Genomic DNA, 57104 nt, shown 5'->3' on the forward strand with positions numbered 1-57104 from the left:
TTACGAGCGCGCACCGACTGAACGCACGGTGGGCAGTGAACTGAGAAACCCCGCGCGGCGCAAATTCTTTCACGATATTTCAAATATTTTTTTCGGTCGCTGTAACCGGTTGGCATTTGGCGACGAATTACTTCACGGATCGCAAGCAAAGCGAAAAATCGCTGAACTGTCGACGAACTACCCAGATCCTCGGAGAAAGACCATGAAAACTATGAATATTGCCGCTATCGCAATCGCCCTGTCTTCCGTTGCTGCCGGTTTCGTCATGGCGGCCGAAAAACCAGCAGCCATGGAGAAGTGCTACGGCGTTTCCATGGCGGGCAAGAACGATTGCAAAGCAGGCGCAGGCACCACGTGTGCTGGCACTTCGAAGACTGACTACCAGGCCAACTCGTGGAAAAACGTTCCGGCCGGTACGTGCACCTCGATCAAGACGCCAAACGGCCACGGTACCCTCGAAGCCATGTAACCCGCCACATCACGGGACACGTCAATCATGAAAACTTCCCCCCAATGCAGACATCACTGAATCCGTTTTTCCGGGATTTCAATAGTGACTAAAGCTTAAGCCAGCTCACTGTCTTTGATGTTTGCGATAGGCCCTAGCAGTGAGAAGTCAAACTCCTTCAAAGGCTGCCCCATCAAGAGACGGTTCGGGTAATCAGGATTAGCCAGCGCTCCTTTACCCAGCGCAACGATGTCAGCGCCGTCATTGAGAACTTGCTCGGCATGCTGAGGGTTCTCCAGCCCGCCATTGGCGACGATGGCGACCCCTGGAGCATAACGACGAGCCAGGCTGACGAGGCTGGGGCCGCTCTCGCTGAAGGCAGGCTCCCACGCTTTGTGTTCTGTGACATGAATGTACTGGATACCTGCGTCTTCCAGCGATCCAAAAATGGTCTCGGCGGCGGCTTCGCCTTCAGCCCACTTGTGGGCGTAATCGTTGACCTTGCCCTGTGAGATTCGAACACCCACGCGAGCCTCCCCTACAACTGCTCTTACGGCCTTGATCACCTCCAGCGTGAGGGCAACGCGATTGCGTACGCTTGCGCCCCAGCGGTCTGTTCGCTGGTTCGTATAGTCAGTGAGGAATTGATCGAGCAGATAGCCGTTGGCACCATGAATTTCAACACCATCGAACCCTGCGTTTGCGACTGCCAGTCTCGCGGCATTGGCGAACCCTTCAATCGCATCGGCGATGTCTTCATCGGTCATCACCCTTGGCACGGCGTATTGGCCCTCGCCATAGTAGAACTTCATCTGCTCACCAACAGGACGTATGGCAGAAGGGCCGACGGTCTCGCTCAGGAAACGGTTTCCCTGACTCAAGGCTCCTGCGTGCATGAGTTGCGCGATGATCAGGCCTTGATGACGATGTACCCGATTGGTGACGGCTCGCCAGGCCAAGGCTTGTTCAGCATCAGTGATTCCAGGTTGAAACCGATAGCCTTGAGCGAATTTCTGGTCGGTGTAAATCCCTTCAGTGATCACCAGCCCAAAACCGCCTTTGGCGAAGCGTTCGTAGTATCGTCCCATCGCCTCCGAGGCACTGCCATGTTCAGTTGCGCTGACGCGAGTCATCGGTGCAACAGCGAGCCGGTTCTTCAGCTTCAGGTCGCCGATGTCGAAAGTGTCCAGGATCTTCTTGCTGGGCGTGTTCATTTGATTAAACCCTCGTTGGCCAGAGATTCATTTTCCAGGGCCTTATGGTGGGTGACGATATCCCTGATCCGGTGAAGGTATAAGACGGCCAGGGAGATAAGGCGGCGTAACGCTAAGAGATATAATCGATGCAGATTCAGGATGTTGAAGTGTTCGCTGCCGTGGCAACCGCCAGCAGCCTGTCAGGGGCGGCGAGACGACTTGGGCTGTCAGCCATGACTGTGTCCCGACGACTTGCCTCTCTGGAAAAGGAATTAGGGGTGCGGCTTGTTCACAGAACGACCCGCTCTGCGTCCCTCACGCCCGAGGGAGAGGTACTGTTACCGTTCGCCAGAAGCATGCTGGAGGCTGACGAGGCAGCGCGGGCCACATTGAAAGCCAATGCAGGGGCGGCCAGCGGCCTACTGAGAGTCACCGCTCCCACCGTGTTCGGCCAGGAAATGATCATGCCGGTGATTCCCCGGCTGCTCGCAGAAAACCCGGCGCTGCAGGTTGACCTGACACTCTCCGATCGCATCGTAGACATCGTGGGCCTGGGTATCGACGTGGCTATCCGCATCGCGACACTCAGCGATTCCGGGTTGGTCGCCCGCGCGCTTGCTCCGAACCCACGGGGCATCTGCGCAAGTCCTGAATATCTCGCCAGGCAGGGTACGCCTACCTACCTTGAAGACCTTAAGCATCATCAATGCATTGGCCTGCATGGCATGACGTATTGGCCATTCGTCTATCAGGGAGAAGAGGTCACCATCCGTGCCGAGGCATCGTTCTCGGCCAATAGTGTCGAGTCCGTCAGAGCGGCCAGCAAATTGGGACTGGGTCTGGCCATGCTGACTTACTGGGACGTGCGCAGCGCGCTCGCGGAGGGCAGTCTGGTTCTCGTCGAGCTGGAAGATGTGGTGCCTGAGCAACTTTCCATAACGGCCGTGCTTCCTACTCGTCAGTACGTACCCAACCGGGTGCGCGTACTTCTTGAACATCTTGAACGGGCTCTTAAGTCTGGATGACTCAAGACGATCTGCACCGAATGCAATACGTTCAAACCCCACGAGCGTGCCAGCAAAGGCAACACTGTTTCTACTCCCGGCGCACACCGCGCAGGGCTGCTAGTCAGCGTTCCTCATCACACTTCTGGAAGCATTGATCATGAAAACCTACAGTATCGAGAATCACGAAACCAACAACGCACAAACCCCTTCAACGCCTGGGTTCAAGATCATGGCGCTTGGTATCCATGGGGCCTATTTTGCGCTCGCCGTCATTTACTTCTGGTTCGGCGCAATGAAGTTCACGCACTACGAAGCGGTCGGGCTGGTTCCGCTGGTCAGTAACAGCCCGTTTCTGGGCTGGGTGTATGGCATTTTCAGCGTCGACACCTTCTCCAGTCTGCTTGGCGTTCTGGAAGTGTCCATCGGTGCACTCATTGCGGGCCGCTTGCTGTCGCCCAAGCTGTCATTGATAGGGGGTGCGCTGTCTGCCGGGCTGTTTTTCACCACCTTGAGCTTCATGTTCTCCACCCCCGGCGTGATCGAACCCGGCCTTGGCTTCCCCGCTATTTCAGTCGCGCCAGGCCAGTTTCTACTCAAAGATATCGGCCTGCTTGCCGCCTCGGTTTTCGTGGCCGGCCATTCGCTGATGGCGCTGGAACGCCGATGAGCCGATGATTGCCCCCGGGATGGCCTGAAGCGGTTCGTTGCTGTCAGGTCGTCGCCCCATCCTTTACGCTCGCCACGCCGTTGATCCAGTCCCGAGGACTGTAGCCAGTCTTGCGACGAAACGCGCGGGCAAGTGCAGACGGACTTTCATAACCGACCTCGGCAGCAATCAGAGTGATGGACCGGCCTTCACGAAGACGCTTCTGCGCCAGGCTGATACGCCAGCTCAATAGATAATCGGCGGGCGTCTGCCCGATGGTTGCGCGGAAGTGCACTGCGTAGGCCGCGCGGGACATGTTCGATTCACTCGCCAGCCCCGCAATTGACCAAGCCAGATGAGGTGCGTTGTGAATCTGCAAAAGAGAGCGCGACAACCTCGGATCGGCCAGACCCGCCATGATCCCGGTATGCAACTGGTGGTGATCAAGCAGATGTCGAAACAGCAGGATGACCAGCAATTCGAACAACCGCTCCAGCGCCGCCTCCCTGCCGCAATGCGAGCCCGCTGCCTCGCTGAACATCCATTTCAGCGTATCGGCCAGCATGGGTAATTCATCCAGGGGCAGCACCAGGCAATCGGGTAATGAAGCCGACAGCGGATTAACGACCCCACCCTCAAACTCCATTGATGCACACAACAACCGAGCGCCCTCGGACTCACCGGCAAACAGTTGATGCCGACTTGGACGCGGCATAAAAATCAGGCTGGGCCGGATCAGCAGCAAGTCCTTGCGATCGGGTCCGAGCAAAGTAACACTGCCAGCCTCCAGCAGGTGGATATAGCCAGATCCTTCTGCGCCGTCATAAGAAGACAGACCGCACAGCTTGCCGCTGTAAAACAGGTTCGCACGCACGCCGAACTGCGATAACAAGGTAGACAGGCGATCCATGGGCAATCCGTTGGCAGGTGATACAGGTTCGAATCATAACACCCGAGTGATGCGCCCTATTGTGGCGCCGGTCACTCAGCGTTTTTGCGACGCAGGTGCCGTTCAACCACTGGTACAGGCTGAGCAGCAATGTCGATCACGTTGCTCCGGAAAGTGAGCGACAGCTTTGAGTCGGCTCCAGCGGCCGCCCTCCCCCAGCGAACCGATACACCCGCATGCGCAAACCCGCTCCAGGCCAGCGATGAAGCCTTCGTAGCCACCTTCCGCGCGGGCACTTCCAACCGAGGACACGCTAACCGCCTTCGCTAATGGGTCAGTGATTAATTGCGACTTAGTGGATCCAATGAAGTTAACTATTTATTTATGCAACCGGTGCTTCAGATCCCCGCTCTTCAGCCGATTAAATTAGATTGCCGAGTTTAATCTGGCTTTAATCGCCTTTGGGTGAGAAGTCAGTCACCATCTGGAGTGAACACGTGACGTTACGCCTAACCTGCAAAGCCATTATTATTGCGCTGTCTTTTGGGCTATCAACTGTGGCGGTCTCTGAAGACCTTAAAGTCTACAACTTTTCGCCTGTCAATCAATACAACCTTAATCTCTCAGCCAGTTTCTGGAATCCGATCATACGGTATGTGTCCGAAAAAAGCGGGGTGAACCTTACGCTTAAATTAGGCCGTACCTCCTCCGACACAACCAGTTATGTGCTCGCACAAGAAGTTGATTTTGCTTTCACCAATCATCTCTTTAGCCCAGAGCGCGACAAAATGGGCTGGAAGGTATTTGGTCGCCGTGATGCGCCTCCCCTCGAAGGACAAATCGTAGTGCCTGTGGATTCGCCCATCCATAGCCTTTCTGAACTGGAAGGCAAAGAGGTCGTGTACCCGGGGCCCGAAGCGTTCATTGCTTACAAAGTCACCAGCGCGGAATTGGTAAAGCAAGGGATCCATACGTCTACGGTATTTGCAGGCAACATGGACGGCGCCTTCAGCCAGCTGCTGAGTGGCAAGGCCCAGGCGATGGGGGTGAACTCACAGCTGGTCAGCGGCTACACGGAGAGAGAAGGTAAGTCGTTCCGCGTATTGTGGAATTCGTCCTCGTTCAATGATTTAGCTCTCATGGCCTCCCCTCGTATTTCACAAAAAGAACTGGATGCGGTAGCCAACGCATTTTTTAACATGCAGTACGATAAAGACGGCAGCAAGATTCTTCATGAGGCGACCGAGTTGGTCCATGCACCCGCCCCGATTACTTTTATTCCTGCGACGGCAGCGGATTACGCTTCCTATCGTGATTTTTACAGCAGTTTGCCGGCAAACCTTAAGTAAATAATCTGACATTTAGCTGAAGAGGCTATTAATGACTTTCTTTAAAAGCCTGCAGCCCAAATCACTGACGTCGCAAATATTAGGGATGCTGTCTATTCTGATCGTGGTGTTCCTTACGACCGGACTGGGTCTCTTTTATAAAACTCAGCTTCTTCAGCATATCGAGGAAATACAAGACACCGCCAACATGCTCATAGAGGTGGCCGCGCAAGCCGTGGAGGAAAGTGTCGTCATAGGCGATTACGACACCATCAAAAGAACCCTCGAAAAGACCCTGGCTCGCTCGCCATTCCAGTCAGCCATGTTTATTGACCTGTCGGGTGGCGTCATTCGCCTGCAGGCACCCAGTGCGCCGGTTGGCAGGGCCCCCGCGTGGATAGAGTCCGAGGTCGCTGCACGATTGTTCGATGTCAACCGCCCGATCACGATCGGTGGCAAAGATTATGGCGTGATGCGCCTGTCATTCAACGCCGAGAAAATAGCCACCGAACTTTGTAATCTGGTGGTGCAAGCGACGGTACTGGCAGTGCTTTTTTTGCTCACAAGCCTGCTGTTGATGGGATGGGTGATCAAGCGTTCGCTTGCCCAGCTGGACAAGCTTCACTCCTATGAAGCGGAAATCGCTTCCGGCGCAGTGGCAGCAGAAGCCATGTTGGTCGCGGATGCTCCCGTCGAAATACAGGAGGCCATAAAAGCGGTAAACCGCACGGCAGCCAACATGCGCAATCACTTTGGTCAGCGCATCGAATCGTTGATGAACACCCTGATGCAGCATAAAAACGCTTTGGATGAAGTTTCAATCGTTTGCGAATGTTCGCCCTCCGGTCGCATCACCTATGTCAACGAACGATTCGTGACAAGCTCGCAACGTACGCGCGCCGAGCTTTTAGAGTTGACGATCGATCAAGTCTGGAACGGCATGTCTTCAGCCACTCAGCCGTGGCAGTGGGCACCTGGACGTGAAGTGTGGAACGGTGAGGTCAGGCTTGCAGGTCGTGCCGGTACCGAGAAATGGCATCAACGCACCATCATCCCTATTCTCGATGACAGGGGCGGCGTTGAAAAATATATCTGCATCGACATCGATATCACGGATCGAAAAGAGTTTGAGGTGGCGATTCTGGATAACGCCAGAAGGCAACACCTGATCGCCTTGTTTGGCCAGCAGGCACTGACACAGGAAAACGTCAGCGCCCTGGGTGAACGGGCCGCATTGACGGCGGCGCAAGGGTTGAACATGAGCAAGGCCGCTTTATTGGTCGTTGATCGGGTGAGTCACGGAGTCATCCTCAACGCTGAGACTGGCTTGACCAACATGGATATCCGTAATGGCTACTCGAATGAATGCTTGAGCGGTATGGGTTATTCTGTCGGGCTTAACATTATTTCCGATACGCCGGATGCGACGTGCAAATTGCTTTCGGTCGACACAGTCGAAGCTGAGCGCATTAGAAGTCATGTAGAGGTTGATATACCTTGCGGGGATGCCCTGAAGGGTGTGCTCGGGGTTTATGCCACTACGGGGCACTCCTTTACACGTGAAGATGTCAGCTACCTCCAGACGCTGGCAAACCTGTTGGCCGCTGCGATTGAACGGGATGACGCAAAGAAAAGGCTCACCTCTCTGGCCGAAAATGATTCGCTTACACAGCTGCCTAATCGCTGGTTTCTCAATAATTACCTGCACGCTGCAATCAGCCGCACGGCATACGCGCCCTCTGCAATAAGCGTCATGTTCATCGATCTGGACAGATTCAAAACCGTGAACGACACCATGGGGCATTCCGTGGGGGATGAATTGCTCATCCAGGCGAGCCGGCGCTTGGAAGAATACATCGGTGACGACAGTCTGGTTGCGCGGCTGGGGGGCGATGAATTTTCGGTTGTGGTCACACAGCCTGTTTATTCGGCGAGCTCCATCAAATCGCTTGCGACCCATATTGTCGACGCTTTGGCAAAACCCTTTAATCTTCGTGGCCAGGATATATTCGTTTCAGCGAGCGTTGGCATCGCCAATTACCCTTTTGACGGGGATGACGCTGGGGTCATCCTCAAGCATGCTGATACCGCGATGTACCATGCAAAAAAGAGCGGTCGTAATAATTTCAAGTTTTATACCACCGAGATGAATGAAAGTGCCGTCAAGCGCTTGCAAACTGAAACGCTATTGCGGGGCGCGCTGGGTCGCGACGAGTTCATTCTGCATTTTCAGCCCAAGGTCAGCCTCGCCGATGGCAGTATCAGTGGTTTGGAGGCTTTACTGAGGTGGAATCATCCAGAGCTCGGCCTTGTTTCTCCCGCCGATTTTATCCCCATGCTTGAAGACACCGGCCTGATCATCCCTGTGGGTGAATGGGTTATCCGGAAAGTCTGTGAAACCCTGAAAAGCTGGGAAGATAACCATCTGGCAGTGGTACCGATCGCCATCAACCTTTCAGCCAGGCAGCTTCAGGTAAAGGGCCTGGCTAAAATCGTCAAGCAGATCCTGGAAGAATACGGTATTAACCCTGCGCTTTTAGAGTTGGAACTCACTGAATCCGTGCTGATGATTGAGCCCGAGTCGGCGGTTGAAATACTTCGAGAGATAAAGTCATACGGCATAGGTCTTTCCGTGGATGACTTCGGGACGGGTTATTCCAGCCTGGCCTACTTGAAGCGATTCCCTATCGACACACTCAAAATCGACAGGATGTTCATTAAAGATATAACAAGCAATCATGAAGACGCTGCGATTACCCGAGCGGTAATCGTATTGGCGCACGAGTTGGATCTAAACGTCATTGCGGAAGGTGTCGAAACATTCGAGCAACTGGAGCTGCTGGTCAAACATGGCTGCGATCACATTCAGGGTTATCTTTTCAGTAAACCCGTCACGCGTGATGCATGTGCTGCCATGATTAAATCTTCACGCACTCTGGCTCTAAAATGTTCTAAACCTGATTTCGCCTGAATCCGTATCTTCAGCAGTTGCACGGGCAGCCAGAACGGGCAGCGCCGCTTGAATCCAGGTGAATGCTTGCCCGGGCCTTCCCCATCAGAACCGTCGCAGCCTTTGGCGAACGCCATCAGGGTCGCGACACAGGCCGGTTATTGGCACACTGTGCAGCATTCGCCTGAACACACATTGCCCAACCTCTATCCGGACGTCACATGACACCCAACGCAGAACTCTATAACCCTTCCACCGAATACGCCGACAAGCTGATTTCGCGGATTGGACAAACACCTTCGTGGATCGCGAAGCGCATTGGCGTCACGGACAAGCGCATCCGCTACATCCTGGACGGCGAAAGAACCGTCAAAGGCGAAACAACGCCCATTCAGATGACCTACACCGAGCAGTTCGCCATTGAGTGCCTTGTCCAGGAGGCCATTGCCCTCAAGAGGTAAACATTGCGGGCTGCCGCGAGGTTACAAGCCTTCCAGCAGCCCGTCGGCGCGAAGCAGATCAACGATCACGTGCTCTTCCACCGCATACACACCCCGCGAAGCCTTCCAGACCAGGTTCTTTTCCTGCAAGGCAATGAGGGTTTGTTGCACGCCGGGCACCTCAACCTTGATGTCGCTTTCTACGATCCCCGCCTGCTTCAGCGCTGCGGCATACAACGCCAGGGTGGGCGCCTCGAAGGGGGCGTAGCTGTCGCCCATGCTGCCCATGACGCGAATCACGGCGGACTGGATCGGGGTGAGGCTGTGGATCACCGTCTTGAGGTTCGCGTTCAATTCATCCGCCTGTGCCCGAACAAGCTCGGCAAACCGCTCACGTACGCTCTCAGGGTCTATGAAAAGGTCGAAGCGGATGGCAGTCGTTGTCTTTGTCGAGCCTGCGTTTATAAGCAATTATAGAGCGACTATAGATGACGTCATTTTCATCACGCCCCCTCCCCCCGATGGCGCCCGCAAAACCCCCTTCGTCAGTCCCGAACTGGAGCTTTAAGGCATCATCCGAGACCGGGTGCGGCTTAGTCGATCAACCCCTGCGCGTCATAAAACGGATACGGCCCCGGGTAATCACCGAACACGCCGTTGTGGGTGACAAGCCCCTGCTCCGCTTCCCAGCGATGCAGCAGGTAGCCCGCCGGCTCAAGGTTGAAATGCGCCGGGGCGTCCTCGCGCAGGTCTAGCACGATCTGGTGCGAGGTGCCCGGGCAGGTGCAGCTGATGCTGCCGGCAAAGCGCCGTTGCATCGCCCGATGCAAGTGGCCGCACAGAACACGTTCCACTTGCGGGTGACGGGCGATCACCTGCTCCAGCGCCGCGCCGTTGATGAACCCTTCGCGTTCCATGTGGCCGATCCCGGTGACAAACGGCGGGTGGTGCATGATCAACAGCGTCGGCACGTTCGGGCGGCGACCAAGCACGTCATCCAGCCAAGCCATCTGACTGTCCAGCACTTGCCCGCCGTGGGCACCAGGGATCGTCGAATCCAGTCCGATCAGGCGCACCGGGTGCTCCTCGACGACCCAATCCAGGGGTGACTTGGGACAGAGCGGCAGGTAAACGTGATCGGCGAATTCGGCCAGCAGGTGCTCGCGGACGTCGTGATTACCGGGCACAAGGTAGTACGGCATGGTCAGGCGCGCCAGCTCGGGGTGCAGGACGGCGTATTCATCCGGCCGACCGAAATCCACCAGATCGCCGCTGATCACCACGATGTCCGGGCGCGGCGTGCTGGCATTCAGATGATCAACCGCTCGACGCAACGCGCCGAGGGTGTCGACCACGCCGTAGGTCAGCTTGTTGCCGGCTTTGAGGTGCAGATCGCTGATCTGCGCGATGACAAACGGGACGTTCACATTCAACTCACTTACACAATGATTACGGGTGCAGGGCGAACAACGCCTGCGGCTCAACGGCCAGGGCGATCAGATCACCCGGGGCATGAATGACGTTGTCGGCGCTGTCGACCAGCAAGGGTTGCACCGCGCCGACCTCGATCAGCAAGCGGCTCTGCGCGCCTTGGAAGAACTGACCCAGCAAACGCCCGTGCAGGTGCCCTTCGCCCTTCACCACCCGCAGGTGCTCGGGCCGGCAATAGACGGTGGACGGCTCACCCGCCCCACTCCACGGCAGTTCGCCGCCGCTGACTTTCAGTCCGTTGACGGTGCGGGCTGCCACCGAGAAGGCGTTGAGATTGCCAACGAAACCGGCCACAAAAGGGTTGGCAGGCTGCTGATAGATTTCACGCGGGGTGCCGAGCTGGGCAATGCGCCCTTGCTGCATGACCAGGATCCGGTCGCCGAGGGCCATGGCTTCGCCCTGATCGTGGGTGACGAACACCGAGGTGATGCCAAGGCCGCGCAGCAGCTGATCGAGTTCGCTGCGCAGGCGTTCACGCAGCTGCGCGTCCAATGCCGCGAGGGGTTCATCGAGCAACAGGACTTTCGGCCGTGGCGCCAGGGCGCGGGCCAGTGCCACCCGCTGACGCTGCCCGCCGGACAGCTCGTGAATGCCGCGTTTGGCGTGTTCCTGCAGGCCGACCAGTTCCAGCAGTTCGGCGCAGCGCTTGTTGCGCTCGGCGACGGCCATGCCGCGCACCTTCAGGCCATACACGATGTTGCCTTCCACCGAGAGGTTGGGAAACAGCGCGTAATTCTGAAAGACCATGCCAACATCGCGGCGCTCGATCGGCAGACGGGTGACGTCCTGATCGCCGAAAAATACTTGGCCAACGTCCGGCCGCTCCAGCCCGGCGATCATCCGCAGGGTGGTGGTTTTACCGCAGCCGGACGGGCCAAGAATCGCCAGGGTCTCCCCCGCCTCGATGGTCAGGTTGAGGTCGTGAACGGCGACAGTGCCGTCGGCGAAGGCCTTGCGGCAACCGATCAGGCGCAGCGTGGTTCCAGTCATCTTTGCTCTCCACGGGAAAGGCGCGTACTGATGGCCTGCAACGCCACCAGCAGCGGCACGATCATCAGCAGAAATATGAGGGTGTAGGCGCTGGCCACTTCCAGCCGCGCCGAGGCGTAACTGTCGGCCAGACCGACCGGCAGGGTTTTGGTCATGGGCGTGTGCAGCATCCACGTCAGGTTGAATTCGCCCAGGGACAACGTCACCACCATCAGCACGCCGGCGAGAATTCCCGCGCGGCAGTTGGGCACCACGACGCTGAAAAACCGTCGAAACGGCCCGGCACCGAGACTGGCCGCCGCTTCCTCCAGCGTCGGCAGGTGTTGACGCTGCATCACGGCCATCACCGGCCGCACCAGAAACGGCAGGGTGAACAGCACATGGCCGACGAGAATGAACAACCAACTGCTGCGAAAGCTGCCGAACTGGCCATAAGTCAGCAGCAGGGCCAGGGCGCTGGCGAGGCCGGGCATGGCGACCGGCAAGACCATCAATTCCTCGAAGGCGCGACTGAAGCGGTTGTTCATCCGCACCAGCGCGTATGCCGCCGGGACACCAATCACGCAGACACACACCGCGCAGGCCAGGGCCAGTTGCAGGGACAACCAGACGGTCGGCGAGTAGGCCTGCCAGACTTGCGTGATCCAGTCGAAGGTCAAGCCGCTGGACACGCCCTGAAAGTAGTTGCGGGTCAGGCCGGCCAGCAGCGACATCAGCATCGGGACCAACATGAAGGCGCAGACCAGCAGCGTGAACAGCAACTGCACAATGAACAGCGATGAGCGCTTCACAGGACCGTCCCCGATTGCTTGACCATGCGCCGCGCGAGCAGCAACACCGCCCAGGTCAGCGCGCCCAATACCACCGACAGCGCTGCGGCGACGGTGAAGTTGGCGTAATTGGTGAACACGTTGTAGATCGCCACAGGGGTGACGTTCAGCTGGGTGCCGAGGGTGAACGCCGTGCCGAACGCGCCCATGGACGTGGCGAAACAGATCGCGCCGCAGGACACCAGCGCTGGGGCCAGCCCTGGAATGATCACATCACACACCACCCGCCAGTGCCCGGCGCCGAGGGAATGCGCGGCCTCTTCCAGGCTGCGGTCGAGGCTTTCGCAGGCGGCCATAATCGTGAGGATCACTCGCGGAATCGAGAAATACAGGTAGCCGAGGAACAGGCCCGCCAGGGAATAGGCGAACACCCAGCGCTCACCGGCCAGTTTCAGGCCGAGCATGGCGAACAGACCCTGCCGCCCTGCCAGCAGAATCACCAGAAAGCCCACCACCACGCCAGGAAACGCGAGTGGAAAGGTTAGCAGCGCCACCAGTGTGGTACGTCCAAAAAAACGCTGACGGGCGAGAAACACCCCGGTGATGCCGCCGACCAACAGCGCGGCGAGGGTCACCACGGCGGCGAGCACACAGGTTTGCGCCAGACTGCCCAGGTACTGCGGGCTGCTGAGCACTTGCCAGTAGCCGCTGCCGGCGCCGTCCCGCTGCTGGCCGCCGAGCAAGATGAGGTGCGCCAGCGGCAATAGCCAGAACGCTGCCAGCACTGCCGCCGCGGGTGCCAGCGCCCAGGCCGCCGTCGGACGCAGACGCCCTATCAGTGACCCGCGCGCGCCGGCATCCTGCGCCTTCAACACCGTGCTGCTCACTTACTTGACCTCGCTCAGATAACGCGCGGCGAAAGCTTCCTGCACGTCAGCCATGTGCTGGTAATCCACCACGCCGGCGCGGGCGTAATCGCTGTCTGGCAGAAACTGCGCCGCCACGTCAGCCGGCATCTTCATGGCGCGCACCGGGCGCAGATAGGCCTTGGCCCACAGCGCCTGGCCCTGCTCGGAAAGCACGAAATCCAGCACTTTTTCAGCGTTGGCCTGATGCGGGCCATTGGCCACCAGACTCATCACGTACGGCACGCTGATGCTGCCCTCTTTCGGGATGACGAAGGCGACGTTGGCCTTGTCCTTGTAGCGGGCGCGGTAGGCGTTGAAGTCGTAGTCCACAAGGATCGGCAATTCGCCAGACAGCACCCGCGCATAAGCGGTTTGCTTGGGCACGATCGGGGAGTTTTTCGCCAGTTTCTGGAAGTAGTCGATGGCCGGCGCGAAGTTATCCAGGGTGCCGCCCATGGCCTGGTTGATCGCCACGGCCGAGACGTAGCCAACGAACGCGCTGGACGGATCGAGGTAACCGACCATGCCTTTGTATTCCGGCTTGAGCAGATCAGCCCAGCTCTGCGGGACCGGCAAGCCACCCAGTGCATCGACGTTGACCATGATGCCGAGGGTGCCGGAGTGAATCGCGAACCAGTGGCCTTCGGGGTCTTTCAAGCCTGCGGGGATCTGCTCCCAGCCCTTGGGTTTGTAGGTGCCGACGACACCGGCTTTCTGCGCCTGCAAGCCGAAGGTCACGCCGTAATACACCACGTCCGCCACCGGAGCGGCTTTTTCCGCTACGAGCTGCGCCAGGGACTGGCCGGAGTTCTTGTTGTCCAGCGGCACTTGCACGCCGGTGCTGTCGGCAATGGCCTTGAGCTGGGTGCCCCAGTCCGCCCATTCCGGCGGGCAGTTGTAGCAAATCGCGGTTTCGGCGGCCTGGGTCAGGCTGGCTACGCCACACAACACCAGGGCCGCCAGGGTTTTACTGAAGCGGATCATGGAGCGTCTCCTCGTAGGGTTGATTGTAGGGTTGAGTACTTTCGCCCGGCCGGATGTGGCACGGCAGGCAATGGGAAGTCGGGGCGGCGCCGGCAATCTGCGCCAGCAATTGATCGATGACGGTGGTTGCCAGCGCGGCGACGGGCTGGACCACGCTGCACAGGGTCGGGTGCATCTGAGTACCGATGGCAATGCCGTCGAAACCGATGATCGACAGCTGCTGCGGCACCGCCCATCCGTGGCGGCGCAGTTCGGCGATCAGGCTGATCGCCAGCAAATCGTTGGAGCAGACCAGCGCCGTGGGTGCATGAGGACCGTTTAACAGCGGCGCGAGGGCGCTGAAATCGGCCTGGGTGTGGCTGGGCATTTCGATGATGGGCATGGCGTTCAAGCGGTGTTCAGACATTGCGTCGCAATAACCGGCGTAGCGCTGCCGCGCTCTGTCGGACTGCAGGGTCGGTCCCGCCACCATGCCGATGCGTCGATGACCGGCGTCCAGCAGATAGCGTGTGGCGAGGGCCATACCGGCGCGGTTATCCACCGAGACGGCGCTGTATTCGGTGCTGCCGGGCTGGTGATAGGCGAGAACAAAGGGGGTGTCTTCGGTGCTGAGACTTTGCAGCACGCGATTGCTGTGGGCGTCGGTGACCGTCAGCACCAACCCGTCGACGCGCTGGCGCAGCAGCTCTTCAACCACCGCGCTTTCCCGCTCGGCGCTGTAATCGGTGGTCGCCAGCAACAGGTTGTAGCCTCGTAGCCGCGCAGCGCGCTCCATGGCTTGAAACTGTTCAGCGAACACCGGATTAAGCAGGCTCGGCACGACCACGCCAATGAGCTGGGTAGTTTGCAGGCGCAACTGACGACCGAGCAGATTGGGCCGAAAACCCAGCTCTCGCGCGGCGGCGAATACCTGGTCACGGGTCGTCGGGCGCACCACTTCGGGGGAGGCGAAACAGCGGGCAGCGGTCGCTCTGGAAACCCCGGCCACCCGGGCGACGTCTTTCAGGTCACTCATGATCACTCGCTTGAGATCGATCTCATTGGCGAGGACATTACGGTTTCAATGTGGCATTTCAGGGGCGAGGATGTGACAGGTTGAAGTCAGTGGGTGCAGTGGCAGTGACTGCGCACCCTTGCATGGGACTGGCGGCGGACTAATTGTGGGACCGGCTTTAGCCGGGAAGGCGTCAGCCGCCACCGCGCAGCTGAAGGTGCTCGGGCTGGCCTCTTCCCGGCTGAAGCCGGTCCCACTCATAAACAGCATGCATCCAGTGAATCAGGCGTCGGACAACACCACATGGTCCATCGGCGCTGCCACGCCCACGACCTTGATCTCGGCCGCATCGCCTGCCGCGCTGAAAGCGAAGTCATCGGCTTTCAGAGTGTGGCTGTAATCCCCCGCCAGGGTGACCTGGAATTTCTGGCCAGCGCTGTCCGCTTCGTTGCTGCGCACGTAGGTGCGATCGCTGTTGGCGTTGTAGCTGACCTGCAAGGTGCCGTCGCGACCGTTGCCCAGGCCGGTGAAACCCAACGCGGCAACATCCAGCGTGTCGTGGCCAGTGGTGAAATCAGTGATCAGATCCGCCGCGCCGACATAGCTGTCGCTGATGTGGTCGAAGCGGAACGTGTCCGCACCCGAACCGCCGGTGAGCTTGTCGCTGCCGGCACCGCCCACCAGTAAATCATCGCCGACGCTGCCGGCCAGCACGTCATTGCCCGCCATGCCGAACAAGGTGTCGTTGCCCCAGTCGCCATACAGCGTATCGGCGCCTGCGGTGCCAGTGGCGTTCACCGAGGTCAGCGGTTGGGAGGAATCAACACGGGTGTCGTCCGGGTTGGCGAACAGCACATTGCTGGCGGTCAGGTCATAAAGGTGATTGCCGTTGAGCAGGATTTCGAAGCGGTTGCCGTCGGCGTCCGGCTCCAGCGACTTCAGCGCGGTCTGGTCGCCGGCCAGGTTCAACACGACTTTTAGCGTGCCGTCATAACCGTTGCCCAGGCCCTTGAAATTCAGCGCGGTGAGGTCGAGGCGATCATGGCCGTTGCTGTTGAAATCCTTGATCAGATCGCGTTGCGCGTAACTGCCGCTGGCATCGTTGCGCAGGCTGTCGCTGATGCTGGTGTAGATGAAGGTGTCCGCGCCGGCCCCACCCGTCAGCGTGTCGCCACCGCTGCCGCCGACCAGCCGATCTGCGCCGCCGTCGCCTGACAACGTATCGCGCCCGGCACCGCCGAGCAGCACGTCATCCGCAGCGGTGCCCAGCAGCTTGTCGTCACTGGCCGTGCCGGTAATCGACGAAAAGAAATTCGCCGCGCTCAGCGTACTCACGTGATTGCCGTCCAGCGCCAGTTGAAAACGGTTGCCGGCGGCATCGGCGTCCAGGCTGGAGAGATAAGTGATGTCGGTGCCAGCGTTATACGTCGCCTTCAGCGTGCCGTTGTGGCCATTGCCCAGGCCGGACAATCCCAGCAAGGTCATGTCGAGGCGGTCGCTGGCGTCGTCGAAGTCGGTGATACGGTCGGTATAAGAAGTGGTCGCCGTGCGATAGCTGTCGCTGACCGAGGTGAAACGAAACACGTCGCTGCCGGTGCCACCGCTGAGGCGGTCCGCGCCTGCGCCGCCATGAATGACGTCGTCACCGGCGCCGCCATCGATGCGATCGCGCCCTGCTCCGCCACTGATAAGTTCGTCCGAGCGGCTGCCGATCAGCGTGTCGGCGCCGGCACTGCCGCGCACGATCAGCACATCGCTGTTGTTGTAGACCTGGCTGTCGTTGCCCGCCGCGCTGATGTCGCCCGAATGAGTGCCGTTGATGACGTTGCCGAAGATCACACTGCCCTCGACGCTCGCCGCGTCCGACGGCACCTCGGCCACGCCAAAGGTGGATCCGGCGCTGCCAGTGATCAGGTTGTCGTAAACGAAATTCTGCGTGCCGTTTTCGCTGCCCAGGTTGCGGATAGCCACTTCCGGCACGTCGTTGCTCTGCGCATTGGAGTGAATGACGTTGTTGGACACTTCGATGTGGGTCGTGCCTTGCAGATTGACACCCGAGCCGCCGTTGTCGTGGATGTCGAGGCGATACACGCCGCCGTATTCGATACCGCGCATGTGCACGCCGTCGCCGCCGTTGCCATAGACGTCGCCGCCAATGACGCTGAAAAAGCCGGTATCGACGCCGCTTTCTTCATGGACGTGAATGCCGTCGCCAGCGTTGCCGGAAGCGAGGCTGTCGGTCAGCGACATCGCCACGCCGCCCAGGCCGACATTGATGCCATTGCCGCCGTTGTCCAGCGCGCGGTTGTCCTGAAAGGTCAATGCGGGAAGCGACCCGCCCAGTACGAAACCGTCGGAAGCGTTGTCTGTGGCCGTGCTGTTGCGCACCGTCAAATGCACCGACGCGCCGGTGAGGTCGAAACCGCTGCCGCTGAAGTTCGTCGCCGTGACGCCGTCCATCAGCAAATTGGTACTGCTCGCCCCTGACTGAGACCAGCCACTGACCTGCCCGCCGCCGCTGACCTGATTGCCATCCAGCGAAAGGTTGCTGACGATTGCGTCTCGCACGGTGCTGCCTGCCACCACGCCCAACAGAGAGGCGGTATTCGACCCGGCACCCTCGGCCAGCTTGAGCACGCTGTCACCGGCGCCATCGCCGGTGAGGGTAACGTTGCTTTTGAGCGCCAGGGCGTTGCCCGAACCGTCGCTGTCCGCGACAAGCCAGGTGCCGCCAGGGATGTAAACCTTGCCCCCACCCGCAGCGCTTGCGGCATCAATTGCCTTTTGAATGGCGACGGTATCGTCAGTGACGGCGTCGCCCTTGGCGCCATAATTGCGGATATCGAAAGTGGGGGTGATGCTCATGCGCTGCTCCTGCCTGGAATACTGACGACCTGTGAACCCGTTGTCGCAACCGGTTCGGCGAACAGCTTGGACCGGCAGAGTTCCTGATTGTTAGTACCGGTTCAGAGGCTTTCGTCGGATGAGCATCTCGGGGTTTCATGGCATCTTTCAGTCAGCCCTCCAGTCGCGGCAAGAAACGGTGGGTGACTAAACACCGTTCAATTCACTACATTCACTCGAGCTATCCACCCAGGCCCTCTCGATGAACAACTATCTGGCGCAGGCACACAATAATCAATGGTCGAACCGGCGCTTGCTCTCGGCATGCCTTGGCTTAAGCGACGAAGAATACCTGGCGCCGCGAACAGGTTTTTTTCCCTCGATCGAGCTGACCTTGCGGCACATTCTTGATGTGGATCAGTTTTACCTGGCGGCGCTGATTTTTGATCTGGAAGGTCAACGACAGGATCTGCCTGAGCGTTTGTCGCTGCCGGAAATCGTCCATCTCCAAACCGCGGCAGACGTACGACTTGTTACCTATTGCGAAGGTCTGGACGAGCAAGCGCTGAGTCGTCGAACTGGCGTGGTACGGGCGACGGGCATTATTCCGGAACGAGTGGATCGCCTGTTGCTGCATCTGTTCCAGCACCAGATTCACCATCGTGGGCAGGTTCACACCATGCTATCCGGTACTCGCGTACCGCCACCACAACTGGATGAGTTTTATCTGGATGGGGATTTGCCCTTAAGGGCGTCGGACAAGCCTCTTCCGGGCTGAAGCCGGTCCTACCCAGAGACTGCGTGCGTCCAGTGAAGCGGGCGATGGGACCCACTGTAGGACCCGCTTTAGCCGGGAAGACGTCATGTGGCACGCCGCAAGATTGACAGCGCGCGCGCACCTCCCTTCCCGGCTAAAGCCGGTCCCACTGAATGTACGGAATATCACTGTGGGAGCCGGCTTGCTGGCGAATGCGATGGTCCAAGCGCTGCCGCAGCGAGACTTCAAGCGGGTTCGCCAGCAAGCCGGCTCCTACAGTCACATCTGGCCCCGACTGGCCAGTGCTGCAAAATTGCTGGCAGACACCGCGCATTGACCAGGACCGGCGTTAGCCCGTAATGCGCCGTGAGGCGCGCCGCAGTCAATGGCTGGGAAACGCAGTGCAAGCCCCCAACATTACTTGTGCCCTTTGGCCTTCGGCACCATCTGTTTGATCGTCCCGGTAGGGATGTCAATCAACGCATATTTGTCTTTGATCTGCACCCACTGTTGATTCTCGTCCGGTGCGGCCAGGTGACGTGCGCGCCAGTCTTTGACGGCCAGGCTAGGACGTTGATATTGGTCTGGGGCGTTGTCGCCTTCCTTGATTTCCTTGACCCCTGCGCCCGGTCGATCCATCGTCACGCTTGGCTGTTCGGCCGCGTAGGAAAAGCTGCTGACGGCGCATACTGCGGTGAACAGCAGATGAGGGAGGTATTTCTTTCCGAGCATGATCAGATCCTTTGGCAAACGAGTGCCGCTGATTGAATAAGGGGTGACGGTGCATCCGTCATGCTCTGACCGGGGCTGAATCCCGGGAGTTCGATTTGATCACGTGCGTTCAGCCCTGTATCACCCGGTTACCCAGCCCCACTGGCAAACCTTGCCTGTATCAAGCCCCGAACACCCGCAGCACTAATCAACGATGAATAGCCTTGCGCCCACAGCGCTCGAAGACCTATGCGCCTCCGCGTTGTCAGCCACCTGATAGCTCATGCCCGGGGTCAGGGTGAATGTCCGGCCATCTTCGAGCTCGGTGTCGAGCTGACCCTCAAGGCACAGAATAATGTGTCCTTTTTTGCACCAATGATCGGCCAGGTAGCCGGGACTGTAATCAACCATGCGCACCCTCGCATCGCCAAACTGGCAGGTGCGCCAGAGCGCTGTGCCTGTCTCACCCTGATACGCGACGGCTTCGATTTTAGACCAGTCGGTCGTACCAAATGGAATGGCGGTAAGTTTCATGGCGGCCTCGGCGAATGAAGGGTGTTCGATGCTACCGATGCACTACCGGGTCAAACAGATACAGATCGCCTTGATTGCACTCATACGCCCGCACCCACTCCGAGTTCGCCAGTGCGGCAATAGCCAGGATCCGACGCCCGAGGTCAACCACGTCCGAAAGTCAAATCGCGGGACACTTGTTCCCTATCCCCGGTATATGGCATCAATATCGCTGCACTGCTTGCAGGGAGAAACCCGCATGGAAAGCCCCACGCTCCACACGGCTCGACTCATACTCGCCCCGCTACTGTTGACCGATGCGCCCGTGATTCAACAGTTGTTTCCCCAATGGGACGTGGTCCAGTATCTGGACAGCCATGTGCCATGGCCCTATCCCGACGACGGCGCGCTGACCTACCCCCGCGACGTTGCGCTTCCTGCCATGGCAGAGCGGCGCGAATGGCACTGGACCCTGCGCCTGACAGCAGAACCGGCGCGGGTGATCGGCTGCATCAGCCTGCACGATCAGCTCAAAAACCACAGGGGTTTCTGGCTGGCGCCGCAGTGGCGCGGCCAGGGCTATATCCAGGAGGCGTGTAAGGTGGTCAACGCCTTCTGGTTCGAAACGCTGCAGCGGCCGGTGATGCAGGTGCCCAAAGCGGCGGGCAATGAAGCATCGCGAAGGATTTCTCAGCGCGAAGGCATGCGACTGATCGAGCGCCGGGACGGCCATTTCGTCTCGGGTCCGATGGTTCAAGAGCTCTGGGAATTGACGCGCGGTGAATGGCTCTCGATGCAAACCCGGACGTCGAAATGATGCAGCGGCCGCTCGTTTCCCGGGAAAGTGACTCGATTGCCTGTTGACCTGCCCCGCCTCAATCCCTAGGGTAGCCGGCCTTCTTTACCCCTCAGGAACCCCATGTCCAGCCGCAGCAAACTCCCCTCCACCGTCTACCTTCTGGGCCTGACGATTTTCTCGCTGGTGACGGCCGAATTCATGGTCGCCGGCATGATGCCCGCACTGGCCGACGCGTTCTCGGTCAGCCTCGCCCAGGTTGGCAACCTGATCGCCTTCTACGCCTTGGGCATGGCCATCGGCGGTCCGCTTGTGACCGTCCTGCTGCTGTCCAAAGGCGTCAGCAACAAACGCTCGTTGATCGCCCTGCTCATCTGTTATGTGGTGGCCGGCGCAATCGCCGCGGCCGCGCAAAGTTATCTCGTGCTTGCTGCGGCGCGCGTGGTCATGGGCATTGCCAGTGCCGTCTGTATCGGTCTGTGCATGACGGTGTGCGCAGGCCTGGTCACCCCGGAACGACGCGGCCGAGCGGTGTCGGTGGTCCTTGCCGGCCTGATGCTTTCCCCTGTCGTAGGTGTGCCGCTGACCACGTGGGTCGAGCAACACTTCGGCTGGCGTGCGAGCGCCTGGCTGGTGGTGGTGCTGGCGATGCTCTGCACGGTGCTGGCGAGCAAGCGATTGCCGGCGAGCGCCAATGGCAGCGAACCGCCACTGCGCCAACAAATGGCCGACATGAGAAATCCGCCCCTCTGGGCGGCGTACCTCACCAGCGGGTTGATCATCGGCGCCACCTTTGCCGCGTTCAGTTACTGCACGCCCATCCTTATTCAGGAGGTCGGGGTCGCGCCGAAATTCGTCGCACCGCTGCTGGCGCTGTATGGCGTCGCGAACGTGGTGGGCAACTGGGTGGTGGGCCGACTGGCGGATCGCTACATGATGGCGATCGTCGGCTGGGGCCTGGCGATCATGGTGCTCGCGTTGTCGGGCTTCGCCCTGGCCGGGGATCACCTGTGGCTCAACCTGATGTGCTTCCTCGCCCTCGGGCTGACCGGCGTGGCGCTGAACCCCGCGATGGTCGCGCGCGTCATGACAGCGGCCGAGCCCGGCGCGCTGGTGAACATCATGCACACCTCGGTCATCACCGCCGGACTGGCGTTCGGCAGCTGGGCGGGCGGTGTGACAATCGACGCGGGCCTGGGATTGCGATCACCGCTCTGGGTCGGTGCGGCGATGGCTCTGGCGGGCTTGCTGAGCCTGGTGCGGCCGATTGCGATGCGTCGCAGCCAGGCGTTGTGCGACTGAAGGCGTCGTCACTGACGTCGGTGTATTGCGAGGTGACGTGTCCTTCAGGGCACGTCAGCGGCGCCAGCGCCCACCAGCGGAGAGACCTGCCCCGCCCGCTCGGCCAACAGATTACGCAGCGCGTGCATCTGCCCGATCCGCTCGTCCAGCAACGCGATTTTCTCGGCGAATAATCCTCTCAGCATGTCGCTGGAGGCCTCATAAAACCGCAATGCATCCACGGACACCCCCGCACGCACCGCCACTTCGCCTATTTTCATGACGTTCAATGCTCACGTTGACTCTGGACCTAAGACCAGGCTTTAGCCTGCGGGCTCAACTGTGAGGGAAGATCATGATCAGCGCAAAAAACAATCTGGGCATCGTCAAAAGTAGCGCCATCTACGACCTGGTGGTGACAGCGGGCTTCATGACGCCCTGGACGGCAGCATGGGTGCTCACCGGCTTCGCCACGTTATCGGGCGCTTTGGCACTGGAACGGCCGGTGCCGGTGCTGGACGTCAGCGGCATGCTGTTCGCCAACCTGCTCGGAAGCGTGGTGGTGGTCTGGTCGTTGTGGCGCCTCGCGCAGCCGAGCCGCCGGGTGGGGTTGTATGACGCACTGGCGCGAACGCTGTTCGCCACCTGGCAGCTTTACGCGGTTGCCCAGGGCGCAAGTGTTCTGATTCTCGGGTTTACGGTGTTTGAGGTGCTGTTCGCCGTCGCGCAAGTGTGGCCGATCAGCGCTGTTCGGCAGGTTCATCCAAGGGCAGGTCAAGCGGCATCGGGCGCAGGCTAAGGCGCCAGCGTCGCTGCAATGATCTGCCCCACCGCTTGCAATCGCTCACTGACACCTCCCCGGCAGCGAGCCGGCAATAAAACGATGTCCACAGTGGGCAGCGCGGGCAGATTGAGACCGGTGACCTCCAGCATGTCGGCCTCGATGATCGCGGAGGCATTGAGGCATGCCACGCCCAGCCCCGCCGCCACCGCAGCCTGAAGCCCGGCCACACCGGAGGCCATATGAGCGACGACGTGGGCAATGCCGTGTGCGTCCAATGCGTTGCGTGCCAGCCTGTGCAGCGAGCAGGTTTCAGGCAGCAGCGCGAGTTCGATAACCCTGTCTTTAGGCGGAAGTGGCTTGCTGCGGGCGGCCACCCACATCAATGATTCCGTGCGCAGCACTTGGGCTTCTTCGGATGATGAGGAAGGCGACCCCGTCGTGCGCAGGATGATCGCCAGATCCAGCGCGCCGCTACCGTGGGCATCGGCGATGACGTCGCTTTTGTCGATCTGGGTGCGCATCCGCAAACCGGGGTATTGCTCAGCGATGCGCGCCAATAAAGCCGCCAGTTGGCTCGGCCGGACGTAATCGGAAATACCGATGTGGACTTCGCCCTCAAGGGGCACCCGGTGCATGTCTCGCCAGGCCGCATCCGACAACGCCAGTATCTGACGAGCATGGCCAATCAGGCGCTGACCTGCCGCGGTGGGGCGTACGCCCTGCTTGCTGCGCACCAGAAGCTGTTCGCCCGCGGCTTCCTCCAGCTTGTTGAGCTGTTCGCTCAGCGCCGACTGCGATCGATACCGGAGGGGCACCGCTGCCGTAAGACTGCCCGCATCCACCGCAGCGACGAGGGTCTTCAACTGTTCGATGTCAAATCCGTGCATGTCGATCTACCGGAATACCTGATGATATCCGACTGATCTTACTGCTATTCCGATATGAACAGAGCGAGCAATCTCAATGTTCGCACTCACATAGAGGAACGCTGCCGTGCCATTCGTAAGAATATCGCTGCTCAAAGGCAAAACCCCTGCCCAACTTCGCGCCATCGCCGATGGTGTTCACCACGCGCTTGTCGAGACTTACAGCGTGCCGCCAGACGACCGATTTCAGGTCATCGATCAATACGAGAAAGACCTGTTTTTCTATGACCCGGGTTTTCTGAACGTCAAGCGCACAGATGACGTGGTGTTCATACACATCCTGGCCAACCGATGGCGCGACACGCCGACAAGGCAGGCGCTTTACCGCGCCATCGCCGATCAACTCACTGCCCGCCCCGGCATGCGCCGCGAGGACATCCAAGTGTTCATCTCGAATAACGATAAGCATGACTGGTCATTCGGCAACGGTGTCGCTTCCTATGTGCCGGAGGCTGATGCCTGAGATCACCCAGGATCAGTCTTCGCCAATGATCTGCCCGGCAAGTTCCGCGAATACGCGAAGCCGGTCCATCTGCCGCATGTCGTGGTGGTAACCCATCCAGATGTCACGCCCGGGCGGCGCCTGTCCAACGTCTAGCCGCCTGAGCGCGGGGCTCTGATCTCCCAAAGCGCGCGGCAGTACGCAAATGCCAAGGCCAAGGGCGCACATCCGGGCTTGCACGGTTCGGCTGCTGCTGGTGAACACGACCGGGGCCTGCGGGTACAAACCTCGCAGCCAGACGACGTCAGGGTAATGGGATTGCGCGGTGTCCATGGTGATTAGACCGACACCTTGGCCTTGCGTGCCCGGAGAAAACGCCTGCTGCGCGCCCACGTATAGACCGTAGTTCAGCGTGGTCAAGCGGCGCTGGACGATGTCCGGCTCGGTGAAAGGGACGATCCGAAACGCGATGTCCGCTTCCCTGCGTGTCAGGTCGGACAGCCGTTGTCCGGCGATCAGTTCGGGCACGATCAGGGGGTGGCGCCGGATCAGCTCGGCCAGCACAGGCCCGAGCACGTAGCCGGCAAACCAGTCCGCCGACGAGATGCGCAGCAGGCCTTCGAACTGTGCGCTTTCGCCGGCGATGCGCCGTTCGATCGTCAGCGCGGTGCGCTCCATCTCCTGGGCCAGCTCGAAGATGCGCTCACCGCTGTCGGTCAACACCAGGCCGGTTGACGTACGACGAAAGAACACCTCGCCACTGCTCTGTTCCAGCACATGCAGGCGCCGCCCCACCGTGGGGTGGCTGACGCCCAACAGCTTTGCAGCGGCCCCCAGGGAACCGCCGCGGGCGACGGCCAGAAAGACGCGCAGGTCATTCCAGTCCATGGCGTACCTCGTACAAAAGTGAACGCCGAAGATGCAGCAATGGCAGTCCCTAAGCAACTGTATGGCTCGCACAATGGCGCCTCGAGCAAAAAGGCCATAGGCAGAGGGGCATTGATGAACATCGGGTTTATCGGGGTGGGAAGCATGGGCCGGGTGATGATCCTGCGGCTGATGGCGGCAGGTCATCACGTGAGGGCCTGGAACCGTAGCCCTCAGGCGCTGGCAGATCTTGAGGGCGTAATCGCACTGACTGACCCCGCGCTGGCTTTTGAGCAGGAAGTGGTCATCAGCATGCTCGCCGATGATCGGGCGGTGCGGCAGGTGCTGCTGTCTTCCGATGCGCTGGCGCGTGCCGGCAAGGGCTGCATTCACATTGTGATGTCAACGCTGTCACCTGCCTTGATCAACGAATTGCAAGACAGTCACGAGCAGGCAGGCATCGAGTTGGTCGCGGCCCCGATGTTCGGGGTGCCGGCGGTCATGGCTCAGGGTGAGGCGAACATCCTCGCGTCCGGCGCCGCTGACGCAATCGAGAAGACCCAGCCGCTGCTGGATGTGCTCGGAAAGAAGACCTGGCGGATGGGCGACCGGCCTGTGCAGGCCTGCATCGCCAAGATCGCCGGCAACATGATGATCACCCAGGCCATTGAATCCCTGGGCGAAGCGACACGCCTGGTAGAGGCCTACGGTCTGCCCCCTTCGGCGTTCGTTGAAACCGTCACTCAAACCCTGTTCGCCTGCCCGAGTTACCAGCGCTATGGGCATTACGTCGCCAACCGCGTGCACGAGCCCGGCTTCAAGCTGTCCCTGGGCTTGAAAGATGTGGACTTGGCGCTGAGGGCCGCCGAAGCCGTTGCCCTGGAGCTGCCTGCCACAAGGGTGGTACGCGCGGGCATGTCAGCGGCGATCACCCAGGGCCTGGGCGATCGAGACTGGTCCGCCTTCGCCACCATCGCGCAACCCCGCCCGTTGGGCACCCAACCGATACGCTACCGAGGAAACACCATGACCATTGAAATGCTCGCTGCGCGGCTTGAAGCGCTGGAAAGCCGCGCGGCGATCGAATCGCTCATTTCCGGCTACGCCAACGCCTACGACCTGATGGACATCGATCTGTTGCGCAGCCTCTGGCACCCCGACGCGACGCTGGACCTGCCGGATTTCGGCGTTGGACGAAACCTTGAAGAGATCGCCGCCATGGCGCACACCAGTTGGATCAAGTTGCCGCATATGCATCACTGGATGTCCAATCCCATGATCCAGATTCAGGGGACGATGGCGACCGCAACAGTCGCAGCAGACTGCCTGTTTCATGATCGCGAAAAGGGTCCGGTACAGGTCAGCGGCCTTTACCACGACCGCTTCGAGCGGCGCGACGATCAGTGGCGATTCAGCGCCCGTCGTTTCGAATTGCACTTCCTGACACCGCTGCTCAACTGGGCGCCGATCGCGGGTTCGGAAACGTTCGAGCGCGTCTGAAACCGCTCTGCCTGAACGGCGCATCACGCCTTGCAGCGGCGATGCGCGCCTCGATTGATTGACCCCCTTCTTATCCGATCGCAGCGCCGCCGTTGCGTATGGAGGTTTACCCATGTTCGCGAAGGATACGTTGTCGCCTGATCCGCGACGCTGGGCGATGTTTTTGATTCTGCTGGTCGGTGCCCTCCTGCCGCCCCTGGACTTTTTTATCGTCAACGTCGCGCTGCCATCGATCAAGCAGGACTTGAGTGCCGGCGCTTCCGCTGAGCAACTGGTCATCTCCGCCTATGCCGGGTTCTATGCGGTGACCCTGATCACCGGTGGAAGGCTCGGTGACATCTATGGCCGTGGCCGGGTGTTTTTCATCGGTCTGACTGGCTTCGCGGGGGCGTCATTGTTGTGCGGGCTGGCCTGGTCGCCCTGGTCGTTGATCGCAGGACGCGTATTGCAGGGCATAACAGCCGCTGTGATGGCGCCACAGGCACTGGCATCGGTGCAGGCCATCTTCCCGGATTCGGAAAAGCCCCTTGCGCTCAGTCTGTACGGTGCGGTGTTCGGACTGGCGTCGGTCATCGGGCAGGCTTTGGGCGGGATTCTGATTTCGCTGAACCTGTTCGGCCTGGGCTGGCGGGTCATTTTCCTCGTTAACCTGCCAGTTGCCGCGCTGGTTTTGCTGTTCGGCATACCTGTGCTTAAGGAAATCCGTGCGCGAAATCCGAACACACTCGATCTGGGTGGCGTGGCCCTTTCGATCCTGACCCTGGCCGCGCTGATCGTGCCGCTGATCGAAGGGCGAGAAGCAGGATGGCCGCTGTGGGCCTGGGTTTCATTGATGGCAGTGCCGCTGTTGGCGTGGATGTTCTGGCGCTACGAAGCGCGACTGAGTGATGCTGGCGGCTCGCCACTGCTGGATCCCCACGCTTTGAATGTTCCGGGATTGGGTCGCGCACTCGTCATCGCGCTGCTGTTTTACACGATCGCCCCGTTTTTCCTGCTGTTCTCGATCTACCTGCAAGGCGCGCTCGGCACATCGGCACTGAGCGCGGGGCTGGTGTTTCTGCCTTTCGGCGCCGGATTTCTGCTCGGGCCGCTCTTGGCGCCCGCTTGCAAACGGGCGCTCGGCGTGTACGTCAATGCAACGGGTATGGGCCTGGAGTCGGCCGGCTTTATCAGCATGATGTGGCTGCTCAGTGCGACGCCGGCCGGCGTGTACCCGGTGCCGGCACTGCTTGCCGCCCTTCTGTTCACGATCGGCTTCGGACAGGGGCTCGCGCTGCCTACGCTCATGCGCATGGTGACGGGCCGCGTGGCGCCGGCGTATTCGGGCATGATCGCCGGGGTCGCCAGCTCGACGTTGCAAATCAGCACAGCATTGAGCGTTGCAGTGATCGGCGGGGTCTTCTACACGATCCTGGATGGACGCACTGACCCGGCAGCCATCACTCACGCATTTACCATCGCGCTGTCGTGCATCGCGCTCTGCCTGGGCGCCGCGGTGCTGCTGAGTATCACGCTGGTGCGCGAGCCGGCGTTGCCCGACGGGAAGAGCGCCGCCCGGTCAACCGGTTAAGCGGCGCAAATCTTAATGAGCCCCAACCACTTGCCCGGCAACCCTCTCACCCTGCACAAACCCATGGGCCCGCGCACGAAAAGCAATCGCCAGGCTGATCAGCAGCACCAGCACCATCACCCACGCAAAGGCGCCCGCGCCCCAGTGACCGAGCAGCACGCCACCCAGAACCCCGCCGCCGGCGATCGCGCTGTTCCAGACGACCACGTTCATCGACAGGGCCACGTCGGCGCCCTCACCTGCTGCGTCAGCCAGCGCGGTTTGCAGCAGTGTGGCGGCGCCGCCGAAGGTCAGGCCCCAGACAAAGACACCGAAAAAGATGGCCGCCGCAGAACCCGAGAACATCCCGAAGAACACCGAAACCCCGGCGAAGGTGGCAAGGCTCAGCAACACCGCGGTGCGAAGATGACGATCAACCAGACGTCCCCCGACCCAGATACCCAGCAGCGCGGCAATGCCGAACACCAACAGCACCCGATCGACATGGGCACTCAATCCAGCGAGGGAAACAAAGGGCGCCACGTAGGTGTAGAGAATGTTGTGGGCGAGCATCCAGGTCAGCACCACGCCGAGGACGGCACGCACGCCCGGTGTCATCAGCACCTGACGCAGCGGCATGCGCCGGGAAGATGATTGACCCGGGTAGTCCGGCACTTTGATCAGCACCCAGGCGATCAACACCAGCGTCAGTCCGGACATTGCGGCAAACGACATCCGCCAACCGATCGCACCCCCCAGCCAGGTGCCAAGGGGCACGCCCAGTGACAACGCGATGGGCGTACCCACCATCGCCACCGCCATGGCGCGGCCCTGCGAGGCCGGCTCGACCATGCGCCTTGCGTAGCCGCCAATGAGGCTCCAGGCCAGCCCCGCTGAAACCCCTGCGGAAAATCGCGCGATCAGGGTCAGCCAGTAAACCGAAGACAGCGCGGTGATGGAGTTGAACAGCAGAAACCCGACGACAGTGACCAGCAGCACCGTCCTGCGCCGCCAGCTGCGCGTGGCAATGGTCAGCGGGATGGCGGCCAGCAACGACCCCAAGGCGTACACCGTCACCATCTGGCCGGCCAATGACGCCGAGATCCCCAGGCCATCGCCTATTTCAGGCAACAGCCCTGCCGGCAGCGTCTCCGTCACGATGCAGATAAAACCGGTCATGGCCAGCGCCAGCAGCGCCCCATACGGCAGCCTGGTGGCCTTTTTCTCATGGGTCATCGTGCGATCCTCCGACTAATATACTGATCGGTAGCAATCTAGAGAGCTAAAGCCGGGTAGTCAATCACTTATGTATCGACTAGTATTTATATGACTTGAATGGAGGTCCATATGGCTCAGATGGGACGACCGCGCACGTTCGACCGTGACGTGGCAATCACCCAGGCGCTGCATCTGTTTTGGGAACATGGCTACGACGCAACGTCACTCAGCCAGCTCAAGGCCAGCATCGGCGGCGGCATCACCGCGCCGAGCTTCTATGCAGCGTTTGGCTCAAAGCAGGCGCTGTTCAATGAAGTCATGGCGCGCTACCTGAACACCCATGGACGCGTGACCGACAGTTTGTTCGACACCGCGCTCGCCCCCAGGGAAGCGATCGAGCGCACGCTGCGGTGCTCGGCGCAAATGCAATGCGAGGCAGGTCATCCCAAGGGCTGCCTGGTGTCACTGGGTTTACTGAGTGCGTCCACGGAAGAAAGCAAAACCATCTCGCAGCCGCTGGCGGAGGCGCGAGCCTTGAACCGCGCTGCCATTGTCGCGTGTATCGAACGGGCCATTGCGGCGGGAGAACTGCCTGCAACGGTGGCGCCGGTCGCGCTGGCCACGGTGTTCGACAGTTTCATGCTGGGCATGTCGGTTTTGGCCCGCGACGGTGCGACGGTTGAAACACTGGACGCCGCAATCACCCAAGTGATGCGGGTATGGGACAGCTTGCGAATCGACACGCCGAAGGACGCTGACGGCCAGCTCGATGCCTGATGGCTGCCAATGTCTGAGCCTGGCATCGCCACCCGCCCCGCTACGGCTTAACCGAAACGCACCATCGTCGCATCGATGAATCGGCGCAGCTTGGCCGTTCGCTGCCGGCTGCCTGTGTAGATCATATGCATGGGCCGGCTCGGCGCCTCATAGTCAGGCAACAGTCGCACCAGCGCGCCGCTGCGCAAGGCGGGTTCGAGGAAATCCCAAGGGCCGAGCACGATGCCGAATCCGTCCAGCGCCGCCGAGAGCAGCGCGCGGCTTTCGTTGACTCTCAATCGACTGGCCACCTGAACCCGCGCCACCGTTGAGCCCTTGCAGAACACCCACTCGCGGTCAGTTGGCCGCGACCACCAGGCATAGCCCAGACATTCATGCTGGCTCAGGTCCTGCGGACGTTGCGGCACGCCGCGCTCGGCCAGATAGCCAGGCGCCGCGCAGGCCACCAGTTGATAAGGCGCCAACGGCCGAGCGGTCAGGCTGGACACGTCCACCGGGCCGATCCTGAACGCGATGTCGAACCCCTCCTCAACCAGATCAACGAAGCGATCCGTCAATTGCAGATCGATTTCAATCTCGGGATGCAGCCGCAGGAATTCCGTCACGAAGGGCATGAGGCGGCAAGAGCCGAAGGTGATGGGTGCGCTGATTTTCAGCTTGCCGCGAGGGGTGTCGTTCATCATCTCTACAAGGGAGTCCGCCGCCTTCGCTTCACTGAGGATGTGCTTGCAACGTTCCAGGTACGCGTGGCCCAGTTCGGTCAGGCTCTGCCGCCGCGTGGTGCGGTTCAGCAACCGCGCGCCGAGTCGATGCTCCAGCCCAGCGACATGTTTGGCGACCATCTGCGGCGAAAGCCCCAGGCGCTCGGCCGCCCTGGCGTAGGAGCCGCACTCTGCCGCCGTGACAAAGGCTTCCATGCTGCTGAGACGGTCCATGATTCAACACTCCTGGTAACGAGACTAAGCGACTGATGATTATTTATCTGCCGCTGGTTCGCAATCATCATGGCCGCTTCCAGCACACCATAGGAGTCATCGCATGCGCATCGGCATTATTGGGGCGGGTTTCATCGGACGCGCAGTGGCGCAATTGGCCATCGCGGCAGGCCATGAAGTCATGCTCAGCAACTCACGCGGGCCGCAAACCCTGGGCGACGTGGTCACCGAAATCCCGGGCGCGCAGATCGGTACCCTCGAAGACGCCACGCAGTTTGGCGATGTTGTTCTCGTGGCGATTCCCTTCAACCACTACCCAACCCTGCCGGCCGAATGGCTTGCAGGTAAAACGGTGCTGGATGCCAACAACTATTATCCTGATCGGGACGGCCCTATCCCGGCGCTCGACAGGTTTGAAACCACCACCAGCAGACTGCTTGCCGAGCACTTGTCTCGCGCCCATGTGGTGAAGGTGTTCAATGCGATCCTGGCCGATGACCTCAGCCGCGATACTCGCCCAGGGACGGCGCACGACCGACGCGCACTGCCGGTCGCCGCCGATGACCCTGCGGCGAAGGCGCTGGCCATACAGCTGCTGGACGAGGTGGGATTTGATGCGGTAGACGCCGGCAACCTTGATGAAAGCTGGCGATTCGAACGGGCCAAGCCCGCTTACTGCATTCCGTTGAACCGGAAGGCGCTGAATGCCGCACTGGCCAAGGCCGAAAGGCACATTGAACTGCCCCATGGGTCCTGGCGTCACTGAATGACGTCATCCCGCAAAGCCCTCCAGAAAAGCGCCACCGTCCGGTAACATGCGTGCCTGCACTCTCCTTTTACATAACCTCGGGAAAGGGACGTGATGATTGATCTCTCGGTATTACTGCTTTTCGCTGGCGCCTGCTTGGCGCTCACGCTGACACCGGGCCCGGACATGCTGTTGATTGCGTCGCGGAGCATGAGCCAGGGCAGAGCATCAGGTTTCGTTTCACGGGCGGGCATTCAGGTGGGCACCTATTGCCACGCGCTGGCTGCCGCACTCGGGCTGTCGCAACTGTTGATCAATGTCCCCGCTGCCTACGACGCGGTGCGGTTCGCGGGGGCTGCCTATCTGGTTTTTCTCGCCTGGAAAGCGTTCAGCGCCCCGTCGCCGCTGCATGCAGATGCCGACCTTGCGCCCACGCCGCTTCTGAGTATTTTCCGGCAGGGATTGGTGACCAATCTGCTCAACCCGAAAATGGCACTGTTCGTGTTGGCGTTGTTTCCGCAGTTCGTTGATCCAACGAAAGCCTCGCTGGTCGTGCAGATGCTGATATTCGCCACGGTTTTGAACGTCATCGGTTTACTGGTGAACGGCGCAGTGATACTTCTCGCCAGTAAACTCGGGCACAAGCTGGCAGCCAATGCCGGTATTGCCAAGCGCCTCAATCAGGTACTGGGTGCGGTCTTTCTGGGCCTGGCCTGTCGGTTGGCACTGGTCTCGGGACGATAAGGTCGCGACTGCCGGCGTAGAACATCGAATCGAACATTACCCATTGATCCGACGGCGGCAGCGCGCTCCTTGCCCTGCCGCCGCCACGGGGACTTGATATCAGCGCCCCGGATCAGGGGCGCAGAACTTTGCGACCTTACTGAGCCGGATGCGCCTTCAGCCACTTCTTCATCTGCGCGATTTCCGCCGCCTGCGCCGCCACAATCTTGCGCGCCAGCTCCAGCATCTCCGGATCCTTCCCGTATTTCAGCTCGATCTTGGCCATCTCCACCGCGCCTTCGTGGTGCGGGAGCATGCCGGCCGCAAACGCCACATCGGGGTCGTCGCTCATCATGCCGTGGTGCATGTCGTCTTTCATGGCGCCCATTGATTGCTGGTAAGCCTCATGCATCTGTTTGACGTCCTCCGTCTGGTCAGCCCTGACGGCGGTGACGGCAAGCAGTGCAATGACGCTGACAACGGCGGCAATCTTTTTCATGACTAAGCATCCTGGATGAGGGTAGAGACGAAGCCGTCACGCTAGACCTTTCCATAGCGGCAAGGTCAAGGGCATTCTCGATTGCCGTCTCAAACACTTCCCTCAAAGCCCGAATGCGTCCTTGAGCAGCGCCGAAAGCTGTTTGGGTTTACGCCCCAGAAGGTCTTCGAGGTCGGTGCTGGTCTGGTCGAAGGCGCCGGCTTCGATGGCCGCGTACCAGCCGGCGATAAATCGGGCCACGTGTGGAGGCCAGCCTTCGCGTTCACGGGCCTGCAGGAAGGCGGCCGACGAGATGGGCTCATAGGAGATCGCCTTGCCCGTCAGATCGGACAACCCGCTGGCGACGTCAGCGAAGGACCAGGGGCTGCCGCTGTTCAGCAGATAACTGCGATGTGCAGGTGCGCTCTGCCTGAGCAGGACGGCACCGGCTTCAGCCAGCTCTTGATAACAGGCCAGCGGAATTCTGCCGTTGCCGGCGGGCGCCGCGAAGCCTGCAGCAATCGCGTTGGCGCCGATGAACATCGGCAGGTCGTTGGCATACAACGGATGCCGGAGCACGGTGTACGCCAGGCCCGACTGCTTCAGCAGGTTTTCAGTGGCGATGTCGCTGTCGGTGACGCCATCGATCGGACACAGCACATCGTCGAGCCGCTGGATGCCGGTGTACATCACATGGTCGACACCGGCGCGACGTGCGGCATCGATCACGTTCTTGTGCTGAGCAATCCGGTCGCTGAAGGCCACGGCCGACACCATGTAAATCCTTTCTACACCCTGGAACGCGCTGACCAGGGCGTCGTAATCGGTGTAATCGCCATAGCGCACCTCCACGCCCATAGCGGTCAACGGCTGCGCCTTGACCTGATCCCGCGCCAGACCTGCAACGTCGCCGGCGTCGCCCTGTTGCACCAGTGCCTGCACGACCGCGTTGCCCAGTCGCCCCGTGGCCCCTGTTACCAGAATCTTGCCCATCGAGTTTCACCTGCCTGCGTTGAGAGAGTGCTCACTGTGCACGCTCATAAGCGGATGAATTAGTCCGGTATGAGTAGAATCAGCTTCAACCAAACGTTGGAGGCACCGATGGAAACCCTGGGCAATCTGGAGTCGTTCGTGCGTGCTGCGCAAGTCAGGAGCTTCTCCGAAGCCGCCCGGCGGATGGGCATTTCTGCAGCAGCGGTGAGCAAGAATGTGGCGCGTCTTGAAAGCAATCTGGGCACCCGCCTGTTTCAGCGCAACACCCGCAGCCTGACCCTGACCGAAGCCGGCGAAGCCTTCTATGGGCAGGTTGCCGACAGCCTGGAGACCATTCAGGCCGCCGTCGCGCAGGTGGGTGACAACCGCAACATCCCGGCCGGTCGCCTTCGAGTCAACGTGGCGCCCTCCTTCGCCTACGACTACTTGCTGCCATTGCTCAAGCCCTTCAAGGAAAAATACCCGGCCGTCATCCCCGATTGGCACCTGGCGCTGGCCCGGGCTGACTTGATCGGAGACGGATTTGACGTGGCCATCGGCGGCGGTATGGAGCTGTCACCCGGTGTTGTCGCGCGAGAACTGGCGAAGCTGCATCTGGTGGCCGTGGCCTCACCCGACTGGCTCAAAGGCCGAGAGTTGCCGCGAACGCCAGCGGATTTGCAGGGGCAGCCGGGGGTGGTCACGCGCTCGACCGACACCGGCAGATTGCGCGCCTGGACCCTGCGCAATGCGGCCGGCGAAACCCTTGATCTGACCCTCGACCCGGCGGCAATCATGAATGACCCGGAAGCCCTGTGCGGCTGCGCGCGCATGGGCCTTGGCGTGGCGTTGGTCCCCATGGAGCGCGCCTGGCCCTGGCTGCAAAACGGTGAACTGGTCCGGCTGTTGCCTGAGTGGCATGTGGATCTGGGTTCGGTCTCCGTCTACTTTTCGGCCCGCAAAGCCTTGCCGGCCAAGACGCGGGCGTTTGTGGATTTTCTGGTCGAGCATTTTCGCTCGAACCTGGGCGAGCGATTTAGGGGGGACTGAGCCAGAGCCCGAACGACGCGGTCGCGCTGGCACGAATCCATAGGCAGCGCTTATGCGAAGGATTGTTTATCGGTCTTGGACGCTATCGGTGGATGGGAAGATGATTGCTCCACGCAACACCACACCCGCAACGCCCACCGGCAACCCTTACCTTCGCCAGGAGAGACCCATGACACAGTCCCACGCCTACAACGACACCAGCCTCGCACTCACCGCCGAAATCCTCGACGCCAAGCAGCGCAAGAACCTGTCCTTCCAGGACCTGGCCGACGGCACCGGCCTGGGCCTGGCCTATGTCACCGCCGCGCTGCTGGGCCAGCACCCATTGCCGGCCGATGCGGCGAAGGTGATTGGCGAGAAGCTTGAGCTCAATGACGAGGCCGTCGCCCGTCTGCAGATCATTCCGCTGCGCGGCAGTCTTTCCGGCGTGCCCACCGACCCGACCATCTACCGTTTTTACGAGATGATCCAGATCTACGGCACCACCCTCAAAGCGCTGGTCCACGAACAGTTCGGCGACGGCATCATCAGCGCGATCAACTTCAAGCTGGACATGAAGAAGGTTGAAGACCCTGAGGGCGGCCATCGCGCAGTCATTACCCTGGACGGCAAGTTCCTCCCGTTGCGTCCGTTCTAAGTCGGACCCGCTCCGAGACGCGGGCCCGCCGCAACGGCGGCCCGCTTCGCACACATCAAGTGCAACGGTCACTGATCACAACTTACGTTTAATGGCGCAGCGAGGCATACATCATGAAGGCACTCATCGACGGTCTTTTGAAGTTTCAGAAAGACGTGTTTCCACAACGTTCCGACCTGTTCAAGCACCTGGCGACGACCCAGCATCCCGGCACGCTGTTCATCACCTGCTCGGACAGCCGCGTGGTGCCCGAGCTGCTGACCCAGCAGGAACCCGGCGAGCTGTTCGTGATCCGCAACGCCGGCAACATTGTGCCGTCTTACAGTCCCCACCCGGGCGGCGTGTCGGCCACCGTTGAATACGCCGTCGCCGTGTTGGGCGTAACTGACATCGTGGTGTGCGGGCATTCCGATTGCGGCGCGATGACGGCGGTCGCCAAGTGTACGTGCATGAATCACCTGCCCGCCGTCGCCGGCTGGCTGGAGCACGCGGCCTCGGCGAAGGTCATCAACGAGTCGCGGGTTCACATCAGCGAAGCGGCGAAGGTGGGTTCGATGGTGCGCGAAAACGTCATCGCGCAACTGGCCAATCTGCAGACCCACCCCAGCGTGCGCCTGGCCCAAGACAAAGGTCTGCTGAATCTGCACGGCTGGGTCTACGACATCGAGACCGGCTCGATTGACGCCCTGGATGCCGACAACCGCAGCTTCAAGTCGTTGCTGGATCACCCCTCGACCTGCGCCGTGCACGCTCGTCAGGCAAATGCCGCGGCATGAGGCGAGGCTGGGCGTACACTTACCCGGTCTGCCCCTGCCCCTGGTAATCAATCCCATGCTGTTACGACACCTGCGTTATCTGTTGGCGGTCGCCGACCATGGAGGCTTCACCCGTGCAGCAGAGGTGCTGCATGTCTCGCAGCCGACGCTTTCGCAGCAGATCCGCCAGCTCGAAGAGAGCCTCGGGGTGAGCCTCTTCGACCGCACCTCTCGCACGGTCAAACCCACCGACGCAGGCCTGGCGTATATCGAATGCGCCCGGCGCGTGCTGGTGGAGCTGGCGGCGGGCAAGCGCGCACTGCACGACGTCAAGGATCTGTCCCGTGGCAGCCTGCGGCTGGCCATGACCCCGACGTTCATGGCGTATCTGGTCGGTCCGCTGGTGCGTGACTACACCGCGCGATTCCCGAACATCCATCTGGACATTTTCGAGCTGTCCATGGGCGACATCGAGATGGGGCTGGCCGATGATTCGCTGGACATTGCCATCGCGTTCGATCAAGTCCGCAACCCCGACATCGAATGCATCCATGCATTTGTCGAAACCCTGGGTTTGATGGTGGGCCGGGATCACCCCTTGTACGACTCGCCGGCCCCGCTGACCGCCCCTCAGGTCGCGGAGCTGGATTTTGCGCTGCTGACAGCGGACTTCGCGACCCGGACCTGCATCGACGGTTATTTCGCCCGTGCAGGCATCACGCCCAATGTGGTGATCGAAGTCAACTCGGTGACCACCTTGCTGGAGGTGATCCGCCACACGCCGGTGGCTACCCTTCTCCCCGAAGCGATGGGCACCCAAGATCGCGCACTGCACACCCTCGCGCTGACCGACACGGCGCCTCAACGTGGCGCCTCGCTCCTGCGCCGCAAGAACAACTATCACAGCGCAGCGTCGGTGGCGTTCATGGAGTTGGTGCTGGGCCAACTGGCCGGCCTGGATACCCGCTCTGCCTCGCTGGCCTGATCGTCGCCATTTGTTGCATCGAGTCCCGACCGCTCGGCTCCCGATCGCGCTGGCACGAAAAAGCCAAACCAGACTGAACACATGCTCGATACCCGCCTGCCGAATCATTCCGGTGGCCGGAACCTTTGTCTTTCTGCCCGAGTCCTTTCTGAAAGCAGAATTGCATTCTGCCAGCATGCAGCGTAAAACGCTGGCCGCCGATACGGCTGGATCAGCCAGCTGGCGCAGTCCCGGATAGCGCATGGCGCATCGCCGACCTCAGGTCATAACGTTACGTTTGCAGGTGGACACTTGAAGCATTTGACCCGGGAAGCCCTTGAGGCTGAAGTCATGCAATTGCGGTCGGCATTAAAGCAAAGCGAAGCCCTGAGGCTGGACAGTCTTTGCACCGGCACACGTCAGAACGCTGTCGCGGCCTCGCCCCACAGTGCGGCCGAGCGCGTCGCTGAAGGCATTGCCGGGCAGGCGATCGAAGACGCGCAGATTCGCTATCGCCTCGCCGTAAAAGCCACCAACGATGCCATCTGGGACTGGGACCTCAAGGAAAACCACGTCCTGTGGAACGAAGCGCTGGAGCGGGTCTACGGCCACCCCCTCGCCACGGTCGAAATGACCGGCGACTGGTGGATCGCGCAGATTCACCCCGATGACAGGCAGCGCATCGTCATCTCGATCCATGACGTGATAGACGGCAGGCAGACCGGCTGGAGTGACGAGTACCGGTTTCGCCGGGTGGACGGCACTTACGCTCAGGTCCTCGACCGTGGGCACGTCATCCGCGACGTTCAAGGCAACGCCGTGCGCATGATCGGCGCGATGCTCGATCTCACGCCGATTCGCGACACCGAGGCCGCACTGCGGGAAAGCGAGGAGCGTTTCAGGACGATTCTGGAGACGATCGATACCGCCTTCGCCATCGTTCAGGTCAAGTTCGATGCCAACGACTACCCGGTCGACTATCGCTTTGTTGAAGCCAACCCGGCGTTCGAACGTGAGGCTGGGGTCAACCTGCGGGGGAAATGGGTCAGGGAGTTTGCCCCGGATCTGGAGCAATTCTGGTTCGACACCTATGGACGGGTGGCCAAGACCCGCGAGCCGGCCACATTCGAAAGCTACGCCAAGGCCTTTCAGCGCTGGTTTGACGTGCGCGCCGTGCCGGTCGGCGATCCGGCCGAATGCCAGATTGCAATCATCTTCAACGACGTGACGGGGCGGCGGGATGCCGAGGAACGTCTGCGTCAGAGCGAAGCCATCGCCCGCGCGAACGTCGAACGTGTGCAGCTGGCCCTGGCGGCCGGGGCCATTTTCGGCACCTGGCACTGGGACTTGCCCAGCGACAGTTTCAACGTGGATGAAGCCTTCACCCGGGCCTTTGGCCTTGACCCGGCGCTGGGGCGGGAAGGACTCACCCTGGAACAGGTGGTGGAAACCGTCCATCCGGAAGACCGGGCGGGCCTGATGACAGCGATTAACGAAGCCATTCGTCGCGGGGGGGCCTACGCCCATCAATACCGGGTCCGTCGGGCCGACGGCAAATATTATTGGATCGAGGCGAACGGGCGCGTCAACTTCAGCGAAGAAGGCGTTCCCCTGAGTTTTCCCGGTGTCTTGATCGATGTGGAGGAGCGGCGTTCGGTCGAAGCCCAGCGCGACCTCGCCACCGCCGCACTGCGTGCCCTCAATGAGACCCTTGAACAGCGCGTGGCTGAACGCACCGCAGCGTTGATGCAGGCCGAGGAAAAGCTGCGTCAGTCGCAAAAGATGGAAGCGGTGGGGCAACTCACCGGCGGGCTTGCCCATGACTTCAATAATTTGCTGGCGGCCATCTCGGGCTCGCTGGAGTTGTTGAGTGCACGGTTTGCCCAGGGTCGGCTGACGGATGTCGACCGCTACCTGACGACGGCACAAGGCGCCACCAAACGTGCCGCTGCCTTGACCCACCGGCTGCTGGCGTTTTCCCGTCGACAGACGCTCGATCCCCGGCCCACTGAAATCAACAGCCTTGTCGAGGGCATGACCGAGCTGATCCGGCGTACCGTGGGGCCAAGCATCACTGTGCAGACCGTCGGCTCTCCGGACAGCTGCGTCGCACTGGTCGACGCGAGCCAGCTGGAGAATGCGCTGCTGAATCTGTGTATCAACTCCCGGGATGCCATGCAGGACGGCGGCAGCATTACCATCGAAACCCGCTGTCAGGTCGTGGGATCGGCGGAGGCACCGCTGCTGGAAGTCGCCGAGGGCGAATACCTGACCCTCAGCGTTACCGACACAGGGACCGGCATGCCGGCCAACGTCGTGGCGAAGGCATTCGACCCCTTCTTCACTACCAAACCGATCGGCCAGGGCACCGGCCTGGGCCTCTCGATGATTTACGGGTTCGCCAAGCAATCCGGGGGGCAGGTTCGTATCGCCTCCGCAGTCGGACAAGGGACGACGCTGTCCATCTACCTCCCCCGCCACCACGGGAATCCCGGTTCCAATGAAGCGCACATACTGGATGCCGCCACTCAGGCGGCAGGCGTCGGTGAATCGATCCTGGTTGTGGATGATGAACCCACCGTGCGCATGCTCGTGACAGAGGTGCTGAGCGAGCTTGGCTATTCAGTCATGGAGGCGGCGGACAGTGCCAGCGGACTCAAGCTGCTGCGCTCGGACGTGCGAGTCGACATGCTCGTCACCGATGTGGGATTGCCCGGCGGGATCAACGGACGCCAGATGGCGGACGCCGCGCGGGAGCTGCGTCCGGGACTTAAAACGTTATTCATCACCGGCTACGCGGAAAGCGCGGCCATCGGCGCCAACCAACTTGAGCCTGGCATGCATGTGCTGACCAAGCCCTTTGCTATTGAAACACTGGCCGCTCGTGTGCGTGAACTCATGCACACGGCGGTCTGATCCTCACTGCGCTGACGCGATCAGGCCGAGCGGACGCCCGGGCCTGACTGAGCGAGCGTCAGGCCGTGCCGCTGTGGGATTGATCCTCTACCCGGGCTTTCAGGTGCTGGGGCTGTCCATGTCCGCCACTTTTGAAGTGGCTAACCTGATGGCCGAGCGCGAGGTGTACGCCGTCAAGCTGCTGTCCGAAACCGGCGGCCTGGTGCAGTCATCGGCAGGCTTCGGCGTCGACACCGAGCCCTTTGACCAACGCCGCTTCGATACCCTATTGATCCTCGGCGATAACGTGGTCAGGCCGGCATCCCCCGGGTTGATCCAGTACATGCGCGAGGCCAGTCCGCTGACCCGTCGGGTCGGGTCGATCTGCACCGGCTCCGCGGCATTGGCCGAAGCCGGCCTGCTTTCCGGGCGCCGGGTGACCACCCACTGGGCCCACGCACCTGACTTACAGCGCCTGTATCCCGACATCCAGGTGGACGAGGACCGCATCTTCATCAACGACGGGCCAGTGTGGACGGCGGCCGGCATGAGCGCCTGCATCGATCTGGCCCTGGCCCTTGTGGAAAACGATCTGGGCAGCGAAATCACACGGCGGGTGTCCAGGCATCTGGTGGTTTATCACCGGCGCGCCGGCGGCCAGTCGCAGTTCTCGGTCATGCAGGACCTCGACCCGAAAACCGACAGAATTCAGGCCGCCCTGACCTACGCGCGGCAGCACTTGAAGACCGAGCTTTCCGTGGAGCAGCTGGCCTACGTCGCCCATCTCAGCCCCCGGCAGTTCAGCCGGATTTTCCTTGCCCAAACCGGCAGATCCCCCGCCAAGGCCGTGGAAAACCTGCGCGTCGAAGCGGCCCGATTGATGATGGAAAACGGCCACAGCTCCATCGACGTCGTCGCCACCGAGACTGGCTTTGGTGATCGCGAACGCATGCGTCGCGCCTTCATCCGTGCATACGGCCTGCCGCCCTCGAGCTTCACCCGCCCGCATCCCCAGCTCACCTGACATGACCGAAAAGGTGGCAACCACGACCTACGGCGATGGGATGACGGATTTAATCTGACCTCACTGAAACCCAAACCCGTGAGGAAAGCCCCATGACCATCGTCAAAGCCGCCGCCGTACAAATTGCCCCTGTGCTCTATAGCCGTGAAGGCACCGTCGCCAACGTAGTGCAGAAGATTCTCGAACTCGGTGAAAAAGGCGTTCAGTTCGCTGTGTTTCCGGAAACCATCGTGCCGTACTACCCCTACTTCTCGTTCGTGCAGACGCCGTTCGAAATGGGTGCCGAGCATTACAAGCTGCTCGACCAGGCCGTCACCGTTCCTTCGGCCGCCACCGACGCCATCGGCAAAGCGGCCAGACAGGCCAAGATGGTGGTCTCGATCGGGGTCAACGAACGCGACGGCAGCACGCTGTACAACACGCAATTGCTGTTCGACGCCGACGGCACCCTGATCCAGGCCCGTCGCAAGATTTCGCCGACCTATCACGAACGCATGATCTGGGGCATGGGCGACGGCTCCGGTTTGCGCGCCGTGGACAGCGCCGTCGGGCGGATTGGCCAGCTGGCCTGCTGGGAACACTACAACCCGCTGGCCCGTTATGCGCTGATCGAGGACGGCGAGCAGATTCACGCGTCGATGTACCCCGGCTCGTTCGCCGGCGACCTGTTCACCCGGCAGATGGAAGTGAGTATCCGCATGCACGCCCTGGAATCGGCCTGCTTCGTGGTCAACTCCACCGCCTGGCTGTACCCGGAACAGCAGGCGCAGATCATGGCCGACACCGGCACCTCGATCGACCCCATTTCCGGTGGCTGCTTCACCGCGATCATCGACCCCCAGGGGGAAATCATCGGCTCGCTGACCGAGGGCGAAGGTGAAGTGATCGCCGACCTGGACCTCTGGGAGATCGACAAGCGCAAACGCCAGATGGACGGCCGCGGGCATTACAGTCGACCGGAGATCCTCAGTCTGGTCATCGACCGCACTGCCCACAGCCACGTGCATGAACGTGCGCCCCACCCCAAGCTCGCCGAGCTGGAACAGCGTGCCGCCAGCAACGCGTAGGCCGGTTTAAGCGCACTTGGCGCACAGTCAACAACGGCGGTGCGCTGATCGCCCCCTCCTCCCGGAAACACGAACCCGACCACCGGCGTCACTCATTGCCCCGAGTCACTTTCATTATGAAATTCACTGTGTAATATTATGGGCATCATTCAGCGTAACCGGACCGGAGAAATCCATGAAACGCGCCACCTTCCAGCCCATGCCATGCCCCGTTGCCAACGCCCTGGAACACATCGGCGACGGCTGGAGCATGCTGATCCTGCGCGATGCCTTTTACGGGCTGCGCCGCTTCGATGACTTCATCAACAGCCTCGGCATCGCGTCCAACACCCTCACCCGCCGCCTCAACGACCTGGTCGCCCACGACCTGCTGGAACGCCGCCCTTACCAGGACAACCCGCCGCGCCACGAGTACCACCTGACCGATGCCGGCCTTGACCTGCGCCCAGTGATTCTCACCCTGATGGCGTGGGGCACCCGCCACTCCAACACCGGCGACAAGGTCTATCTCGCCGATCAGGAAACCGGCCAACCGGTGGACCTCGCCTTGATCGACGCCAATACCGGCAAGCGCATCACCCGCGACGGCCACCGCGTACACATCAGCCCCGATGCCGACGCGTTGACCCTGTGGCGTGTGCGCACCGGCCAGGCCTACCGCGACAACGACGCACTGGTCAGCCCCTTCCCTAACTGAGTCCCACGAGGTCCTTTCGCCATGGACACCCACGCCACGTCTGTAGCGCAAGCTGCTACCCGTCCCAGTCCTGATCCCGTCAGCGCGTCCGCTGCAGGAACCCCCGCCACCGGCACGCCACCACCGGCCTCCCGGCGCAAGAAGGTGCTGCGCCTCGGCCTGCTGGCCATCGCCGTGGTCGGCGCGCTGGGGTATGCCAGCCATTGGTGGCTGACCGGGCGTTTTATCGAGGACACTGATGATGCCTACGTCGGCGCCGACACCACCGTGATCAGCGCCAAGGTGCCGGGCTACATCAGCGAGGTTGCGGTGCAGGACAACCAGTTCGTCAAGGCCGGGGATCTGCTGGCGCGCATCGACGTCCGCGACTATCAGGCGGCGCTGGCCAAGGCTGACGGTGCGGTGGCGGCGCAGCGAGCGACGCTGGTCAACCTGGATGCGACCGAGCAGCTGCAACAGGCAATGATCAGCCAGGCCAAGGCGCAATTGGACGCCGCCGACGCCGAAACACAGCGGGCCAGCGACGACCACACCCGCTATCAGAATCTGGTGCGCACCCAGGCGGTCTCAGTCGAGAGCGCGCAACGGGTCGACGCCACCTGGAAGACTGCCCGCGCCGACCACGCCCGTGCCGAAGCCGGACTGCTTGGCGCTCGCCGGCAACTGGACGTGATCGAGAGCCAGCGCGGCCAGGCACGTGCGGCGCTGCAACAAGCCCAGGCCGAGCGTGATCAGGCCCAGTTGAATATCGGTTACACCGAATTGCGCGCACCGGTGGACGGTTATGTCGGCAATCGCCGCGCCCGGCTCGGCGCCTATGCCGCCGCCGGCAGCCAACTGATCTCGGTGGTCCCCGCTCAGGGGTTGTGGATCGATGCCAATTTCAAGGAAGACCAACTGGCGCGCATGCAAGTGGGCCAGAGCGTCAGCGTTCGTGCGGATATTCTCCCGGGCCGCGAATTCCACGGCCACATCGAAAGCCTGGCGCCGGCGACCGGCGCGCAGTTCAGCGTGCTGCCAGCGGAAAACGCCACGGGCAACTTCACCAAAATCGTCCAGCGAGTGCCGGTGCGCATCCGCCTCGACGGCACCGACGCACGCTTCGGCGCCCTGCGTCCGGGCCTGTCGGTGGTCGCGAAAATCGACACCGCCCAATCGCCTGAGCAAAAGGACGTTGCCGTGGCGGTGCAGCCATGAACACGCCGATGCCAACCCTGAGCACGTCGCAAAAGGTTGCCGCGTTCGCCACCATGTGTGTTGGCATGTTCATCGCACTGATCGATATCCAGATTGTCTCCGCATCCCTCAAGGACATCGGCGGCGGCCTCTCCGCCGGCGCCGATGACACCGCCTGGGTGCAGACCGCTTATCTGATCGCCGAAATCATCGTCATCCCCATGTCCGGCTGGCTGTCGCGGGTGATGAGCACGCGCTGGCTGTTCGCCGTGTCGGCCGCGGGTTTCACCCTGACCAGCCTGCTCTGCGCGCTGGCCTGGAACATCCAGAGCATGATCGCCTTCCGTGCCTTGCAGGGCTTCCTCGGCGGCTCGATGATCCCGCTGGTGTTCACCACCGCCTTCATGTATTTCACCGGCAAGCAGCGGGTGATCGCCGCTTCGACCATCGGCGCCATCGCCTCGCTGGCGCCCACCCTGGGCCCGGCGGTTGGCGGCTGGATCACCGATATTTCTTCCTGGCACTGGCTGTTCTACATCAACCTGGTGCCCGGCCTGTTCGTCACCTTCGCCGTGCCCATGCTGGTCAAAATCGACCGGCCGAACCCGAGCCTGCTCAGGGGCGCGGACTACGTCGGCATGGCGCTGATGGCGGTGTTCCTTGGCTGCCTGGAATACACCCTGGAAGAAGGCCCGCGCTGGAACTGGTTCAGCGACAGCACCATTTCCACCACAGCGTGGATCGCGGCGATCAGCGGCGGCCTGTTCATCTGGCGTTGCCTGGAAATCAAAGAGCCCATCGTCGATCTACGCGCCTTGAAGGACCGCAATTTCGCCCTCGGCTGCCTGTTTTCGTTCATCACCGGCATCGGCATTTTCGCGACGATTTACCTGACGCCGTTGTTCCTCGGCCGAGTGCGCGGCTACGGCTCCCTCGACATCGGCCTGGCGGTGTTTTCCACGGGGATCTTCCAGCTGCTGGCGATCCCGGTCTACGGCATGCTCGCCAACCGCGTCGACCTGCGCTGGATCCTGATGTTCGGCCTGGCCCTGTTCGCCCTGTCGATGTGGGACTTCTCGCCAATCACCCATGACTGGGGCGCCAAAGAGCTGTTGCTGCCCCAGGCCATTCGCGGCTTTGCCCAGCAGATGGCGGTGCCGCCCGTGGTCACGCTGACACTCGGTGCGCTGGCGCCCGACCGGCTCAAGCTCGCTTCCGGGTTGTTCAACCTGATGCGCAACCTCGGCGGCGCCATTGGCATTGCCGCCTGCGCCACCGTGCTCAATGACCGCAGCAACCTGCACTTCCTGCGCCTGGCGGAGAACCTCAACACCCGCAACGAGCCGATGAACACCTGGCTCGAACAGTTGACCGGCAGCGCGCAGACCCTCGGACAGAACAGCCTCGACGCCAGTCAGGTGGCGCTGCGGCAACTGTGGGCGCTGACCTGGCGGGAAGCACAAACCCTGACCTACGCCGACGCTTTTCTGATGATCATGGCCTGCTTCGTCGTCGCCACGCTGATGGTGCCGTTGATGCACAAGGTCAAGCCGCCGCAGCAGCCCTCTGCCGACGCCCATTAATGACATTCGAGGATTTTTCGATGAACACCTTGCTCCCCGTCATGCGGTTTCCCCTCGCGGCGCTCACTCTCGCCCTGGCCCTGGCCCTGGTGCAGACCGGTTGCGCCGTCGGCCCTGACTATCAACGGCCCGAGGATCAGGCAGCGGCACAGTTCATGGCCCAGGATGCCTTGCAGCATCGCGACGGCAGGCGCCCGGCGCCGGCCCTGGAAAAATGGTGGCTGGGGTTCGACGATCCGCAGCTGACGCGGCTGATCCAGACGGTGCTGGCGCAAAATCTCGACCTCGCCGCCGCCATGGCCCGGGTCGATCAAGCCCAGGCCGTGGCAGCGCAGGCCGGCGCCATCCGCCTGCCCCAAGGCAGCCTGGACGGCCAGGTCGTGCGGCAGCGTCAGTCGCTGGAAAGCCCCCAGGGCCAGTTGGCCAGTCATCAGCCCGGCTACGACCGTAGCCAGACCCTGAGCACGATAGGCGCCGGCGCCAGTTGGGAACTGGACCTTGCCGGCGGGCTGAAGCGCGGCGAACGCGCGGCGCTGGAAGATGCCCAGGCGGCGCAGGCCAGTCAGGCCAGCGTGCGGGTGTCGGTCGCGGCGGAAGCGGCGGATGCCTATCTGCGCATCCGTGGCGCCCAGCAGCGGATTCGCGTGGCAGAGCAACAGATCGGCAACCAGACCGACCTGCTCGGTCTGGTCGACAAGCGCCTCGGTCAAGGCATTGGCACCCAGCGCGAAGCGTCCCAGGCGCGAGCGGTGTTGCAGCAGGCGAAAACGACGCTGCCACCGCTGCGCACCGAACTCGCTGTGCAATTGAACCGCCTCGATGTGCTGATGGGTGCCGCCCCTGGCACTTATGCACGGGACCTCGCCGGCAACACGCCCCAGGACGACAGCTACAAGGTGCCGCAGATCCCGGCCGACATTGCCCCCAGCCAGATGCTGCGTCGGCGCCCGGACGTGATCGCTGCCGAACGCCGATTGGCCGCCAGCAACGAACGCATCGGCCAGGCCACGGCCGAGTTCTATCCCAAGCTTTCCCTCGGTGGCCTGCTGGGTTTCAACAGTTTGCACGGCGGTTCGCTGTTGACCGATCAAGCGTTTCAGCCCCAGGCCATGCTCGGTTTGCACTGGCGGCTGTTTGATTTCGGCCGCGTCGATGCCGAGGTTGCCCAGGCCAAAGGCGCCAATGCCCAGGCCCTGGCCGAATACCGGCAGTCCATGCTGCGCGCCAGCGAAGACGTCGAGAACGCGGTGGTGACCCTGGTTCAGCTGGAAAGCCAGCGGCAGGATCTGGCGCTGGAAATCTCCGCGCGTCAGGCCGCCCGGCAGGCGGCGAGTGAAGCCTATCAAGGCGGCGCCGTGAGCCTGATCGAAGTCCTCGACGAAGACAGCGAACTGCTTCGCGCCCGCGATCAGATGGCCCAGCTCAACGCCAACGACGCCCGCGCGGCGGTCGCGACCTTCCGGGCGCTGGGCGGCGGCTGGGAGACTGGCAATACGGAGCTGTCGTTAACTTCCGGTGCGCAGTAGGGCCTCTTCCCGGCTAGAGTCGGTCCCCCTGTTAACACGCGTCCGCTACCACGCTCTGCGTGGTCATGCCCGTCAAGAGGGTTTTCGACAGATACAGATCTAATCCAGCCATTGCCTGGCTACCGTGATGGTCCATCGCGCCCATCGCACCCCGCTGTTTCTGCGAGAGGGCAGCGCATTACCGGGATGACATCTGAAGCGTAAGGAGGCATGGGAGGGAATTGCTTCGCTTCCAAACATTGACAGCCTGCTGAAACGCTCACTATACCTACAGCGTTGTACGACGACAGACGATCCATCCCTCCAATAATAAAAAGTGATGCCATGATCCCGAACGAGTCTACCCACCCACAGAGCATTACCCAGGCGGCCACCCGGTCCGTCGGCAAATACCGCTGGACGATCTGCGCGTTGCTGTTTTTCGCAACCACGGTCAATTACCTGGACCGTCAGGTGCTCAGCCTGCTGGCGCCGGAGCTGTCCACGACGTTTGGCTGGAGCAACACCGACTATGCCAACATCGCCTCGGTGTTTCAGTTTGTCTATGCCATCTCGATGATTTTCGCCGGGCGGCTGGTCGACAGGATTGGCACCAAGACCGCTTTCGTGGTGGCCATCAGTGTCTGGTCCACCGGCGCGGTGTTGCATGCGTTTGCGGTGCCACTGGGACAAGGCATTGGCGCGATCACCACCGCCCTCGGGTTCGCCGCCCTTCCGGTGTCGATTGCAGGCTTCATGTTAGCGCGGGCCGTGCTGGCGGTTGGCGAGGCCGGTAACTTTCCGATTGCAATCAAAGCGGTCGCCGAATATTTCCCGAAAAAAGAACGCTCGTTCGCCACCGGCATCTTCAATTCCGGCGCCAACGTTGGCGCAATCACGGCGCCCATTTGCGTGCCACTCATCGCGGCATTCTGGGGCTGGGAATCAGCGTTCATCGTGGTCGGCCTGCTGGGTTTCATCTGGCTGGGCGTGTGGATTTCGCTGTATGAAAAGCCGGGTCAGCAAAAGCGCCTGACGGCCGAGGAACTGGCCTACATCCGCAGCGATGAGGTCGAGCCAGTCAAGGCGACCCCGCTGCCTGGCGTGCCTGCCACTAAGGTGTCCTGGTTCAAATTGCTCACCTATCGCCAGACATGGGCGTTCGCGTTCGGCAAGTTCATGACCGACGGCGTGTGGTGGTTTTTCCTGTTCTGGCTGCCCACCTACCTGTCGGCGCAGTACGGGATGAAAGGCCAGGCCATCGTGCTGCCGTTGTTCGTGCTGTACAGCATGACCATGGTCGGCAGCATTGGCGGGGGCTGGTTCCCGAGCTACTTCATGGCGCGCGGTGACAAGCCGTATGACGGCCGGATGAAAGCCATGCTGGTGATCGCGCTGTTCCCGCTGGTGGTGCTGCTGGCGCAACCGTTCGGCTATATCAGCTTTTGGGTGCCCGTGCTGTTGATCGGTGTCGGCGCGTCCGCGCACCAGGCGTGGTCCTGCAACATCTTCACCACCGTCTCCGACATGTTTCCGCAGAAAACCGTGGCGTCTGTGGTCGGCATCGGTGGCATGGCGGGCGGCCTGGGCGGCGTGGTCATGACCAAGATCGGCGGCTGGGTGTTCGACTACTACAAGTCGATCAACGACATTCACACCGGCTACATGATCATGTTCGCGATCTGCGCCCTCGCCTACTTGGTGGCGTGGAGTGTGATGAAGACGTTGGTACCGCGCCACAAAGAGATCACCGACCTTTAATCCGGCGGACGAAGCCAGGCCCCCTGCATAAACCGCGGCTGAGGCAACCCTGTGGGACCGGCTTTAGCCGGGAAGGCGTCAGGCGCCACGCCGCAAAAGTGATGGCGCTTGCACGGGCCTCTTCCCGGCTAAAGCCGGTCCCACTAAAACACCGCGTGCGGTCAGTGGGATTGAGCGTGGACTCGAATGCAGGACCGGCTTTAGCCGGGAAAGCGTCAGACGCCACGCCGCAAAAGTGATGGCGCTTGCACGCGCCTGTTCCCGGCTAAAGCCGGTCCCACTAAAACACCGCGTGCGGTCAGTGAGATGCTGACGATCAGGCGCCTCTGTCACCTCGACTCGTCGGCAGCATCAAGCAAGTACAACAAGGTCTGCTCAGGCTGGGCCAGCGGGTCAACCTAACCCATCGGGGTCTCATTCACCTCGTCCTCAGCCGCAGCTTCAGGTTCCGGCAACCCTGCGAAGTCGACCAGGAGCGGCGCGGCGACGGCCTCTTCGGCCCTTCCGGCAGCGATGTCCCGTCGTGATTGATCCAGCAGATCGTTCAGCGCGACATGCAGCTTTTGCAAGGCCCCCTGTTTATCCACCCACCAGTCGGTGGACCACAGCCTCAGCAGGTTCCAGCCCAGGCCACTGAGAATCGCCCCGCGCACCTTGTCCCGGTCCCGCGCAGTGGCCGCGCTGTGATAGGTGGCGCCGTCGCACTCAACCCCCGCCAGGTAATCGCCCGGGCGATCCGGGTGAACGATGCCCAGATCAATGCGGAAACGTGACACGCCGATCTGCGGGACGACCTGCCAGCCCAGACGCCTCAGCCCTTCGGCGACGGCCTCCTCGAACGGCGAGTCGTAACCGCCCACCGAGCCTTGAACCGCCTCGGCCAGCGCCTTCGGCCCGCGCTGGGCGAACTCGATGAAGTGCTTCAGATCGCGCACGGCCCGCGCGTTGGTGCGGTTGAGGTCAATCATCGACGGATCGAACGAGGTGAACACCAGCATTTCTCGCCGCGACCGGGTGATGGCGACGTTGAGCCGGCGCCATCCGCCGTCCTTGTTGAGCGGCCCGAAGTTCATCGACATCACCGGCGCACCGGGTTCGGTGGGGCCATAACCAATGCCGAGCATGATCAGGTCACGCTCGTCGCCCTGGACCGTTTCCAGGTTTTTGACCACCACCGGCTCGGTCTGGGTGTCCTGGAAGAACGGCTCGATCTGCGGGTATTGCTTGCGGGCCGCGTCCAGCAGGTCGTTGATCAGCTTCTGCTGATCGGAGTTGAGGGTGATGATGCCGATGGAATACCCCGCCGCCACGAACGCAGGGTCGGTAAGGCGCTTGACGGTTTCATTGACGATGGCTTGGGCTTCGGCCTGGTTGTAACGCCCCTTGCCTTTCGCGTACACGCCCTCGACCTTGCGCCACTCGACCGCACTGGCGCGGGTTTCCGCCGCCGGGAAAGTGATCAGGTTGCTGTCGTAGTAACGGTGGTTGGAGAAGGCAATCAGGCTTTCATGGCGACTGCGGTAGTGCCAGCTCAGACTGTGGCTCGGCACCCCTGCCCCCAGGCATTCGTCGAGGATGCTTTCCATGTCTTCGGCGGTGTCGTCGTCGCCGGCATTCGGGCCACGGCTGAAGAAGTTGGTCGGAGGCATCTGCCGAGGGTCGCCGGCGATAATCACCTGCTTGCCCCGGGCAATCGAACCGATGGCGTCCCACGGCGCGATCTGCGACGCCTCGTCGAAAATCACCAGATCGAACGGCGGCTGATCGGCGGGCAGGAACTGCGCAATCGACAACGGGCTCATGAGCATGCACGGCGCCAGGCGATTCAGCGCATCACCCATCTCGATCGCCAGCTGCCGGACCGGTTTGTGCCGGCGCGACTTCTGCAATTCATGCTTGAGAATGGCAAAGCCGCTGCTCTTGGGAATGTCATTCTTGGACGGGATCAAGCCGCAGAGTTTGGCGCGGATATAGCGCACGGTCAGTTTCGCCAGCTCGTCGTCCAGGCGCACGAAGGCGCCGATGTCACTCATGTGCTCGGCCGCGACGAAATTGCGCAGCAACGGTTCGCCGTCGATGCCCTGGGTCGCGAACCAGTGGGCATAGGCCGTGACGAAGGTCTCCTCGCTGGCAGACGGCAACAGGCTGCCGGCTTCCAGCCCCCGGGCCAGATTCGCCAGGCCAGCCTCGCTCGCCTGTTCGCGCACCCGGCACCAGTCGCACCACGCCTTGAGCTGCTCTTCCTGCTGCTGGATGGCGAGTGACGTCGCCCGAAGCGTCGCCACGCTCAGGGGCATTTCAGTGTTTGTAGCCGCCAGCCCGGTGAAAACGCGCACGGCCGCCTCAACGCGGGACAAAGTCTGCTGCAAGGTCGAGCAGGCGCTAGCGAGTTGCCCACTCGGCGCCAGCATGTCGTTCGCGTCGATCACCAGACGCGCAACGGCGCCGCGCAACGCAACCAGGTGTTCGGGGGATTCGGCCATCCCGATCAGCGTTTTGCGCAAATGCTCGGCCAGGGTCACGGCCTGCAGCGTGCGCACCGGATCGCTGTTCAGTCCTTGCCAGCCAGGGATCGACAGCATGTCGCTGGCCAACCTATCCAGCTCCACGAGCTGAGCCTTAAGGCGCTCAAAAATGGCGAGGTCGCCCACGGTGTCCGGCAGGCCCGCTGCGCCGCCCAGGAAGGCGAGGTTCTTCGCCACCTTTTTCTTGGCCAGGGTCGCCAGGAACCAGAACTTGCCCTCGGCTTCGTGCCACTCAGTGCGCAGTTGCGCGACCGGTACACGACGGCACGCTTCATCGGCGTAATCCAGTGACAGGGTTTCTTCAAGCTCCCGATAGCTCTCGAGCAACTGGCAACTGCGCCGGGCTGCTTCGATGCGCGCGGCAGCATCGGGTGCAAAGGCAAAGGACAGGTTCAGCCCATGGGATTCAATAATCAGTGCCGCGAGATCATGCAGCTGCTGAACCTCTTTCACTTCCGCCACCGGCAACGGCACGTGGCTCAGTGCCAGCAGCCGTTCGCTGGCGGCATTCAATGCATCGAGCGCTTCGGGCACTTCCCGTGCGGCGCTGGCCATCTGTGCCTGCCAGGCGTTCGACCATTGGGTCTGCGCCAGGGCGCCGAATTTGCCTGACAGCTCGCGAGCGGCGCTGCCGTTGAGCCCGAGGCGACGGGCGAGATCCAGCAACCCGGCGTACTCGGCCCCATCGTGTTCAGTGCCCGTATCCCAACCCAGTCTTGGCGTCTGCGGGCTGTGGTCGCGAACCACCCGACCGATCGACTGGTGCAGGGTCAGGCCGTTAGTCCAGCGGCGGTGCAGCACGTCGACCAGTTGATTGAGCCGTGAACGCAGCGTCTGCAACCGAGCGGCTTCACGCTCCCATTCCTCGGCGCTCAACGCCTCACTCACGTCCCAGGCGCGGTCCAGCTGCTTGAGGACTTCGACCTTCGACGTCTTGCTGGAATGCAGCTCCAGACAGAAATCGCCCAGCCCCTTTTCGGCCAGGCGACGAAACACCACGTCAAGGGCGGCGCGCTTCTCGGCCACGAACAGCACACGCCGGCCAAGGGCCAGGTTGTGGGCAATCATGTTGGCGATGGTCTGCGACTTGCCGGTGCCGGGCGGGCCGTCCATGACGAAGCTATGGGTGTTGGCCGACGCCACCACCGCTGCCAATTGCGAAGAGTCGGCCGGCAAGGGTGCAAAGAGCTGAGCCGGCGTGACGGTCGCATCCAGACGCTCGGGCCGGGGGAATTCGGCGGAACCGGAAAATCCCTCACCTGCTGCGTCGGGGTCCAGCAGATGCTTGACCAGAGGGCTTTGCAGCAGCTGCGCCGCGTTGGCATTCAGGTCTTTCCACATCAGGTATTTGGCAAACGAGAAGGTCCCCAGCACCAGCTCGGTGCTCACCTCGAAGCCGGGGACATCGCGCACGGCCCGGCGCACGCTGTTCCAGATGCCGGCCACATCAATGCCACTTCCATCGCTGGGCAGCTCACCGTCCAGCCCGGGAATCATCAGCTCGAAATCGTGCCGCAGCAGCTCAAGCAAGGTCAGGTTGAAACGCGGTTCTTCGTCGAGCAGGCTCAGCGTGACCCCGGACAAGGCGCTTTTACGTTCAAGCTTGACCGGCAACAGAATCAGCGGCGCGGAATAGGTTTTCGGGTCGTCGGCGCTTTTCTTCCACTTCAGGAAGCCGATGGCCAGGAACAGCGTGTTGGCCCCGCCTTCCTCCAGATCGCTGCGGGCCTTGCGGAACAGGTCGATCAGCGTGGCTTCCAGCTTGACCTTCTCCAGACTGGCCAGGACTTCGCCGCGCGCCAGTGCCTGACGGGCCACTTCGTCGACCAGGCTTTCGTTGTTCTGCTGTTCATACAAGGCCTCATCACGGCCGCTGCTTTTCAGATCGGGGACGGCCACCACGCGGATGCGCTGACCGCTGGAGAGCAGGTCTTCAAGGGCCGCCGGATCGGGGCACAGCAGACGCACCCCTTTGGCGCTGTCCGGCAAATGCAGCAGACGATTGCGCGTGGTCAGATCGAGCAGTTTGCGTTGCCACAGGGTGAGTTTTCCGGCCGGGCCCGAGGCGTCTTCATTGATCTCGACATCGAACCCCGGCAGCGACGGCGCTTCCTCCAGCCCCTCAATCACGGGCGGAGCATCGTCGGCGCCATCGACCGGGACGGCTGATACCAGCGCCATCGGACGAATCTTCTGCATCCGGGCGCGGTGCAGGTCGATAGCCATGATGAACTGCTCATCGTCGAGTTCCCGCTCGGCGGCGGCCACCGCCCGGGAAAAACTCGGCGCCGGCGCCTGGGTCGCGAGGGTTGTCTCGAAGACCAGCATTTCTTTCAAATCGAGACGCTTGCGCACGGCCGACGCTTCATCGGTCAGCAACTGGGAAAATTCCTGAGGCTGCAACCAGACGCCAGCGAACGCATGGCCCTTGGTCATGACCAGCAACGCATTCAACCCGGCCTGTTCCAGCGCAGCCGCGAACAGCAACGCGGTGTCGAGGCAGGTCGCCACGCCGTTTTCCAGCACCACACTCGGCGTTCGGATTTTCTGTCCCTGCTGCTCGAAACTGGCAGGCGGCAACGCATAGCTCAGTTGAAAGCTGCACACCCCCGACCAGATGGCGGAAGCCAGCTCCCAGGTGCGGGTGCGGGATTTGCTTTCGTAGCCGTCGATGCCGTCCTTCTTGCCGGCACGGCGCAGGACCTGCGAGGCGGCTTTGAGCACCCGGTCCACTGCGGGGTCGTTGGGCATGCAGAACGCGGCGAGCAACTCCGGCATCGCGCTCAACCCGCCCCATTCGGTGCGGGCGAGCAGTTCGGTGGGGAAGCGCTGCTCGACGAGCACAGCCTCGCCCTGGGACACGCGCATCACCACGTCGGCGTTCAGGCTTTCCGTCAGGCCGGACAGGTAACCGGCGTTCAGTTTGATGTCGCGATCAGAAATGCTGAGGCGATCACCGGGATGGATGCGGTCAATGTTCCAGCTTCGGCTTTCAACGAAGTCAGGGTCAGTGCTTAAGGTCAGTACCAGGTTTTCAAGGGTGGTGTCTTCCTGGTTCCAGAGGCTCAATTCGCGCACGAGGGGAACGGCATTCTGGTGGGAGGCGAAGCCGATCTTGCGGGCGATCAGCGCGTCAATCTTGATGTTCATTCACAGGATCCTGAAGCTACGAGCGCTGGCCCCATGAGGAGCGCGCCAAATGGCGCCTATAGTCCATGACTAATCGATACTTGTGAATGTGTTTCTCGGTGAGTCGGTCGGCTTGCCACAGTGTCAGCGTGCCAGTGCTGCGGTCCGCAAAGCCCCGGTTCACCGCCTGCGCAAGCGCCTCACTGCCTGCGGGAGCCTTTGCTGCCGGCCCGCGAGATATCCCCCCAGCGGCGCACCAGGTAGTTGTGTTCGTCCATCACGGCATTCCACACCGCGATATGGCCCATGCGCTGCTCGTAGGAGCCGCCATCGCGCACTTCGCCGATGTCGATCAGGGGCAAGCCGTCGCTGCCCATCAGTTGTTCGCGGGCGGGCAACCCCGCGTACCAGTAATCCCACTCGGCCGCTGTCAGGTGTTCGCGGCTGCGGGCCGGGTTGCCGATGTAATAACCCTGGCGGGCCATGACCGCGCCGGGCCAGCCGGACAGCCACCAGTTGAGATACGCGTAGGCCGCATCGAGTACCGCGCCCTTGGCATGGCGCGACAGGGACAACCCGCCGAACCAGCCGCGATAGCCCTCGCGCGGGACGGCGACGCGGTATTTCACGCCGGCGCGATGCAGGCGCACCAGGGTCGGCGACCACAAGCTCTGGATGTCGATGGTCGGGTGCAACATCAGCTCCGCCGCTTCTTCATCGTCCGACCAGAACGCGCCGAACATGCCCTGCCCCTGCTTGCGCACGAGAATGTCGGCCAGCACGTCGATCTCTTCGATGCTCAAGTTGCCGATGTCGCGAAACTGCGCCAGCCCCGCGCCTTGCACGGCGAGCGCGGCGTCCAGCGCGCCGATGGCCGCGTCACTTTGCAGCGCCACCCGCCCGCACCAGGCCGGATCGACCAGCCAGCCCCAGCTTTCGTCTGCCGGACTGAAGCCGGCGGGCAGGCGCTCGGGGCGATAGGCGAAACTGTCGGCGTTGTGGGTTAAAGGCAACATGCTGATCCGTTCACTCACCGCGCTGCCGAGGCTGCCGTCGTGCTGCACGAACAGGCGCTCGCTGGGCACGCTGCCGCTGCCGAGCCGGTCACTGGCCGACAGCCTGCCGCGTTTAGGGAGGTCGTTGATCTCGTGCCACAGAGCGACACGGCGCGTGTCGATGGGCTGGATGGCCCGCGCGGGCCAGACGAAATCCACGTTGTGGAACCACTGGTCATAGAGGTCGTAACTGTCGGGCTGCATGACCGCGATGCGCTGGGCGGTCTGCACGTCATGCACCTGATAGACCAGCTTGATGCCGAGGTCTTCTTCGGCGCGAACCCGCAGGGATTCAAGCAGCGTCACCGAGGTGCCCAGGACCCGCAGCGTCACCGTCATGCCAGCGCTTCCCGGGGCAACGGCGCCAGGCGTTCGCTGAACACCTCGAACGAGCGGCGCAGCAGCGCGGTGTCCAGCCCGCGCACGATAAACACCAGCCGCGAACGATGATCGTCGCCGGGCCATTGCGGCAGGTGCACCGGCGCGTGCAGGCAATGCTGCACACCATGAATGACGACGGGGGCGTGGCTGTTGTTCACGTTAAGCAGTCCTTTGACGCGCAGGATTCGTTCGCCGTGGCATCTTAGCAGCATGGACAGCCAGACCCCGAAGGCGACCCAGTCCAGCGGGCGTTCGAAGGTCAGGCAGCAGACCTGGGCCTCGCCGTGGCGCGCGGGGGTCGAGCGAACACCCATCAGCTGCCAGCGGGCGACCTCCTGCGCGGGATCAGGGCTGTGCAGCCCGTCACCGAGCAGCAGTTGATCGCCGCTCTGAATGGCATCCGTTGTCAGCACCGGCGCAGGATTGATCGACTGCAAACGACGCTGCAGCGTTCGCAGCGCCTCGTCATCGGCGAGGTCGGTTTTGCTGATCAGCAGCCGGTCGGCAGCGGCGACCTGGGCCATCCATTCCGGGTGCAGGCGTTCCTGCAGCGCGGCATGGCTGGCATCGACCACGGTCACCACCAGCCCGATATGCACCCGGCCGCGCAGGTGCGGGTCATTGTTGATCGTCGCCAGAATCGGCGCCGGGTCGGCCAGCCCCGTGGTCTCCAGCAGAATGCGTCGGAACGCGGGCACTTCACCTTTTGCGCGGCGCTGTAGCAAATCGGTCAACGCGTCGCGCAATTCGCCGCGAATGGAGCAACAGACGCAGCCGCTGGGCAGCAGGACGGTGTCCGGCGCTACCTCTTCCACCAGCAGGTGATCGATGCCGACGTCGCCGAACTCATTGATCAGCAGCGCCGTGTCGCCGAGGGTTTCGCCCTGGAGCAGGCGTTTGAGCAAGGTGGTCTTGCCGCTGCCGAGAAAACCGGTGATGACGTTCAGGGCGATGCTCATGGGTGCTGCTCCAGATGGTCCAGCAGTCGTTCATCCAGTGGGTCCAGCGGGCGCCCGATCAATTGCTCGGCCCGTTGCC

General features: G+C 61.7%; 51 protein-coding genes (1 of these 51 running past the window's edge). 28 read left to right on the forward strand and 23 right to left on the reverse strand.

The annotated features are described in order from the left end of the window. Positions 1–202 precede the first annotated feature (202 nt). Complete coding sequence (locus ACQKEN_RS07825; protein ID WP_427685102.1) at positions 203–469, forward strand: DUF2282 domain-containing protein; 267 nt, start codon at positions 203–205, stop codon at positions 467–469. 95 nt (positions 470–564) lie between these two features. On the opposite strand, the gene ACQKEN_RS07830 is transcribed toward ACQKEN_RS07825, so the two are convergent. Beyond that, a complete protein-coding gene (locus ACQKEN_RS07830) occupies positions 565–1662 on the reverse strand; it encodes an NADH:flavin oxidoreductase (protein ID WP_427684874.1) in 1098 nt (365 codons plus the stop codon). A 128-nt stretch (positions 1663–1790) separates the two neighbouring features. Between ACQKEN_RS07830 and ACQKEN_RS07835 the strand changes: the two genes are divergently transcribed. Together ACQKEN_RS07835 and ACQKEN_RS07840 are read left to right on the forward strand one after the other, a co-directional pair. Continuing rightward, positions 1791–2669 (forward strand): LysR family transcriptional regulator, encoded by an 879-nt coding sequence (locus ACQKEN_RS07835; RefSeq protein WP_427684876.1) that lies wholly within the window; start codon positions 1791–1793, stop codon positions 2667–2669. Positions 2670–2808: 139 nt separating this feature from the next. Further along, on the forward strand, positions 2809–3318 hold the full coding sequence (locus tag ACQKEN_RS07840) for a YkgB family protein (RefSeq protein ID WP_427684878.1): 510 nt from the start codon (positions 2809–2811) through the stop codon (positions 3316–3318). Between the two features lie 43 nt (positions 3319–3361). Here ACQKEN_RS07840 and ACQKEN_RS07845 read toward each other — a convergent pair whose 3' ends face one another. Next, positions 3362–4207 carry an AraC family transcriptional regulator gene (locus ACQKEN_RS07845; RefSeq protein WP_427684880.1) on the reverse strand — a complete coding sequence of 282 codons (846 nt, stop codon included), beginning with the start codon at positions 4205–4207 and terminating at the stop codon, positions 3362–3364. A 476-nt stretch (positions 4208–4683) separates the two neighbouring features. Here ACQKEN_RS07845 and ACQKEN_RS07850 point away from each other — a divergent pair, with 476 nt between their 5' ends. The 3 genes from ACQKEN_RS07850 (at position 4684) to ACQKEN_RS07860 (ending at position 8925) form a co-directional block, all read left to right on the forward strand. Beyond that, positions 4684–5535, forward strand: coding sequence for a phosphate/phosphite/phosphonate ABC transporter substrate-binding protein (locus ACQKEN_RS07850; protein ID WP_427684882.1), 852 nt, complete (start codon positions 4684–4686; stop codon positions 5533–5535). 31 nt (positions 5536–5566) lie between these two features. Continuing rightward, entirely contained in the window at positions 5567–8485 is a 2919-nt protein-coding gene (locus ACQKEN_RS07855; RefSeq protein WP_427684884.1) for a putative bifunctional diguanylate cyclase/phosphodiesterase, read from the forward strand. 200 nt (positions 8486–8685) lie between these two features. Next, positions 8686–8925: a hypothetical protein gene (locus ACQKEN_RS07860; protein WP_427684886.1), complete on the forward strand. Its 240-nt coding sequence runs from the start codon at positions 8686–8688 to the stop codon at positions 8923–8925. 21 nt (positions 8926–8946) lie between these two features. On the opposite strand, the gene ACQKEN_RS07865 is transcribed toward ACQKEN_RS07860, so the two are convergent. From ACQKEN_RS07865 to ACQKEN_RS07900, 8 genes are all read right to left on the reverse strand, one after another. Continuing rightward, complete coding sequence (locus ACQKEN_RS07865; RefSeq protein ID WP_427684887.1) at positions 8947–9258, reverse strand: hypothetical protein; 312 nt, start codon at positions 9256–9258, stop codon at positions 8947–8949. Between the two features lie 239 nt (positions 9259–9497). After that, entirely contained in the window at positions 9498–10331 is an 834-nt protein-coding gene (locus tag ACQKEN_RS07870) for a phosphodiesterase (protein WP_427684889.1), read from the reverse strand. A gap of 22 nt (positions 10332–10353) precedes the next feature. Continuing rightward, positions 10354–11385, reverse strand: a complete 1032-nt coding sequence (locus tag ACQKEN_RS07875) for an ABC transporter ATP-binding protein (protein ID WP_427684891.1) — start codon at positions 11383–11385, stop codon at positions 10354–10356. Then, on the reverse strand, positions 11382–12176 hold the full coding sequence (locus tag ACQKEN_RS07880) for an ABC transporter permease (protein WP_427684893.1): 795 nt from the start codon (positions 12174–12176) through the stop codon (positions 11382–11384). Before ACQKEN_RS07880 ends, ACQKEN_RS07875 begins: the two co-directional genes overlap by 4 nt. Continuing rightward, on the reverse strand, positions 12173–13030 hold the full coding sequence (locus tag ACQKEN_RS07885; RefSeq protein ID WP_427685103.1) for an ABC transporter permease: 858 nt from the start codon (positions 13028–13030) through the stop codon (positions 12173–12175). Before ACQKEN_RS07885 ends, ACQKEN_RS07880 begins: the two co-directional genes overlap by 4 nt. Positions 13031–13042: 12 nt before the next feature. After that, a complete protein-coding gene (locus ACQKEN_RS07890; RefSeq protein WP_427684895.1) occupies positions 13043–14047 on the reverse strand; it encodes an ABC transporter substrate-binding protein in 1005 nt (334 codons plus the stop codon). Continuing rightward, on the reverse strand, positions 14031–15062 hold the full coding sequence (locus ACQKEN_RS07895) for a substrate-binding domain-containing protein (RefSeq protein ID WP_427684897.1): 1032 nt from the start codon (positions 15060–15062) through the stop codon (positions 14031–14033). Before ACQKEN_RS07895 ends, ACQKEN_RS07890 begins: the two co-directional genes overlap by 17 nt. A 261-nt stretch (positions 15063–15323) precedes the next feature. Then, the gene (locus ACQKEN_RS07900) at positions 15324–17906 is read right to left on the reverse strand and encodes a M10 family metallopeptidase C-terminal domain-containing protein (protein WP_427684899.1); all 2583 of its coding nucleotides are present in this window, start codon (positions 17904–17906) and stop codon (positions 15324–15326) included. 241 nt (positions 17907–18147) lie between these two features. On the opposite strand from ACQKEN_RS07900, the gene ACQKEN_RS07905 reads away from it, so the two are divergent. Next, the gene (locus ACQKEN_RS07905) at positions 18148–18663 is read left to right on the forward strand and encodes a DinB family protein (protein WP_427684901.1); all 516 of its coding nucleotides are present in this window, start codon (positions 18148–18150) and stop codon (positions 18661–18663) included. Positions 18664–19059: 396 nt separating this feature from the next. On the opposite strand, the gene ACQKEN_RS07910 is transcribed toward ACQKEN_RS07905, so the two are convergent. Both ACQKEN_RS07910 and ACQKEN_RS07915 read right to left on the reverse strand, forming a co-directional pair. Next, positions 19060–19374, reverse strand: a complete 315-nt coding sequence (locus ACQKEN_RS07910) for an RcnB family protein (protein WP_427684903.1) — start codon at positions 19372–19374, stop codon at positions 19060–19062. A 183-nt stretch (positions 19375–19557) separates the two neighbouring features. Continuing rightward, positions 19558–19887 carry a DHCW motif cupin fold protein gene (locus ACQKEN_RS07915; RefSeq protein WP_427684905.1) on the reverse strand — a complete coding sequence of 110 codons (330 nt, stop codon included), beginning with the start codon at positions 19885–19887 and terminating at the stop codon, positions 19558–19560. 238 nt (positions 19888–20125) lie between these two features. Here ACQKEN_RS07915 and ACQKEN_RS07920 point away from each other — a divergent pair, with 238 nt between their 5' ends. Beyond that, positions 20126–20683, forward strand: a complete 558-nt coding sequence (locus ACQKEN_RS07920; RefSeq protein ID WP_427684907.1) for a GNAT family N-acetyltransferase — start codon at positions 20126–20128, stop codon at positions 20681–20683. Positions 20684–20785: 102 nt separating this feature from the next. After that, entirely contained in the window at positions 20786–21964 is a 1179-nt protein-coding gene (locus ACQKEN_RS07925; RefSeq protein WP_427684908.1) for an MFS transporter, read from the forward strand. A 44-nt stretch (positions 21965–22008) separates the two neighbouring features. Here the strand turns inward: ACQKEN_RS07925 and ACQKEN_RS07930 are convergent, their stop codons facing one another. Next, entirely contained in the window at positions 22009–22224 is a 216-nt protein-coding gene (locus tag ACQKEN_RS07930; protein WP_427684910.1) for a hypothetical protein, read from the reverse strand. A 74-nt stretch (positions 22225–22298) separates the two neighbouring features. On the opposite strand from ACQKEN_RS07930, the gene ACQKEN_RS07935 reads away from it, so the two are divergent. Further along, positions 22299–22742: a hypothetical protein gene (locus tag ACQKEN_RS07935; protein WP_427684912.1), complete on the forward strand. Its 444-nt coding sequence runs from the start codon at positions 22299–22301 to the stop codon at positions 22740–22742. Here the strand turns inward: ACQKEN_RS07935 and ACQKEN_RS07940 are convergent. After that, the gene (locus ACQKEN_RS07940) at positions 22739–23614 is read right to left on the reverse strand and encodes a LysR family transcriptional regulator (RefSeq protein ID WP_427684914.1); all 876 of its coding nucleotides are present in this window, start codon (positions 23612–23614) and stop codon (positions 22739–22741) included. The genes ACQKEN_RS07935 and ACQKEN_RS07940 overlap by 4 nt on opposite strands. 106 nt (positions 23615–23720) lie before the next feature. On the opposite strand from ACQKEN_RS07940, the gene ACQKEN_RS07945 reads away from it, so the two are divergent. After that, on the forward strand, positions 23721–24116 hold the full coding sequence (locus tag ACQKEN_RS07945) for a tautomerase family protein (RefSeq protein ID WP_272634534.1): 396 nt from the start codon (positions 23721–23723) through the stop codon (positions 24114–24116). A 12-nt stretch (positions 24117–24128) separates the two neighbouring features. On the opposite strand, the gene ACQKEN_RS07950 is transcribed toward ACQKEN_RS07945, so the two are convergent. Then, on the reverse strand, positions 24129–24983 hold the full coding sequence (locus ACQKEN_RS07950) for a LysR family transcriptional regulator (RefSeq protein ID WP_427684916.1): 855 nt from the start codon (positions 24981–24983) through the stop codon (positions 24129–24131). A gap of 114 nt (positions 24984–25097) precedes the next feature. On the opposite strand from ACQKEN_RS07950, the gene ACQKEN_RS07955 reads away from it, so the two are divergent. Both ACQKEN_RS07955 and ACQKEN_RS07960 read left to right on the forward strand, forming a co-directional pair. After that, positions 25098–26462 (forward strand): NAD(P)-binding domain-containing protein, encoded by a 1365-nt coding sequence (locus tag ACQKEN_RS07955; protein WP_427684918.1) that lies wholly within the window; start codon positions 25098–25100, stop codon positions 26460–26462. A gap of 112 nt (positions 26463–26574) precedes the next feature. Then, positions 26575–28032 carry an MFS transporter gene (locus ACQKEN_RS07960; protein ID WP_427684919.1) on the forward strand — a complete coding sequence of 486 codons (1458 nt, stop codon included), beginning with the start codon at positions 26575–26577 and terminating at the stop codon, positions 28030–28032. Between the two features lie 12 nt (positions 28033–28044). On the opposite strand, the gene ACQKEN_RS07965 is transcribed toward ACQKEN_RS07960, so the two are convergent. After that, on the reverse strand, positions 28045–29247 hold the full coding sequence (locus tag ACQKEN_RS07965; RefSeq protein ID WP_427684921.1) for an MFS transporter: 1203 nt from the start codon (positions 29245–29247) through the stop codon (positions 28045–28047). Positions 29248–29358: 111 nt separating this feature from the next. On the opposite strand from ACQKEN_RS07965, the gene ACQKEN_RS07970 reads away from it, so the two are divergent. After that, positions 29359–30006 carry a TetR/AcrR family transcriptional regulator gene (locus ACQKEN_RS07970; protein ID WP_427684923.1) on the forward strand — a complete coding sequence of 216 codons (648 nt, stop codon included), beginning with the start codon at positions 29359–29361 and terminating at the stop codon, positions 30004–30006. A gap of 47 nt (positions 30007–30053) precedes the next feature. Here the strand turns inward: ACQKEN_RS07970 and ACQKEN_RS07975 are convergent, their stop codons facing one another. Then, a complete protein-coding gene (locus ACQKEN_RS07975) occupies positions 30054–30941 on the reverse strand; it encodes a LysR family transcriptional regulator (RefSeq protein ID WP_427684925.1) in 888 nt (295 codons plus the stop codon). A gap of 103 nt (positions 30942–31044) precedes the next feature. Between ACQKEN_RS07975 and ACQKEN_RS07980 the strand changes: the two genes are divergently transcribed. Together ACQKEN_RS07980 and ACQKEN_RS07985 are read left to right on the forward strand one after the other, a co-directional pair. Then, positions 31045–31707, forward strand: a complete 663-nt coding sequence (locus ACQKEN_RS07980) for an NADPH-dependent F420 reductase (protein WP_427684927.1) — start codon at positions 31045–31047, stop codon at positions 31705–31707. Between the two features lie 96 nt (positions 31708–31803). Continuing rightward, complete coding sequence (locus ACQKEN_RS07985; RefSeq protein ID WP_427685104.1) at positions 31804–32433, forward strand: LysE family translocator; 630 nt, start codon at positions 31804–31806, stop codon at positions 32431–32433. Positions 32434–32569: 136 nt separating this feature from the next. Here the strand turns inward: ACQKEN_RS07985 and copM are convergent, their stop codons facing one another. Continuing rightward, complete coding sequence (gene copM / locus ACQKEN_RS07990) at positions 32570–32911, reverse strand: CopM family metallochaperone (RefSeq protein WP_427684929.1); 342 nt, start codon at positions 32909–32911, stop codon at positions 32570–32572. Positions 32912–33013: 102 nt separating this feature from the next. Further along, complete coding sequence (locus ACQKEN_RS07995; protein ID WP_427684931.1) at positions 33014–33883, reverse strand: NmrA family NAD(P)-binding protein; 870 nt, start codon at positions 33881–33883, stop codon at positions 33014–33016. A gap of 108 nt (positions 33884–33991) precedes the next feature. Between ACQKEN_RS07995 and ACQKEN_RS08000 the strand changes: the two genes are divergently transcribed. From ACQKEN_RS08000 to ACQKEN_RS08055, 12 genes are all read left to right on the forward strand, one after another. Continuing rightward, a complete protein-coding gene (locus ACQKEN_RS08000; RefSeq protein ID WP_427685105.1) occupies positions 33992–34912 on the forward strand; it encodes a LysR family transcriptional regulator in 921 nt (306 codons plus the stop codon). 169 nt (positions 34913–35081) lie between these two features. After that, positions 35082–35549 (forward strand): cyanase, encoded by a 468-nt coding sequence (cynS, locus tag ACQKEN_RS08005; protein WP_427684932.1) that lies wholly within the window; start codon positions 35082–35084, stop codon positions 35547–35549. A 113-nt stretch (positions 35550–35662) separates the two neighbouring features. Further along, on the forward strand, positions 35663–36325 hold the full coding sequence (locus tag ACQKEN_RS08010; RefSeq protein WP_427684934.1) for a carbonic anhydrase: 663 nt from the start codon (positions 35663–35665) through the stop codon (positions 36323–36325). 55 nt (positions 36326–36380) lie between these two features. Continuing rightward, positions 36381–37289, forward strand: a complete 909-nt coding sequence (gene cynR, locus ACQKEN_RS08015; protein WP_427684936.1) for a transcriptional regulator CynR — start codon at positions 36381–36383, stop codon at positions 37287–37289. A gap of 330 nt (positions 37290–37619) precedes the next feature. Continuing rightward, on the forward strand, positions 37620–40184 hold the full coding sequence (locus ACQKEN_RS08020; protein WP_427685106.1) for a PAS domain-containing protein: 2565 nt from the start codon (positions 37620–37622) through the stop codon (positions 40182–40184). 118 nt (positions 40185–40302) lie between these two features. After that, the gene (locus ACQKEN_RS08025) at positions 40303–41187 is read left to right on the forward strand and encodes a GlxA family transcriptional regulator (RefSeq protein WP_427684937.1); all 885 of its coding nucleotides are present in this window, start codon (positions 40303–40305) and stop codon (positions 41185–41187) included. Positions 41188–41279: 92 nt separating this feature from the next. Next, entirely contained in the window at positions 41280–42254 is a 975-nt protein-coding gene (locus ACQKEN_RS08030) for a nitrilase-related carbon-nitrogen hydrolase (RefSeq protein WP_427684939.1), read from the forward strand. Positions 42255–42429: 175 nt separating this feature from the next. Further along, positions 42430–42951, forward strand: a complete 522-nt coding sequence (locus ACQKEN_RS08035; RefSeq protein ID WP_427684941.1) for a winged helix-turn-helix transcriptional regulator — start codon at positions 42430–42432, stop codon at positions 42949–42951. Between the two features lie 21 nt (positions 42952–42972). Beyond that, positions 42973–44148: an HlyD family secretion protein gene (locus ACQKEN_RS08040; protein WP_427684943.1), complete on the forward strand. Its 1176-nt coding sequence runs from the start codon at positions 42973–42975 to the stop codon at positions 44146–44148. Beyond that, the gene (locus ACQKEN_RS08045) at positions 44145–45710 is read left to right on the forward strand and encodes a DHA2 family efflux MFS transporter permease subunit (protein WP_427684945.1); all 1566 of its coding nucleotides are present in this window, start codon (positions 44145–44147) and stop codon (positions 45708–45710) included. Before ACQKEN_RS08040 ends, ACQKEN_RS08045 begins: the two co-directional genes overlap by 4 nt. 20 nt (positions 45711–45730) lie before the next feature. Further along, positions 45731–47236 carry an efflux transporter outer membrane subunit gene (locus ACQKEN_RS08050; RefSeq protein ID WP_427684947.1) on the forward strand — a complete coding sequence of 502 codons (1506 nt, stop codon included), beginning with the start codon at positions 45731–45733 and terminating at the stop codon, positions 47234–47236. A 324-nt stretch (positions 47237–47560) separates the two neighbouring features. Next, entirely contained in the window at positions 47561–48976 is a 1416-nt protein-coding gene (locus ACQKEN_RS08055; RefSeq protein WP_427684949.1) for an MFS transporter, read from the forward strand. 398 nt (positions 48977–49374) lie between these two features. Here the strand turns inward: ACQKEN_RS08055 and ACQKEN_RS08060 are convergent, their stop codons facing one another. The 4 genes from ACQKEN_RS08060 to ACQKEN_RS08075 all read right to left on the reverse strand — a co-directional run. Then, complete coding sequence (locus ACQKEN_RS08060; protein WP_427684951.1) at positions 49375–54651, reverse strand: DUF4011 domain-containing protein; 5277 nt, start codon at positions 54649–54651, stop codon at positions 49375–49377. A 179-nt stretch (positions 54652–54830) separates the two neighbouring features. Beyond that, a complete protein-coding gene (locus tag ACQKEN_RS08065) occupies positions 54831–56024 on the reverse strand; it encodes an ABC transporter substrate-binding protein (protein ID WP_427684953.1) in 1194 nt (397 codons plus the stop codon). Continuing rightward, positions 56021–57025, reverse strand: a complete 1005-nt coding sequence (locus ACQKEN_RS08070) for a CobW family GTP-binding protein (protein ID WP_427684954.1) — start codon at positions 57023–57025, stop codon at positions 56021–56023. Before ACQKEN_RS08070 ends, ACQKEN_RS08065 begins: the two co-directional genes overlap by 4 nt. Continuing rightward, on the reverse strand, positions 57022–57104 hold the 3' end of the coding sequence (locus tag ACQKEN_RS08075) for a hypothetical protein (protein ID WP_427684956.1). Its footprint extends 217 nt past the window's final position; only the last 83 of its 300 coding nucleotides appear in the window; its start codon lies beyond the right edge, outside the window; its stop codon occupies positions 57022–57024. Before ACQKEN_RS08075 ends, ACQKEN_RS08070 begins: the two co-directional genes overlap by 4 nt.

It is taken from the genome of Pseudomonas sp. NPDC078416 (genome assembly GCF_050268485.1).
Taxonomy (GTDB): domain Bacteria; phylum Pseudomonadota; class Gammaproteobacteria; order Pseudomonadales; family Pseudomonadaceae; genus Aquipseudomonas.

Bases quoted from the DNA above. Each gene is read 5' to 3' on its own strand.
- cynS (WP_427684932.1), top strand. From the start codon at position 35,082: ATGACACAGTCCCACGCCTACAACGACACCAGCCTCGCACTCACCGCC.
- ACQKEN_RS08055 (WP_427684949.1), top strand. From the start codon at position 47,561: ATGATCCCGAACGAGTCTACCCACCCACAGAGCATTACCCAGGCGGCC.
- ACQKEN_RS08040 (WP_427684943.1), top strand. From the start codon at position 42,973: ATGGACACCCACGCCACGTCTGTAGCGCAAGCTGCTACCCGTCCCAGT.
- ACQKEN_RS07835 (WP_427684876.1), top strand. From the start codon at position 1,791: ATGCAGATTCAGGATGTTGAAGTGTTCGCTGCCGTGGCAACCGCCAGC.
- ACQKEN_RS07830 (WP_427684874.1), bottom strand. From the start codon at position 1,662: ATGAACACGCCCAGCAAGAAGATCCTGGACACTTTCGACATCGGCGAC.
- ACQKEN_RS07890 (WP_427684895.1), bottom strand. From the start codon at position 14,047: ATGATCCGCTTCAGTAAAACCCTGGCGGCCCTGGTGTTGTGTGGCGTA.
- ACQKEN_RS08020 (WP_427685106.1), top strand. From the start codon at position 37,620: ATGCAATTGCGGTCGGCATTAAAGCAAAGCGAAGCCCTGAGGCTGGAC.
- ACQKEN_RS07895 (WP_427684897.1), bottom strand. From the start codon at position 15,062: ATGAGTGACCTGAAAGACGTCGCCCGGGTGGCCGGGGTTTCCAGAGCG.
- ACQKEN_RS08010 (WP_427684934.1), top strand. From the start codon at position 35,663: ATGAAGGCACTCATCGACGGTCTTTTGAAGTTTCAGAAAGACGTGTTT.
- ACQKEN_RS07925 (WP_427684908.1), top strand. From the start codon at position 20,786: ATGTCCAGCCGCAGCAAACTCCCCTCCACCGTCTACCTTCTGGGCCTG.
- ACQKEN_RS07875 (WP_427684891.1), bottom strand. From the start codon at position 11,385: ATGACTGGAACCACGCTGCGCCTGATCGGTTGCCGCAAGGCCTTCGCC.
- ACQKEN_RS07860 (WP_427684886.1), top strand. From the start codon at position 8,686: ATGACACCCAACGCAGAACTCTATAACCCTTCCACCGAATACGCCGAC.
- ACQKEN_RS08065 (WP_427684953.1), bottom strand. From the start codon at position 56,024: ATGACGGTGACGCTGCGGGTCCTGGGCACCTCGGTGACGCTGCTTGAA.
- ACQKEN_RS08025 (WP_427684937.1), top strand. From the start codon at position 40,303: ATGTCCGCCACTTTTGAAGTGGCTAACCTGATGGCCGAGCGCGAGGTG.
- ACQKEN_RS07825 (WP_427685102.1), top strand. From the start codon at position 203: ATGAAAACTATGAATATTGCCGCTATCGCAATCGCCCTGTCTTCCGTT.
- ACQKEN_RS07920 (WP_427684907.1), top strand. From the start codon at position 20,126: ATGGAAAGCCCCACGCTCCACACGGCTCGACTCATACTCGCCCCGCTA.
- ACQKEN_RS07940 (WP_427684914.1), bottom strand. From the start codon at position 23,614: ATGCACGGATTTGACATCGAACAGTTGAAGACCCTCGTCGCTGCGGTG.
- ACQKEN_RS07930 (WP_427684910.1), bottom strand. From the start codon at position 22,224: ATGAAAATAGGCGAAGTGGCGGTGCGTGCGGGGGTGTCCGTGGATGCA.
- ACQKEN_RS07965 (WP_427684921.1), bottom strand. From the start codon at position 29,247: ATGACCCATGAGAAAAAGGCCACCAGGCTGCCGTATGGGGCGCTGCTG.
- ACQKEN_RS08060 (WP_427684951.1), bottom strand. From the start codon at position 54,651: ATGAACATCAAGATTGACGCGCTGATCGCCCGCAAGATCGGCTTCGCC.
- ACQKEN_RS07980 (WP_427684927.1), top strand. From the start codon at position 31,045: ATGCGCATCGGCATTATTGGGGCGGGTTTCATCGGACGCGCAGTGGCG.
- ACQKEN_RS07905 (WP_427684901.1), top strand. From the start codon at position 18,148: ATGAACAACTATCTGGCGCAGGCACACAATAATCAATGGTCGAACCGG.
- ACQKEN_RS07950 (WP_427684916.1), bottom strand. From the start codon at position 24,983: ATGGACTGGAATGACCTGCGCGTCTTTCTGGCCGTCGCCCGCGGCGGT.
- ACQKEN_RS07955 (WP_427684918.1), top strand. From the start codon at position 25,098: ATGAACATCGGGTTTATCGGGGTGGGAAGCATGGGCCGGGTGATGATC.
- ACQKEN_RS08070 (WP_427684954.1), bottom strand. From the start codon at position 57,025: ATGAGCATCGCCCTGAACGTCATCACCGGTTTTCTCGGCAGCGGCAAG.
- ACQKEN_RS07910 (WP_427684903.1), bottom strand. From the start codon at position 19,374: ATGCTCGGAAAGAAATACCTCCCTCATCTGCTGTTCACCGCAGTATGC.
- ACQKEN_RS08035 (WP_427684941.1), top strand. From the start codon at position 42,430: ATGAAACGCGCCACCTTCCAGCCCATGCCATGCCCCGTTGCCAACGCC.
- ACQKEN_RS08000 (WP_427685105.1), top strand. From the start codon at position 33,992: ATGGAAACCCTGGGCAATCTGGAGTCGTTCGTGCGTGCTGCGCAAGTC.
- ACQKEN_RS08045 (WP_427684945.1), top strand. From the start codon at position 44,145: ATGAACACGCCGATGCCAACCCTGAGCACGTCGCAAAAGGTTGCCGCG.
- ACQKEN_RS07975 (WP_427684925.1), bottom strand. From the start codon at position 30,941: ATGGACCGTCTCAGCAGCATGGAAGCCTTTGTCACGGCGGCAGAGTGC.
- ACQKEN_RS07840 (WP_427684878.1), top strand. From the start codon at position 2,809: ATGAAAACCTACAGTATCGAGAATCACGAAACCAACAACGCACAAACC.
- ACQKEN_RS08030 (WP_427684939.1), top strand. From the start codon at position 41,280: ATGACCATCGTCAAAGCCGCCGCCGTACAAATTGCCCCTGTGCTCTAT.
- copM (WP_427684929.1), bottom strand. From the start codon at position 32,911: ATGAAAAAGATTGCCGCCGTTGTCAGCGTCATTGCACTGCTTGCCGTC.
- ACQKEN_RS07935 (WP_427684912.1), top strand. From the start codon at position 22,299: ATGATCAGCGCAAAAAACAATCTGGGCATCGTCAAAAGTAGCGCCATC.
- ACQKEN_RS07985 (WP_427685104.1), top strand. From the start codon at position 31,804: ATGATTGATCTCTCGGTATTACTGCTTTTCGCTGGCGCCTGCTTGGCG.
- ACQKEN_RS07970 (WP_427684923.1), top strand. From the start codon at position 29,359: ATGGCTCAGATGGGACGACCGCGCACGTTCGACCGTGACGTGGCAATC.
- ACQKEN_RS07855 (WP_427684884.1), top strand. From the start codon at position 5,567: ATGACTTTCTTTAAAAGCCTGCAGCCCAAATCACTGACGTCGCAAATA.
- ACQKEN_RS07915 (WP_427684905.1), bottom strand. From the start codon at position 19,887: ATGAAACTTACCGCCATTCCATTTGGTACGACCGACTGGTCTAAAATC.
- ACQKEN_RS07900 (WP_427684899.1), bottom strand. From the start codon at position 17,906: ATGAGCATCACCCCCACTTTCGATATCCGCAATTATGGCGCCAAGGGC.
- ACQKEN_RS08050 (WP_427684947.1), top strand. From the start codon at position 45,731: ATGAACACCTTGCTCCCCGTCATGCGGTTTCCCCTCGCGGCGCTCACT.
- ACQKEN_RS07995 (WP_427684931.1), bottom strand. From the start codon at position 33,883: ATGGGCAAGATTCTGGTAACAGGGGCCACGGGGCGACTGGGCAACGCG.
- ACQKEN_RS07960 (WP_427684919.1), top strand. From the start codon at position 26,575: ATGTTCGCGAAGGATACGTTGTCGCCTGATCCGCGACGCTGGGCGATG.
- cynR (WP_427684936.1), top strand. From the start codon at position 36,381: ATGCTGTTACGACACCTGCGTTATCTGTTGGCGGTCGCCGACCATGGA.
- ACQKEN_RS07845 (WP_427684880.1), bottom strand. From the start codon at position 4,207: ATGGATCGCCTGTCTACCTTGTTATCGCAGTTCGGCGTGCGTGCGAAC.